Below are 41538 nucleotides of genomic sequence, written 5' to 3' on the forward strand. Positions count from 1 at the left end.
CCGGTGAGGCCGTCCTCGCCGTGGCCGCCCGGGTGGGCACCACCCGCCTGATCGACAACCTCCCCCTGACCTTCGGAACCTTCGGAGCCGCCTCGTGACGAGCACAGGCATACGACTGCACGCGCCCGCGCCCGGGTGGTCCATCGACGCGGACGTCGTGGTGGTCGGTTCCGGCGTCGCCGGCCTCACCGCCGCCCTGCGCTGCGAGGCCGCGGGCCTGACCACGGTGGTCGTCACCAAGGCCCGCCTCGACGACGGCTCCACCCGCTGGGCCCAGGGCGGCATCGCCGCGGCCCTCGGCGAGGGCGACACCCCCGAGCAGCACCTGGACGACACCCTGGTCGCCGGCGCGGGCCTGTGCGACGAGGAGGCGGTCCGCATCCTCGTCACCGAGGGTCCCGACGCCGTACGCCGCCTCATCGAGACCGGCGCGCACTTCGACGAGTCGACCGACGGCGGCCTGGAACTCACCCGCGAGGGCGGCCACCACCGCCGCCGCATCGCCCACGCGGGCGGCGACGCCACCGGGGCGGAGATCTCCCGCGCCCTCGTCGAGGCGGTCCGCGCACGCGGGATGCGCACCGTCGAGAACGCCCTCGTCCTCGACCTCCTCACCGACGCCGAGGGCCGCACCGCCGGCGTCACCCTGCACGTCATGGGAGAGGGCCAGCACGACGGCGTGGGGGCGGTCCACGCCCCCGCCGTGGTCCTGGCGACCGGCGGCATGGGCCAGGTCTACTCGGCGACCACGAACCCCGCCGTCTCCACGGGCGACGGCGTGGCCCTCGCGCTGCGCGCGGGCGCCGAGGTGAGCGACCTCGAATTCGTCCAGTTCCACCCCACGGTCCTCTTCCTCGGACCCGAGGCGGAGGGCCAGCAGCCGCTGGTCTCGGAGGCGGTCCGCGGCGAGGGCGCCCACCTGGTGGACGCCGACGGCGTGCGCTTCATGCAGGGGCAGCACGAGCTCGCCGAACTGGCGCCCCGGGACATCGTCGCCAAGGGCATCATGCGCCGCATGCGGGAGCAGGACGCCGAGCACATGTACCTGGACGCCCGCCACTTCGGCGCCGAGATGTGGGAACACCGCTTCCCCACGATCCTCGCCGCCTGCCGCGCGCACGGCATCGACCCGGTCACCGAGCCCGTTCCGGTCGCCCCGGCCGCCCACTACGCCTCCGGCGGCGTCCGCACCGACTCCCACGGCCGCACCACCGTGCCCGGCCTGTACGCGTGCGGCGAGGTCGCCTGCACCGGCGTGCACGGCGCCAACCGCCTCGCCTCCAACTCCCTCCTCGAGGGCCTGGTCTACGCCGAGCGCATCGCCGCCGACATCGCGCGCACCGGAGCCCTCCACCCCCGGGTGCCGCAGCCGCTCCCCGCCACGGAGCGCCCCGCCCACCCCCTCCTCCCCCCGGAGGCCCGCTTCACCATCCAGCGGATCATGACCCGGGGGGCGGGCGTACTGCGCTCCGAGGCCTCCCTCTCCGGGGCCGCCGACCGTCTCCACCGGCTCCACGCCGATGCGCGCGACGCCCTCGAGGAGAACGGCAAGACCGCCGAGCCCGGCGTCGACACCTGGGAGGCCACCAACCTCCTGTGCGTGGCCCGCGTCCTGGTCGCCGCCGCGCGGCGGCGCGAGGAGACCCGCGGCTGCCACTGGCGCGAGGACCGTCCCGAGCGCGACGACACGGCCTGGCGCCGCCACATCGTCGTACGGCTGAATCCGGACCGATCGCTGGCGGCGCACACCACCGACGCCACAGACTTCCCCCCGACCCTCCCCCAGGCCCAGGAGCAGTGACAGCAGTGACCACCCCCGACCTTCCCCTCGTTTCCTCCGGCGGCTGTGGCGACGGCTGCGCCTGCGGCGCCGACGAGGAGACCTACCTGGAGTGCGGCCTCGACCCCGCGCTCGCCCAGCTCCTGGCCGACGCGGGCCTCGACCCCGTCGAGGTCGAGGACATCGCCAACGTGGCCCTCCAGGAGGACCTGGCCCACGGCGTGGACGTGACCACGGTCGCGACCATCCCGGAGGACGCCGTCGCCACCGCCGACTTCACCGCGCGGGAGGCGGGCACCGTGGCGGGCCTGCGGATCGCCGAGGCGGTCATGTCGGTCGTCTGCACCGAGGAGTTCGAGGTCGAACGCCACGCGGAGGACGGCGACCGCGTCGAGGCGGGCCAGGTCCTGCTCTCCGTCACGACCCGCACCCGTGACCTCCTCACCGCGGAACGCAGCGCCCTGAACCTCCTGTGCCGCCTGTCGGGCATCGCGACCGCCACGCGCGCGTGGGCGGACGTCCTCGAGGGCACCAGGGCGAAGGTCCGCGACACCCGCAAGACCACCCCCGGCCTGCGCAGCCTGGAGAAGTTCGCCGTGCGCTGCGGCGGCGGCGTCAACCACCGCATGTCCCTCTCGGACGCGGCCCTGGTCAAGGACAACCACGTGGTGGCGGCCGGCGGGGTCGCCGAGGCATTCCGCGCGGTCCGCGAACGCTTCCCCGACGTCCCGATCGAGGTCGAGGTCGACACCCTGCACCAGCTCCGCGAGGTCCTGGACGCCGGCGCCGACCTGATCCTGCTGGACAACTTCACGCCCGGCGAGTGCGCGGAGGCGGTGGCCCTGGTCGACGGCCGCGCCGCCCTGGAGGCCTCCGGCCGCCTCACCCTCGCAGGCGCGAAGGCGTACGCGGACACGGGCGTCGACTACCTGGCGGTAGGAGCCCTCACCCACTCCTCGCCGATCCTCGACATCGGCCTCGACCTGCGAGCGGCGGAGTAGGAACGGCCATGCTGCTGACGATCGACGTGGGCAACACGCACACCGTCCTGGGCCTCTTCGACGGCGACGACATCGTCGAACACTGGCGCATCTCCACGGACGCGCGCCGCACGGCCGACGAGCTCGCGGTCCTCCTCCAGGGCCTGATGGGCATGCACCCGCTGCTGGGCGACGAGCTGGGCGACGGCATCGACGGCATCGCGATCTGCGCGACCGTCCCCTCCGTCCTGCACGAACTCCGGGAGGTGACCCGCCGCTACTACGGGGACGTCCCCGCCGTCCTCGTCGAACCGGGCGTGAAGACCGGGGTCCCGATCCTCACGGACAACCCCAAGGAGGTCGGCGCGGACCGCATCATCAACGCGGTCGCGGCGGCCGACCTCTACGGCGGCCCGGCGATCGTCGTCGACTTCGGCACGGCGACGACGTTCGACGCGGTCAGCGCGCGCGGGGAGTACGTCGGCGGCGTCATCGCCCCCGGCATCGAGATCTCGGTCGAGGCACTCGGCGTCCGCGGCGCCCAGCTGCGGAAGATCGAGGTGGCGCGTCCCCGCAGTGTGATCGGCAAGAACACGGTCGAGGCGATGCAGTCCGGCATCATCTACGGATTCGCCGGTCAGGTCGACGGTGTGGTCAACCGGATGGCCCGCGAGCTGGCGGACGATCCCGATGACGTGACGGTCATCGCGACGGGTGGGCTGGCGCCGATGGTGCTGGGCGAGAGCTCGGTCATCGACGAGCACGAGCCGTGGCTGACGCTGGTGGGGCTGCGCCTGGTGTACGAACGCAACGTGTCACGTCTGTGACGCGGGGCGCCCGCGCGGGCCGGTGTTCCACGGGTGTCCCGGGCTGTTGCGGTCCGGGGGCGGGTTCGCGCGGGCCGGTGCCTCACGGGTGCCCCGCGCTGCTGTGATCCGGGGTGTTCGCGCAGCCCGGCGCTTGCGGGGTGCCTCCTCCAGAGGGGGACCCCCAGCCCACCCTCCCCCACTCTCGGCTTCTCCCCCCACTCTCGGCTTCGCTCGAGCGGGGGGACCCCCATCGCCCTGGGGGTACCTCCCAGGCCTTTAAGGCACTGGGGGAGGCACGACTGCCCGCGGGAACGGAGGCGGCAGCGACTGCCCGCGGGGCGGCGGCGGTAGCGCCTGCCCGCGGGAGTGGAGGGGCAGCGGCTGCCCGCGGTCGGCGGCGATGGCGGGTGGCCGCGTACGGCGCGGAGGGGTCGGGGCGGGGGTGGCCGCCCGCAGTGGCCGGCGCGTCCGCACCCCGCACCTCCTCCAGCGGGCCGATTCCGCGCCGGTCCGAGGACGGGCGCCCCCGACCCGGCCCCGGCCCACCCGCCGACCCCAGGCGCCGGCCCACGCACCGACCCCGCCCACCGACCCCGCCCACCGACCCCAGGCGCCGGCCCACGCACCGACCCCACGCACCGACCCCAGGCGCCGGCCCAGCCCTCACCGGCCGCAGGCGCCGCTCCATCCCCCACCGGCCCGAAAGCCGCGCCGCACAAGCATCCCGTCCACCCGAACGGCACCCCACGCCACGTCTGCCTCATACACGTTGTTTGTCCGATCGGCGCGTATCGTCGGATCATGCCCACGCCCTACGGATCCCGCGGCGGCATGGCGTTCGGCGCGGAGGAGCTGCGCGTGCTCCGCCGTGCTCTCGCCCTCGCCCTGTACCCCACCCCCGCCCCGGCCGCAGACCTCCAGGACTGCCTCCGCCTCGCCGCGGACCTCGACGAGGCGACGCGGGAGAGTGCCCGGCTGCGCGCCTTCCTCCTGGCCGACCTCGGCCGCTACCGCGCCGCCCTCCCCGGCACCGCCGCCGGCTACCTCACGCTCCTGGAGGAGGCGCTGGGCACCGGATACCGTCCCCACCCCGACGACCTGGCCGCCCTCCGGGCCCTGCGCGGCAACCCCACCGCCGCCGCCCTCCTGCGCCACTGCCGGCGCACCTTCCTCCTGCCCCTCCCCGGTGGCCGCGCGGCCACCGGGGACCCGCGGAAGAAGCAGGCCCCGACCCGAAAGCCACCCGCCACCCCCCACCCCGCTCCCACCCCCACACCTCCTCCCAACCCCAACCCCGACCCCACCCCCACCCCCAGCCGCCCCGTCCCCACCCCCGGCGAGGTCTTCCCCCGCCGTAGACCCGCCCCGTCCCCGCAGGACCAGCACCTGGTCGCCGGCTGACGACCCCCACTGCCCTACCCTGGATCCATGGACTACGTCTCCGCGCTCCTCCCCCCGGCCGTCATGGCCGCTTTCTTCATCGGCGTGATCCGGGTGATCGTGAAGACCCAGGGCGGCGCCAACAAGACCAAGGAGGACGCCGCGGTCGACGCGGCCCTCGCACGGGTGCAGGGCTCCCGGTCCGCCCCCGAGACCGACGCCTGACACCGGTCGCCCCCGGCGTACGACCCGAGGTCGTACGCCCTTTTTGTTCACTTCTGACGGTGATCATGCCCGTCCGGCACGCCATTGCCGTGATCCGCCACTATTGTTATGAGTTGTGCCTCGCCCCTTGGGAGAACTCGAAGACGCGGTCATGACGCGGGTGTGGAAGTGGAACCGCCCGGTGACCGTTCGGGAAGTCCTGGAAGATCTTCAGAAGGAACGGTCCATCGCGTACACCACGGTGATGACCGTTTTGGACAATCTCCATCAGAAGGGCTGGGTGCGCCGAGAGGCGGAAGGCAGGGCCTATCGATATGAGGCGGTCTCCACTCGCGCCGCCTACGCCGCCGCGCTGATGAACGAAGCCTGGTCGCAGAGCGACAACGCCGCCGCCGCTCTCGTCGCGTTCTTCGGCATGATGAGCGAGGAACAGCGCCAGGCTCTCACCGACGCGGTCCGCATCGTCCAGCTCCCGGAAACCCCCGCCGACGAGAACCCCGGCTCCGCAGAGGGCCGGAGCGGGCGATAGCGTCCGCACATGTCCGCAGCCAGTCCCGAAGTCCCCGCAAAAGCCATCACGGTCCGACGGGCCCGCACCAGCGATGTCCCCGCCGTGCGCCGGCTCCTTGACGCCTACGTCCGCGGGCGCATCCTGCTCGACAAAGCAACGGTGACGCTTTACGAGGACATCCAGGAGTTCTGGGTCGCGGAACGGGACGACAACGCGGAGGTGGTCGGCTGTGGCGCGCTGCACGTGATGTGGGAAGACCTCGCGGAAGTCCGCACCCTCGCCGTGAAGCCGGGCCTGAAGGGCGCGGGCGTCGGGCACCGGTTGCTGGAGAAGTTGCTGGAGACCGCCCGCTGGCTCGGTGTTCGGCGCGTATTCTGCCTGACCTTCGAAGTGGACTTCTTCGGCAAGCACGGCTTCGTGGAGATCGGAGAGACGCCCGTCGACACCGATGTGTACGCGGAGTTGCTGCGCTCCTATGACGAGGGCGTCGCGGAGTTCCTCGGTCTCGAACGCGTGAAACCGAACACCTTGGGCAACAGCCGGATGCTTCTGCATCTGTGATCTGCGCGCGGTGCCCTATGTCCGAAACGCGCACGTTTCCGTGCCGGGCGGGGGCGGCGGGTCTCTGTCAGGGGTTTGTGTTTTTACGGCAAAAGCGGTTTGCTTTCCGCAGTACTGCAGTACTGCATATAACAAGGGGCGGCGATACGGCGGACGCCGGCACACCCCGGCCCTCAAGTTATCGATGAAAGGAAATCCGGTGGCACAGAAGGTTCAGGTCCTTCTTGTCGACGACCTCAACGGCGGCGAGGCGGACGAGACCGTGACGTTCGCGTTGGACGGCAAGACGTACGAGATCGATCTCACCACCGCCAACGCGGACAAGCTCCGCGGCCTTCTCGAGCCTTACGTGAAGGGCGGTCGCCGTACCGGAGGCCGTGCTTCGGGCGGGCGCGGAAAGACGCGCGCTTCTTCCGGCGGCAGCCAGGACACCGCGGCCATCCGCGCGTGGGCGAAGGAGAACGGCTACGAGGTCAACGACCGCGGCCGTGTCCCCGCGTCCATCCGCGAGGCCTACGAGAAGGCCAACGGCTGACCGTCGGCCCGTACGGCGGCGGTCGCACCCGCACGCCGCAGCCGGACCCGGTGGACGTGCGTGGCCACCGTGTTCACCAGCCGCACGAGATCCGGGGGACCGTCACGGTCCCCCCTCGCACCACCCCTCGTGCCCATCGCCGACAGCGTCGGCAGCGAGGTCTCGGCCCCGCGTGCCGGCTCGGGGGGCCGCAGCCACACGGCGGCCCCCTGCGATCCGTCACGGCCCGCGGGGAGCGGCCGGCTGGTGGGGCCGGCGGGGCGGCCGGCCACGGCGCCGGGGGGACGGGGAGCGTCCATGAGGCCTCCCGCGCCGACCGCCACCAGGTCCAGCTCCAGCGCGCCCCAGTCCAGCCACTCCAGCAGCCCCGGCAGTTCCTCCGCGCTGCCCGCGGCCACCAGCAGCCGCATCCTGCCGTCCCGCAGGGCCACCGGGAACCCCCGCCCGAGACCCCCCGAGCGCCCCAGGCGCTCCAGCGCCGCGCGCCCCGCCTCCGCCGGCACGTCCAGGACGTCGAAGCGCACCCCCACCACCAGCCGCACCGGCGCCCCGGGCGCCGTGGGCCATCCCAGCGCGTTCTCGTACCAGAGCCGCACCTCCTCGTCGCCCGGCGTGAGCGGCCGGTGGGGGGACGGCTCTGCGGGGGCGGCGGTCCGGACCATGCCCGGCGCAACGCCCCGACGCCCTCCGGGTTACGCTGGGTGCTCGTGCGTGAGCGAAGGGTGTCGAACAAGGGGGCGTGCGGGGGTGCGGGGAGGCGCAAGGTTGTTCGCCCGTAGCGGAGGGAACCCGTGCACTCGGCATGGACTGTCCGTAGCAGCGGGTAAGACATCCCTAGTGGGAGGGGGCGACACGCAGGGCGGGACGCCTCCCGTTCGCCACGGGCGTACTGGTGAAGGGGGTAACTGTCTGGCCTGCGGGAACATCGTCTCGCACCATCGGGTTGGAGCAGATGTCGGCGTGAGCGGGGTCAGGAGGCCATCGACGGTGTCGGCAGTTGGAATGAGCGGTCCCCGCTTGCGGGACTAAGCTGCGGAAGGACAGGGAGGGGAAGTTCCCCCCACTGCCTGACCGCTCTGAGGAGCGATTAACGATGTTCGAGAGGTTCACCGACCGCGCGCGGCGGGTTGTCGTCCTGGCTCAGGAAGAAGCCCGGATGCTCAACCACAACTACATCGGCACCGAGCACATCCTCCTGGGCCTGATCCACGAGGGTGAGGGTGTCGCCGCCAAGGCCCTTGAGAGCCTCGGGATTTCGCTCGAGGCGGTCCGCCAGCAGGTGGAGGAGATCATCGGGCAGGGCCAGCAGGCCCCGTCGGGTCACATTCCCTTCACCCCCCGTGCCAAGAAGGTCCTGGAGCTGTCGCTCCGCGAGGCCCTTCAGCTGGGCCACAACTACATCGGCACGGAGCACATCCTGCTCGGCCTGATCCGCGAGGGCGAGGGCGTCGCCGCCCAGGTCCTGGTCAAGCTGGGCGCCGATCTGAACCGGGTGCGGCAGCAGGTCATCCAGCTGCTCTCCGGTTACCAGGGCAAGGAGACCGCCACCGCCGGCGGTCCTGCCGAGGGCACCCCCTCCACGTCCCTGGTCCTCGACCAGTTCGGCCGGAACCTCACCCAGGCCGCTCGTGAGTCCAAGCTCGACCCGGTCATCGGGCGCGAGAAGGAGATCGAGCGGGTCATGCAGGTGCTGTCCCGCCGTACCAAGAACAACCCGGTGCTGATCGGTGAGCCCGGCGTCGGCAAGACCGCCGTCGTCGAGGGCCTCGCCCAGGCCATCGTCAAGGGCGAGGTGCCCGAGACCCTCAAGGACAAGCACCTCTACACCCTGGACCTCGGTGCCCTGGTCGCCGGCTCCCGCTACCGCGGTGACTTCGAGGAGCGCCTGAAGAAGGTGCTCAAGGAGATCCGCACCCGCGGCGACATCATCCTGTTCATCGACGAGCTGCACACGCTGGTCGGTGCGGGTGCCGCCGAGGGCGCCATCGACGCCGCGAGCATCCTCAAGCCGATGCTGGCCCGCGGTGAGCTGCAGACCATCGGCGCCACCACGCTGGACGAGTACCGCAAGCACCTGGAGAAGGACGCGGCCCTGGAGCGCCGCTTCCAGCCCATCCAGGTCGCGGAGCCGTCCCTGCCGCACACGATCGAGATCCTCAAGGGTCTGCGCGACCGGTACGAGGCGCACCACCGCGTCTCCATCACCGACGAGGCCCTGGTGCAGGCGGCGACGCTCGCCGACCGCTACATCTCGGACCGCTTCCTGCCGGACAAGGCGATCGACCTGATCGACGAGGCCGGCTCGAGGATGCGCATCCGCCGGATGACCGCGCCGCCGGACCTGCGCGAGTTCGACGAGAAGATCGCCGGCGTCCGCCGCGACAAGGAGTCCGCGATCGACTCGCAGGACTTCGAGAAGGCCGCCTCCCTGCGCGACAAGGAGAAGCAGCTCCTCGCCGCCAAGGCCAAGCGGGAGAAGGAGTGGAAGGCCGGCGACATGGACGTCGTCGCCGAGGTCGACGGCGAGCTGATCGCCGAGGTCCTCGCCACGGCGACGGGCATCCCGGTCTTCAAGCTCACGGAGGAGGAGTCGTCCCGCCTGCTGCGCATGGAGGACGAGCTCCACAAGCGGGTCATCGGCCAGAACGACGCCGTCAAGGCGCTCTCCAAGGCGATCCGCCGTACCCGTGCCGGTCTGAAGGACCCGAAGCGTCCCGGTGGCTCGTTCATCTTCGCCGGTCCGTCCGGTGTCGGTAAGACCGAGCTCTCCAAGGCGCTCGCGGAGTTCCTCTTCGGTGACGAGGACGCGCTGATCTCCCTCGACATGTCGGAGTTCAGCGAGAAGCACACGGTCTCGCGCCTCTTCGGTTCGCCCCCCGGCTACGTGGGCTACGAGGAGGGCGGCCAGCTGACGGAGAAGGTGCGCCGCAAGCCGTTCTCGGTCGTCCTCTTCGACGAGGTCGAGAAGGCCCACCCGGACATCTTCAACTCGCTGCTGCAGATCCTGGAGGACGGTCGCCTGACCGACTCCCAGGGCCGGGTCGTGGACTTCAAGAACACGGTCATCATCATGACGACCAACCTCGGCACCCGGGACATCTCCAAGGGCTTCAACCTGGGCTTCGCCGCCGCGGGTGACACGAAGACCAACTACGAGCGCATGAAGAACAAGGTCCAGGACGAGCTCAAGCAGCACTTCCGGCCCGAGTTCCTCAACCGCGTCGACGACGTGGTCGTCTTCCCGCAGCTCAGCCAGGAGGACATCCTGCGGATCGTCGACCTGATGATCGGCAAGGTGGACGAGCGCCTGAAGGACCGGGACATGGGCATCGAGCTCTCCCAGTCGGCCAAGGAGCTGCTCTCCAAGAAGGGCTACGACCCCGTGCTGGGCGCCCGGCCGCTGCGCCGGACCATCCAGCGGGAGATCGAGGACACGCTGTCGGAGAAGATCCTCTTCGGCGAGCTGCGTCCCGGTCACATCGTGGTCGTGGACACCGAGGGCGAGGGCGAGTCCCAGACCTTCACCTTCCGCGGTGAGGAGAAGTCGGCCCTGCCCGACGTCCCGCCGATCGAGCAGGCGGCCGGCGGAGCCGGTCCGAACCTGAGCAAGGACGCGTAGCCGCGGCGTCCGGCCCGAACGAAAAAGGGGTCTGCCCCGGGACACATGTCCCGGGGCAGACCCCTTTCTCCGTGGCCGCGGCCGGTTCAGGACACCGGTTCAGGACAACTGACCGTCGTAGTCCGGCAGCTTGAACGTCCTCTCGGCGTGACCGCCCGAGAGGTCGGTCGCGCTGTTGCCGATGTTGGCGATGATCGTGTAGCCCTTGGCCTCGATGGTGACGCGCTGGGCGGTCTTGTAGTCGGCGACGTTCTTGAACAGGTCGAAGAACCCGCGGACGTACAGGCCGGAGGACTCGTAGCCGACCTGGTCGAGGTTCCAGTCGGTGGGCGCGTGGATGATGCCCGGGCGGGCGGTCACGAAGAACACGGCGACACCGTGCTCCTGCGCGTACTTCGCGACCTCCAGGACCGGCTCGTTGGCGGGCTGCGGGAAGCTGAACCCGAAGTCGGTCTCCAGCGCGGTGTTGTCGACGTCGAGGACGATCGCCTGCTTCTCGCCCGGCCCGCTGTCACCGATCCGCTGCTTCAGGTAGGGCAGGGCCCGGTCCATGACCGCCCGGCAGTCCCGCTGCCAGGTGTCGTGGTCGACGTCCGCCGCCGCGGCGGCGGACGCCACCGGGGAAACGGCCGGTGAAGCGGGGGCCGCGGCCTCGGCCGGTGCGGCCAGGGCCACCAGGGCGGCCGCGGAGACGGCGGTGACCGATGCGCGGCTCGGCCAGGAGCGTCGGCTTCTCATGTCGTGGGGGTCCTCTCACGTCCGTAACGCTGCCAACATGTCGTGTGCATGCTCGTCTGCGAGGGTGACGCGAGGTGAACCGTAGGGTTACCGGACGGTAGGCGCCTAGAGGTCTGCGCCACATTTGCGGAATGGCTGAACCCCGTCATCGGTGACATGCCGCACAGGCACTTTGTCCGGTACTAACCGGAATAGTGAAGTAAGCCCTCCCACAAAACGGACATTTAACCCGGTTTTCTGATCGATCAGCTCTAAATGGGGGGTTTCGCCCGGTAGGGGAGATCTGTCAAGAGACGTGCATCTCAGTGCAGGTCTACGAATTTTCGTCGTAGATCACACCTTTGCGGCGTTATGGCCGGAGGGGCTACCAATGAATCGCCACCGAGGCGCGGATCCGTCCGCCGGGTGGTTTTCCCCTGTCCCCCTCCTGATGAGGTTCGTATGTCCCAGCGCGTCACGTCCCGTTCCTCCCGTGTCACGTCCCTGATCCGCACCCGCGCGGCCGTGCTGGCCGCCGGACTGGGGGCCTCGGTCGCGCTGGGGGCCGGGGTCGCGGCCGCCGCCGACACCACGGCCGCGTCCGGTGTCGCCAGTGCCGTCGAGGCGCAGGCCGCCGCCCAGGCCAAGGCCGCGAAGGCCCAGGCCGCGAAGGCGGCCGAGGTGAAGGCCGCGAAGGCGGCCCAGGCCAAGAAGGCCGCCCAGGCCGCCGCCAAGAAGAAGGCGTCCTGGATCGACCCGGTGAAGAGCTACAGGCTGTCCGCGAGCTTCGCCCAGAACGGCGGCATGTGGGCCTCCAAGCACAGCGGCCAGGACTACGCCGTCCCCACCGGCACCCCGGTGATGGCCGCGCACGGCGGCACCGTCGTCAAGGCCGGCGGCAACGGCGCCGGCGACGGCCCCGCGTACGGCAATGCGATCGTGATCAGGCACGGCAACGGGACCTACTCCCAGTACGCCCACCTGTCGCAGGTCCACGTGAAGCCCGGCCAGATCGTCAAGACCGGCCAGAGGATCGCCCTGTCCGGCAACACCGGCAACTCCAGCGGCCCGCACCTGCACTTCGAGATCCGCACCACCCCGAACTACGGCTCCGCCGTGGACCCGGTGAAGTTCCTGCGCGCCCAGGGCGTGACGGTCTGACCCCGGGCCCTAGGCGCCCCGGTGGGCCTGGGTGATCAGATCGATGGCGACCTCGAGGACGGCCTTGCGTCTCTCCTCGGGGTCGCTTTCGACGTCCTGGAGGACGTGCATCCCCGCGTGCATGGTGAACAGGGCGCTGACGCAGCGCACCTGGTCGACCAGGTCGGCGTCCGGGTCGATGAGGATGTCCCGCAGTCCGAGCATGCGGGTCTTGAACATCTCGCCGATGCGCAGTTCGCGGATCGTCGCCTGGTTCTCCTGCATGAAGCGGAAGAGCGGGGCCGCTCCCATCAGCGCCTCGCTGTACCGGCGGATGATCTCCTGCTTGGTCTCCAGCGAGTGCGGCTGCTGCCGCCCCCACTCGATCAGGTCCTCGATCGGCCGCGAGAGGTCCTCGAAGATGCCGACGAGGATCTCTTCCTTCGTCTTGAAGTGGTAGTACAGCGCCGCCTTGGTGACGTCCAGGCGCTCGGCGATCTCGCGCAGCGACGTCTTCTCGTAGCCCTGCTCGGCGAAGAGTTCGAGGGCCACGTCCTGGATGCGCTGGCGGGTGTTCCCGCGGCGCCGCTGTCTGGTGCCGTCCATGGTGCCGCCCATCCTCCTACTCGACCCCTCTTGACGAAAACTTACTTGACGACCGGCTAGTTACGCGACTAGCTTCCCAGTGTAGTGAACTAGCCGGGCGGCAAGTAAGTAGGAGTGGCCACGCGACCGTGGCCGGGGGAGAAGGAATCATGGCGGACACACCAGCGGCGGGGGCCGTGGAGACGGACACCGGCAAACAGCCGAAGAGCGTGCGGGTCGTCCTGCTCGCACTCATGATCGCGATGATGCTCGCGATGCTCGACAACATGATCATCGGTACGGCGATGCCGACGATCGTGGGCGAGCTGGGCGGACTGGAGCACCTGTCCTGGGTGGTCACCGCCTACACCCTGGCCACCGCGGCCTCCACCCCGGTCTGGGGCAAGCTCGGCGACATGTACGGGCGCAAGGCCACGTTCATGACGTCCATCGTGATCTTCCTGATCGGCTCCGCGCTCAGCGGCATGGCCCAGGACATGGGTCAGCTGATCGCCTTCCGCGCGGTGCAGGGCCTGGGCGCCGGCGGTCTGATGGTCGGCGTCATGGCGATCATCGGCGACCTGATCCCGCCCCGGGAGCGCGGCAGGTACCAGGGCATGATGGCGGCCGTGATGGCGCTGGCGATGATCGGCGGACCCCTGGTCGGCGGCACCATCACCGACAACTGGGGCTGGCGCTGGGCCTTCTACATCAACCTGCCGCTCGGCGTGATCGCGCTGGCCGCCGTGGGCGCCGTGCTGCACCTGCCGAAGAAGCGGGCCCAGGCCGGCATCGACTACCTCGGTGTCGCGCTGCTGACCGTCGGCATCACCGCCGTCGTGCTCGTCACCACCTGGGGCGGCACGGAGTACGCCTGGACCTCCGCGCGGATCATGGAGCTGATCGGCCTCGGTGTCGCGTCCCTCGTGGGCTTCGTGTTCTGGCAGACCCGGGCCGCCGAGCCGGTGGTGCCGCTGCACATCTTCCGCAGCCGCAACTTCACGCTGATGTCCGTCATCGGCTTCATCACCGGCTTCGTGATGTTCGGCGCGACGCTCTTCCTGCCGCTCTACCAGCAGTCCGTGCAGGGCGCCTCCGCCACCAACTCCGGTCTGCTGCTCCTGCCGATGCTCGGCGCGATGCTGGTCACCTCGATGGTCGCGGGCCGGGTGACCACCAGCACCGGCCGGTACAAGGTCTTCCCGGTGCTCGGCAGCGCGCTGATGATCGTCGGCCTGTACCTGCTGTCCACGATGGACACCGGGACCTCCCGCCTCACCTCCGGTGTCTTCATGGCCGTGGTCGGTCTCGGCATGGGCTGCCTGATGCAGATCACCATGCTGGTCGCGCAGAACAGCGTGGAGATGAAGGACATGGGCGTGGCGTCCTCGTCCACCACCCTGTTCCGCACCCTCGGCTCGTCCTTCGGCGTCGCGATCATGGGCGCGCTGTTCAACAGCCGGGTCCAGGACGTCATGGCCGAGAAGGCCGGCTCGCTGGGCTCCAAGGTGACCGAGCAGTCCGCCCAACTGGACGCCGCGAGCCTGGCGAAGCTGCCGGAGACGGCCCGCGAGGCCTACCAGCACGCGGTGTCCTCGGGCACCCACTCGGCGTTCCTCCTGGGCGCGGTGATCGCGGTGCTCTCGCTGGCGGCGGCGGTGTTCGTGAAGGAGGTCCCGCTGAAGGGCGCGGGCCCCCGGAAGGAGAACGCCGACGCCGGCGCCCCGGCACCGGCGGCGGTCACCGAGCCCGTCTGACGGTCCCGCGAGCGGCACCAGGGCCTCCTGGAAAGCGTTCCCGCGCTTTCCAGGAGGCCTTTTCCACACCACCGGGCCCCGGTCCGCGGACGCCTCCGCTGACCGTGCCGGGCCCGTCCGCATTACTGTGCCGGGTTCCGGGTCGGCGGGCTTGTCCGCTGACTGCGCGAAGCCCCGTCGGCGGGCCTGTTCGCTCACTGTGCCGGGTTCCGGTCGGCGGGCCTGTCCCTCACTGCGTCGGGCTCCGGGGCGGCGGGCTTGTCCGCTCACTGCACCGAGCCCCGTCCGCGGGTCCGTCCGCTCACTGCACCGAGCCCCGTCCGCGGGTCCGTCCGCTCACTGCACCGAGCCCCGTCCCCGCACCCGTCCGCTCACTGCACCGGCCCCCGGCCCCCGGGCCCGTCCGCCGACTGTGCCAGGACCGGATAGCTCCCGGTGTTCGTCGGCGCGTGCTCCGGCAGCCACAGCACGGCGACCGCGCCCTCGGCCGGTACGCCGTCCGGTGCCCCCGCCGGCCGTACGTTGCGGAAGGTCAGCCGCGCGCCCAGTACCCGGGCCTGCCCCGCCGCGATGGTCAGGCCCAGCCCGTGCCCGCGGCCGGCCCGGTCCGCGCTGCCGGTGCGGAAGCGGCTCGGCCCCTCGGCGAGCAGGTCCTCGGGGAAGCCCGGCCCGTGGTCGCGGACCCGGACGACCCGGCCCTCGACGGTGACCTCGATGGGCGGCCTGCCGTGCCGGGCGGCGTTGGCGAGCAGGTTGAACAGCACGCGCTCCAGGCGCCGCGGGTCGGTGGTCACCTCCGACTCGTGCACCACCCGCACCGTGACGTCCGGGTCCTTCGCCATGACCCGCCGGACGACGAACCCGCCGAGCAGGATGTCCTGCAGTTCGGCCCGCTCGGAGGCGCTGTCCAGCCGGGCCACCTCCAGGACGTCCTCGACGAGGGTGCGCATCGCCTTGGCCCGGTCCAGCACCAGCTCGGTCGGCCGGCCCGGCGGCAGCAGCTCGGCGGCGGTGAGCAGACCGGTCACGGGGGTGCGCAGCTCGTGCGCGATGTCGGCGGTGACCCGGCGCTCGGCCTCCAGCCGCTGCCGCAGCGCGTCCGCCATGGCGTCCACCGCGCTGGCCAGGTCGTCGGTCTCGTCGCGCACCACCCCGCCGATGGCCTCGCGCACCCGGACGTCCGTCTCGCCCTTGGCGACCCGGTTGGCGGCCGTGGCCGCCTTCCGCAGCCGCCGCGACAGGTGCCCGCCGATGAGCACCCCGAGCGCGCTGCCGCCCAGCACGACCGCGATGGAGCCGATCACCAGGGCCTGGTCGAGGTCCTTGAGGATGTCCGAGCTGCGGTCCGTGAAACCGGAGTGCAGGGACATCACATGACCGTTCTTCAGCGGCACCGCCGCCCAGATGTCCGGCGCCCCGCCCGACCGGTCGGCCACGTAGGTCGCCCGCCGGCCCCCCTCGGCCTTCTCCCGCAGCTCCTCCGGCAGTTCCGGGTCGTCGATCTTGGTGTTGGGGAAGTTCAGCCGCCCCGACAGCTCGTAGTTGCGCTGGGCGATCATGATGCGCTCGTCCGCCAGGTCGCGCGCGTTGTCCAGCATCGACACCCGGGCCGCGTTGTGCACGACCAGGCTCAGCGCGACCGCCACCAGCGCCCCGACCAGCGCGATGGCGGCGCTGAGCTTCCACCGCAGACCCGTACCTATGCCCACCCGGCCGACGCACGCCGCCACCAGGCGCCGGAAGTACCCCCGCATCCGCTCGCTCAGGCCTTCAGCTTGTAGCCGAAGCCGCGGACCGTCTCGATGCGGTCCTGGCCGATCTTCGTACGCAGTCGCTGCACATGGACGTCGACGACCCGGGTGTCGCCGCCCCAGCCGTACTCCCACACCCGTTCGAGCAGCTTGTCGCGGGAGAGCACGGTGCCCGGCGTCGCGGAGAACTCCAGCAGCAGCCGCATCTCGGTCGGCGTCAGCGCCACCGGCTTCCCCGCCCGGCGCACCTCCATGCCCCCGGTGTCGACCTCCAGCTCGCCGAATGCCAGCAGGCCCCCGTCGTCCGCTCCCGCCGCCTCCTCCCGGCCGCCGTTCGCACGTCCGAAGCGGCGCAGCACCGCGCGGATCCGGGCCACCAGCACGGCACTGTCGAACGGCTTGGTCACGTAGTCGTCGGCGCCCGCCTCCAGGCCCAGCACCACGTCGATGGAGTCGGCCCGCGCCGACAGCATGATCACCGGCACCGTGGACTCGTCCCGGATGCGCCGGCACAGGCTGACCCCGTCGAGCCCGGGGACCATCACGTCGAGCAGCGCGATGTCGGGGCGGTCCGTGCGGAACGCCTCCAGGCCCGACAGCCCGTCGGGCATCGCGGTGACCGCGAAGCCGTCCCGCTCCAGGGTGAGCTGGGTGGCCTCGCGGATGACGTCGTCGTCCTCGACGAACAGGACATGGGTCTGGTCTGCCATCCCGCTGCTCTCAGTCCTCGTGTGATCTCGGGTCGGTGCGCACGTGCTTCTCTCGTCCACCCCACGGACGCGGGAGCCGCGCCGCGGGTTCACCCGTTCATCGGTCCGGGCGGCCCCGCCGGTTCACGGCGTGAGCCGTGTCTCAGCTGTCGGGCATCGGCACCGGCTCCGAACCGGCCACCTGCCCGTAGTCGTTGTGCGTGCGGTACTCCTCGGCGAACCGGCCCGCACTCCAGCGGTACGTGATCACGTTCTCCCCGGACGGGCTCGACACCGGGTCGCCCCGGTCGTACACCTGCTTGGTCACCACCAGGTCCCCGCGGTCGATCTCCGCGTACACCGGAGGCTCCTCGGCCGAGAACACGTTCACGTACGCGCCGCCCTGCTCGCGGTACACGTACGAGCCGACGCCCACCGCGTCCCCGCAGGTCAGCACGTTGACGACGATGTCGTCGACGGCCCCACGGGTGAGGTTGCCGTAGCTCACGTCGACGGGGTACTCGTCGGCGACGCACGGCTGCAGCTCCCGCTTGACCTCCGCCGAGACCGCCGGGTCGGCCTTGACCAGCCGGACCGCGTCCACCCGGTCGGGGGTCCGCGAGGGCTGCGCCGACGCCGCGGCGGCGGGGGCGCTCGCCACGGAGTCCGCGTGCGCCGGGCCCTCGTCCCGCGCGCCGGTGCCGCCCGTGCCGCAGCCGGCCGCGAACAGGACGACGACGGCGAGCACGGCCGTCGCCGTGCTCGCCGCCCGGACGGTGGTCCGGGCCCGTGTGGGCCCCGCGCCGGTCAGGCCGCGCAACGCTCCCGCTCCTCACGCTCCAGCGCGCGTGCGTCCAGATCGCGCGCCTGGAGCTCCTCGCGGAGCCGGGCGAGCGCGCGGTGCAGCGTGCTCTTGACCGTTCCGGCCGACATGCCGAGGGCGGCGGCCGTCTCGTCCGTGGACATCTGCTCCCAGTGTCGCAGCACCACGACACTGCGCTGCTTCGGGGCGAGGACCTTCAGGACGTCCATCAGCAGGGCGCGGTCGGCGTGCTGCTCGGTGGAGTCGTCCACACAGGCGTCCGGGAGCTGCTCGGTGGGCACCTCCTCCAGCTTGCGGGCCCGCCACCACTCCGTCCGCGTGTTGATCATGACCCGGCGCAGATAGGCGTCGGCCAGCCGCTTGTCCTCGATGGTCTCCCAGCGGCCGTACGTCCGGGCCAGCGCGGTCTGCAGCAGGTCCTGCGCGTCGACGGGGTCCGGGACCAGGCGGCGGGCGCTGCGCAGCAGTGCGTCCTGCCGGGTGCGGACGTACTCCTCGAATGCGAGCACCTCGCCCCGCGCCGTCTCCTGCGCCATGGTGAACCGCCTCCCGCTCCCCGTGCCGGACCGCCCGTGCGGGCCGGTTGTCCTGCCTGTGATCCGTCGTCGCCGTGCCCTCGTCGAGCACCTGACCGAAGGTACGGAGGCGTTGTCACGGCGCTGTCCGAAGCAGCCTGCGGGAAGCCCTCGGCTGTCCGTCGGTTGTGTAACGGAAGGAGGAACGGGGTGAAGCGGGCGACCGGTCGGGGGTGTTGTGGGGTGGTATGACCGGACATGCCGGTGGGGCGCTTGTGGACCGGCTGTGTCCGGCGTCAGGTGCGCGTGTGGGGCCGCTGTGTCCGGCGTCAGGTCATCGGCAGCCGGTACAGACCGCCCGGAAGCGGCTCCACCAGACCGTCGGCGACCAGACCGTCCAGCGCGCGGGCACGCTGCACCGGCTCGTGCCACACCCGGTCCAGCGCGGCCTGCGGCACCGGACCGTGTGCCTCCCGCAGCACGGCCAGCAGCCGCCCGCGGACCTGGCGGTCCGTGCCCGCGTACGTCTGGCCCCGGCGCGGCGGGCCGTCGTGGGCCGGCTTGCCCGCCAGCCGCCAGGCGCACTGCGCGGCGATCGGGCAGCGCTGGCACGACTCGTTCTTCGCCGTGCACACCAGCGCACCGAGCTCCATGGAGGCGGCGGCCCATCGCGCGGCGGTCGCGGCGTCCTCCGGCAGCAGGGTCCGGGCCAGCCGGCGCTCGGCGGCGGTGGTGGCGTTCGGCGGGTACTGCGTGCCGGTGACCGCGCGGGCGAACACCCGGCGCACGTTGGTGTCCAGCACCGCGTGCCGCTGTCCGTACGCGAACGACGCCACCGCCGCGGCCGTGTACTCCCCGATGCCGGGGAGCGCCAGCAGTTGGGCGTGGTCGGCCGGTACGTCGCCGCCGTGCCGTTCCGTTATGGCGACGGCGGCGCCGTGCAGCCGGAGCGCGCGGCGCGGGTAACCGAGCCGGCCCCAGGCGCGGACCGCCTCGCCGGGCGCCTCCGCGGCGAGGTCGGCGGGGCGCGGCCAACGGGCCAGCCACTGCTCGTAGACGGGCAGCACCCGGTTCACCGGTGTCTGCTGCAACATGAACTCGCTGACCATCACCCCCCACGCACCGGCCTCCGGACGTCGCCACGGCAGGTCCCGGGCGTGCTCGTCGAACCAGTCGATGACGGGGGAGTGCAGCGGCTCACCGGGAGCACGCTCGGACGCGGAATCGGCGGCGTGGCCGTACGGGGGTTTGGTGGGAGCAGTCATGGCCCCTCGATCCTCCCACGCCGGGCCCCACCCGCGGTGGGAGCGCCACGGCGGGGGCCTCCCGCGGGGTGACGCCGTACCTGACGATCGGCAGCGGTGGCGCACCCGCCTCCGCTTGTGGCGTCGGCGGCATGACACGTGTCCGCCCCGCCGCGCTCGGCAAGGGCTGCCTGCTCTGGGCGGCCCTCGCGCTGCCGGCGGTCTGCGCCGACCGGCTCGGGCTGAACGAGCCGCGCCCGCTCTGGCAGCGGTGCGCCGGGCTCGTCGTGCTCGCCGCCGCCACCGCCGTGGCCCGGCACCGGCCGACGACCGCCTTCGGGCTGACGGCCGCGCTGAGCCTCGCCTCCGCGCCCGCGCTGTTCGGCGTCTCCTACGGCCCCGCCCTCGGCGTGTTCGCACTGCTGCTCGGACTGCGGGCGCCCCGTACGGCCCCCGCGGCGCTGTGCTTCGCCGCCGTCGCCTGCGCCGGACTGCGCCCGGGCACGCCGGTCGCGGAAGTGGAGCGGGTGCTGCCGGACCGGCACGCCCAGGATCCGCCGGCGGAGCGTGCGCCCGCACCGCCCGAGGGCACCGACTGCCGCTACTACCGCGCGAGCGGCGAGCTCTTCGTCTCCGTCGACCACTTCCGGCTCTGCTTCGACGACCGGGGCCGCCTGGCCGCCAAGAACGTGATCCCGCGCGTCGGCACGTCCGGCGAAGCGCGGGAGGAATAAGAGGAGTTCGCACCGTGATACGGGTCCTGCTGGCCGACGACGAGGCGATGGTGCGCGCCGGGGTGCGCGCCATCCTGGGGAGCAGCGGCGAGACGGAGGTGGCCGCCGAGGCGGGCGACGGCCGCGAGGCCGTGGAACTGGCCCGCGCGCACCGCCCCGACGTGGCGCTGCTCGACATCCGCATGCCCCGCCTGGACGGGCTCGCGGCGGCCGAGGAGATCGTCCGCACCGTCCCCGGCACGGCGGTCGTCATGCTCACCACTTTCTCCGAACGCGCCTACGTCGCCCGCGCCCTCGGCGGCGGCGCCACCGGCTTCCTGCTGAAGTCCGGGGACCCGTACGAACTCATCCCGGGCGTAAGGGCGGTGGCGGACGGCGCGGCCTTCCTGTCGCCCAAGGCGGCCCGGTACGTCAGCGCGGTCCTCGACCGGCTCGGCGTGCGCAATCGCGTGCAGGCGGCGATCGTCGCCCACGAGGCGGGCCTGGTGGCGGACTGAATCCGCTCAGCGGCGCCGGTGCGTGGCGTACGGCGGCACCGCGCGGGCGGCGGATTCCGGTCCCGGCCCGGTGAACCACCGCACGGCGGGCGCCGACGAGGCGCGCATCGCCTCCGCGAGCCGGACCGCCGGGCGCGTGGCCGGGCGGACGACGGTGAGGGCGACGACCACGCCGGGCAGCAGGCCCGCGGCCACGTCGTGCGGGTAGTGCACACCGACGAACACCCGGGAGAACGCCATGAGCAGGGCCAGCGGGGCCGTCAGCAGGACGAGGGCGCGCCGGACCAGGACCAGCGCGAGGGCCGAGGCGCCCGCGATCGTGGCGTGGTTGCTCGGGAACGACCAGTCGCCGTACGGCGGGCACTGAGCCAGCGACGGCGCGGCACCGGTGACCGCGCGGCACGGACGCTCCTCCGTCACCCCGGACTTGAGCACCTCGCTGCACACGTACGCCACAGCCGTGGCCAGAGGTGCAAGGACCGCGACAGCGAACGCACGGGTGCCGGAGCGCCGGGCCCGCCACCAGCCGGCCACGAACAGCGCGACGAACACCAGCAGTCCCGCCTCCGTCCCGATCTCGGCCGTGTGTTGCGCCCACGCGGGGGCGCCGTGCGCGTAGTCGGTGATGTCGCGGTAGAGCCCGCTGTCCACGAAGTCCATGGTCACGCACGGTAGGCAAGACGCCGGTGCGGTCACACCCCGCGATCGTCGCGTGCCGTACCCGACGAAAGACAGGGAGAACGGGGCCCTTACCGGAATGATGATCCGGAAAAGTTGGGTGCGGAGCGGCGGGTGGGACAAGCGAACGCGCCGATCTCTCGTACAGTTTGCGCCGTGGGATCTCTGCGCAATCCGGTCGGGCCGCTTCCCTCCACCATCTACTGGCGTCGGAGGGCCGTACTGCTGTCCGTGCTGGCCTTGTTGGCGTTGTTGATCACCTGGGTGGTGGTCTCCGGCGGTGGGGGCGACGGCGACCGTGACAACGGGGCCAACGGCAAGAATCCCGCGCCGTCCATCACTCCGGGACCGTCGAGTTCGGGGCCGGCGATCAGTCAGGCGCCGGGCGGGCGCGACGAGTCGGGGGACGGCGGTTCCGACGGCTCCGGTGGGTCCGGCGGGTCCGGTGGCTCGTCGTCCGGGTCCGGTGACGACGGGGCCGACGGCGATCCCGCGGACTCCGGTGGCGCCGGCGGATCGGGCGGCGCCGGGGGCGACGCGGGCGGCGGTTCCGAGGGCGGTACGTCGGCGGGGGTCGGCGCGGGCGACGCGCTGCCGGCCGGATCGGGGTCCTCGCTGCCCAACTGCACGGCGAACGCGGTGAAGTTGAGTCTGCGCAGTTCCCGCAACTCCTATGAGCCGGGGCAGACGCCCACGTTCCTGCTCACCGCGCGGAACATCTCCGGTGGCGACTGCAAAGTCGATCTCGGGCCGGACAACGCGGTGTTGACGATCACCCCGGCGAGCGGCGACGACGCGTACTGGGCGTCGGACGACTGTCCGAAGGGGGCGCGGAGCCTGGTGTTCCGGGTGCCGGCGGAGGACAGCATCACCTACACCGTGGAGTGGGACCGCAAGGCGAGCGCACCGGAGTGCGCGACGCCGAAGGCCGGAGCGGCCGGTGCGGGGACCTACCTGGTGGAGGCGAAGGCGCCCGGGTTCGAGAAGGTGCGCACGTCGTTCGTGCTGAAGGCGGACTAGCCGCCGTTGCGGGCGGTCGTGCCTCCCCCAGTGCCTCAAGGGCCTGGAAAGTACCCCCGGGGCGAGGGGGCCCCGCTCGAGCGAAGCCGAGAGCGGGGGGAGGCGCCCCGCGAACGCGGGTGAGGGAACCCCGCCCCGCAGCAGCCGGGGGCTCTTCTAGACGTACCGCTCGAGGATCGAGCTCTCCGCCAGCCGCGACAGCCCCTCGCGCACGCTCCGCGCCCGCGCCTCGCCGACCCCGTCCACCGTCTGCAGATCGTCCACGCTGGCGGCGAGCAGCTTCTGCAGCCCGCCGAAGTGCTCCACCAGCCGGTCGATGATCGCGCCCGGCAGCCTCGGCACCTTCGCCAACAGCCGGAAGCCGCGCGGGGACACCGCGGAGTCCAGCGTCTCGGGCGAGCCGGTGTACCCCAGCGCACGGGCCACCGTCGGCAGCTCCAGCAGCTCCGCGTGCGTGAGCACGTTCAGCTCGTGCAGCGCCTCGTCGACCGTGCGGGAGCGCTTGGCGGTGGGCTCGGGCACGTAGTCCCGTACCACCAGCTCGCGCTCCGGTTCCACGCCCGCGATCAACTCGTCCAGCTGGAGGGCGAGGAGACGGCCGTCGGTGCCCAGTTCGACCACGTATTCAGCGATTTCGGTGGCGATGCGGCGCACCATCTCCAGCCGCTGCGCGACCGCCGAGACGTCCCGGACGGTCACCAGGTCCTCGATCTCCAGCGCCGACAGCGTGCCCGCGACCTCGTCGAGACGGAGCTTGTAGCGCTCCAGGGTGGCCAGCGCCTGGTTGGCGCGGGACAGGATCGCCGCCGAGTCCTCCAGGACCCGGCGGTGGCCGTCGACGTACAGCGCGATCAGGCGCATCGACTGGGAGACGGAGACGACCGGGAAGCCGACCTGCTTGGAGACGCGGTCGGCGGTGCGATGCCGGGTGCCGGTCTCCTCGGTGGGGATGGTCGGGTCCGGCACCAGCTGGACGCCCGCCCGCAGGATCTTGGACAGGTCGGACGACAGTACGATGCCGCCGTCCAGCTTGCACAGCTCGCGCAGCCGGGTCGCGGTGAACTCGACGTCCAGCACGAAGCCGCCGCTGCACAGCGCCTCGACGGTCTTGTCGGAACCGAGCACGATGAGGCCGCCGGTGTTGCCGCGGAGCACGCGTTCCAGGCCGTCACGCAGGGCGGTGCCGGGTGCCACGGCGCTCAGCGAGGCGCGCATCAGGCCATCGGAACCGGCACTCCCACCGGACTTTCCGGGAGCTGCTGCCCGGTCGTTGGCTGCCACTGCACTCCTCCGGTCGCAGGTTCTGGGGCGCCGTCGTTTCGCACACTCGGTTCGTACGGACGGGCGAGACCTGGGCAAAGTCTACCGGCGGTCCTCCTCGTCCCGTGTGGCCTCTCGGCGACGGGAGCGCGGAAGGACCCGCAGGGCGTCCCCTATGTCGGCCACTTCCAGCACCTTCATGCCCGGCGGGACCTTGCCCGGATCGCCCGGCACCAGGGCGTGCGTGAAACCCAGACGGTGTGCCTCGGCGAGCCTGCGCTGGACGCCCGTGACCCGTCTCACCTCGCCGGCGAGACCGACCTCGCCGATCGCGACCAGGTTCTTCGGCAGCGGGGTGTCGCTCGCCGCCGACGCCAGCGCGAGCGCGACGGCCAGGTCCGCGGCCGGTTCCGAGAGCTTCACCCCGCCCACCGTCGCGGAGTAGATGTCCCTTTTGCCCAAGGCGCTGATCCGGCCGCGCTGTTCCAGCACCGCCAGCATCATCGACACGCGTGAGGTCTCCAGGCCGGACGTGGTGCGCCGGGGCGAGGGGATCTGCGAGTCGACCGTGAGCGCCTGCACTTCGGCGACCAGGGGGCGGCGGCCCTCCAGGGTGACGGTCAGACAGGTGCCGGGGACCGGTTCGTCACGACGGGTCAGGAAAAGTCCGCTGGGGTCCGCGAGGCCGGTGATGCCCTCGTCGTGCAGTTCGAAGCAGCCGACCTCGTCCGTGGTGCCGTAGCGGTTCTTGACGCCGCGCACCAGGCGCAGGCGCGCGTGCCGGTCGCCCTCGAAGTGCAGGACGACGTCGACCAGGTGCTCCAGCAGGCGCGGCCCGGCGATCGCGCCGTCCTTGGTGACGTGGCCCACGAGGAGCGTGGACATCCCGCGCTCCTTGGAGGCCCGGATCAGCGCGCCGGCCACCTCGCGGACCTGGGCCATGCCGCCCGGGGCGCCGTCGATCTCGGGGGACGCCACCGTCTGCACCGAGTCCATGATCAGCAGGGACGGCTTCACCGCGTCCAAGTGACCGAGCACGGCGGACAGGTCCGTCTCGGCGGCGAGGTACAGGTGGTCGTCGATGGCGTGGATGCGGTCGGCACGCAGGCGGACCTGGCTCGCCGACTCCTCCCCGGTGACGTACAGCGTGCGGTGCTCCTCGCTCGCCGACTTGGCCGCCACGTCCAGCAGCAGCGTGGACTTGCCCACGCCCGGCTCGCCCGCGACCAGCACCACCGCGCCGGGCACCAGCCCGCCGCCGAGCACCCGGTCCAGCTCGGGCACGCCGGTGGAACGGGCGGTGGCCTGGCGGCCGTCGACCTGGCCGATGGGCAGGGCGGAGGTGGTGACCCGCCCGGGCGCCGTCGTACGGACCGCGGGCGCGCCGTACTCCTCGATCGTCCCCCAGGCCTGGCACTCGGGGCAGCGACCGAGCCACTTGGCCGTCTGCCAGCCGCACTCGGTGCAGCGGTAGGACGGTCGGTCCTTGGACGTCTTGGTACGGGCAGCCATGCGGAAAAGGTAACGGCACGCACTGACAACGGGACGGCCGCGCCCCCGCCCGCCCCGCGGGACCGGACGCCTCCGGCCCGCCCGGAGTCCGGGGGCGGGGCCGGTCGGGCCGGAGCGGGGCCCGGCGCCGCGGCCCCCGGAGGAGGGGCGGCCCCCAGGGCAGCGAAAGGTTCCTGTCCCCGATAGAGGGATCGTTTCACCCTTACGGATTAAAAGTGCGCAGGGCTCCGGAAGGCGCCGCCCCGCGCCGCCTACGGTCGCCGGATGACGAGCAGTGGCCCGGAGACCCCGACCCGCACGACCGGAACGCACCGGACACACCGGGAAGTGCGCGACCGCGGGGCCGCGCGCACGCTGGCCCAGCGGCCGGCCACCCGCTACGCGTCCCATCTGGACGGCCTGTTCACCTACTGCCTGTCCGTGCTGTGCGACCACGACGCGGCGACCGCCGCCCTGGCCGACGCCCTGGTGCTCGCGGAGCGCCGCGGCCGGCACGTCCCCGACGACCCCGGGAGCCGCCGGGCCTGGCTGTACGCCCTGGCCCGCTGGGCGTGCCTGCGCGAGCTGGCCGAGGCCAGGCGGAAACGCCGGGCCACCCACGCCGTGGGCCGGCGGCGGCCGGCCGGGACCGCCCCCGCCCCGGCCGTCCCCGAGGACGTCCGGGAGCAGCGCCGCCGCGAGCTGGCCGAGCTGGCCTGGCCGGAGGCCGCCGGCACCACGCCCGAGCAGCGCGAGGCGCTCGAACTCGCCGTGCGCCACCACCTCGCCGCCCACGAGGTCGCCGCCGTGCTCGGCCTCCAGCCGACCGCCGCGCGCGAGCTGCTCGCCGCCGCGGCCTGCGAGGTGGAACGCACCCGCGCGGCGCTCGCCGTCGTCGAGACCGGCGCCTGCCCGGGCGTGGCGCACCTCACCGGCGACCGGCGGCTCGTGCTCAGCGCGACCCTGCGCCGGGAACTCGTCCGGCACGTCGACGACTGCCCGCGCTGCCGCCGCGCCGCCGAGCGGGCCGTTCCCGGCCACTGGCCCGGCACCGGCGTCACGCCGGACGCGCTGCCCGTCCTCCCGGCGCCCGGAGCGGCCCTGCACACCGCCATGGCGCACCACCCGCGCGGCGCCGCGCCCCGCTTCGACCGGCGCGGCTTCCCGATGGACCCCAAGGACCGCGTCGCCCGGCGGGACCGGCTGCGCGCGGGTGCCGTCACGACGACGGTCGTCGCCACCGTCGTCGCCGCGCCGGTGCTCGCCCTGTGGGCCGCCCACCGGGGCACTCCCGTGGGCGAGGCCCAGGACGGCCGCCCGGCCTCCGCGCGGGAGGACGGCGGCCCCTTCGACCTCGACGGCGGGGGAGCGGGCGGCTACGAGAACACCGGCAACGCGGGCACCCGGCCCGGAACCGGATTCGGCGGCGACGGCGAGCCGGACGTGTCCGTGGAGGTCGTGAGCGTCGCCGGGGCCGGGCACGAGGGCGCCGCCGCGATGAGCGTCGAAGCCGACCACAGCGGCGACACCACGCTGATCACCCTGACCGCGACGGGTGCCGAACCGGTCCGCTGGTCCGTGTCGACGGGGGCGTCCTGGCTCTACCCGAGCCGGTCGTCGGGAACGCTCGCGCCCGGCGGGTCGGTGACGGTCCGGGTGTACGTCGATCAGCTGCGCGAGCCGCCCGGCCACTGGAGCGCGACCGTGACGGTCTCGCCCGCCGGTTCCGTCGTGACCATCGACGGCCACGGCCCCGTCGCCCCCACCCCGGGCGGCGGCCCGCCCTCCGGCCGCCCCGGCGGCCCGGGCACCGCGCACCCCGGCACGCCGAGCGGCCCGCCCCCGTCGTCGCCCGGCCCGGAACCGACGCCCACGACACCGGCGCCCCCGGACCCCACGCCGGGCGGACCACCGTCCTCACCCGGCCCGGACCCCACCGCGGGCGGCCCGACGCCCACCGGCCCCGCGCCCTCCGGCCCGGTCACGTCCTCCTAGGCCCCGCCGTCAGGCGGGGTCCGCCGGATGCGGGGCCAGCAGGGGCAGCTGCGAGGCCAGCCGTTCCTCGCACAGCTCGACCAGACGGTCGTAGCCCGCCTTGCCCATCAGCTCGGTCAGCTCCGCGCGGTAGGAGACGTACACCGGGTCCCCGGCGCCGTGCGCCGAGGTGGCCGAGGTGCACCACCAGTGCAGGTCGTGGCCGCCCGGTCCCCAGCCCCGGCGGTCGTACTCACCGATCGACACCTGCAGCACGCGCGTGTCGTCGGGCCGGTCGATCCAGTCGTAGGTCCGCCGGACGGGCAGCTGCCAGCACACGTCCGGCTTGGTCTCCAGCGGCTCCCGGCCCTCCTTCAGGGCGAGGATGTGCAGCGAGCAGCCCATGCCGCCCGCGAAGCCCGGCCGGTTCTGGAAGATGCACGAGCCCTGGAACGGGCGGGTCTGACGGTCGCCGTCCTCGTCCTGGGAGACCCAGCCGTTCCGCGTGCCCTCCGCGTGGTGCTGCCAGATGTCCGGTGTGAGCCTCGCCACATGCCCGGCGACCCGCTTCTCGTCGTCCTCGTCCGAGAAGTGGGCGCCCAGGGTGCAGCAGCCGTCGTCCGCGCGGCCCGCCTGGATGCCCTGGCAGCCGCTGCCGAAGATGCAGTTCCAGCGAGAGGTCAGCCAGGTCAGATCGCAGCGGAAGACCTGCTCGTCGTCCGCGGGATCGGGAAACTCCACCCACGCGCGGGCGAAGTCGAGCCCCTTCTCGTCGTCCACCGGCGCCGCTCCCGGCGCCCGCGGCGCTGTCGCCCGCGAAGGACCCTCGGCCAGTCCGGCCTTCTTGTCCTTCCTGGCCTTCTTGTCCGTCTTCTCGTCCTTCGCCTTTTTCGTCTTTGGCACCCGTCCAGGGTAAGTCGCCCGCGCCCCCACCGGGACCTGCTCGACCGCCGCGGACGGGGCATCACGCCGCGCGGCGGGCAGTAGCGTTCCGCCCATGAGACTCGGTGTCCTCGACGTGGGTTCGAACACGGTGCATCTGCTGGTGGTGGACGCGCACCCCGGCGCGCGCCCGCTGCCCGCGCACTCGCACAAGGCCGAACTGCGCCTCGCCCAGCTCCTCGACGGCGACGGCGCCATCGGTCCCGAGGGGGTCGACAGGCTGGTCGCGGTCGTCCACGACGCGCTCCGGGCCGCCGAGGACAAGGGCGTCGAGGAACTGCTGCCGTTCGCGACCTCCGCGGTGCGCGACGCCTGCAACGCCGACGCCGTCCTCACGCGCGTGCGCGAGGAGACCGGGGTCGAGCTGCAGGTGCTCAGCGGCGACGAGGAGGCCCGGCTCACCTTCCTCGCCGTCCGCCGCTGGTTCGGCTGGTCGGCCGGGAAACTGCTCGTCCTCGACATCGGCGGCGGCTCCCTGGAGATCGCCTACGGCATGGACGAGGAGCCCGACGCCACGGCGTCCCTGCCGCTCGGCGCCGGCCGTCTCACCGCCGCCCGGCTGCCCGGCGACCCGCCCGGGCCGGAGGACGTGCGCGCGCTGCGCCGCCACGTCCGCACCGAGATAGCCCGCACGGTCGGCGAGTTCAGCCGCCTCGGCGCCCCCGACCACGTGGTGGCCACCTCCAAGACCTTCAGGCAGCTCGCCCGCATCGCCGGCGCCCCCGGCTCCGCCGAGGGCCTGTACGTCCAGCGCGAGCTGAAGCGGGAGTCCCTGGAGGGCTGGGTGCCCAGGCTCGCCGCCATGACCGCCGCCGAGCGCGCCGAACTGCCCGGCGTCTCCGAGGCCCGCGCGGGCCAGCTGGTCGCCGGGGCCCTGGTCGCGGAGGCCGCCATGGACCTGTTCGGCGTGGAAAGCCTGGAGGTCTGCCCCTGGGCCCTGCGGGAGGGCGTGATACTCCGCAGACTGGATCACATGGACCAGGGACAGCGGCCCTCGCCATGACAAACGCCACAACGGCGAACGGGCACCCCGCGTCCACCCGATCCCACCCCGTAACCTGAGGCTCGTGGCAGAAGCAAGGGACGTAGTCCGCATCCCGGATGCGAAGGTCGCCCTGTCGACGGCCTCCGTCTACCCGGAGTCGACGGCGACGGCCTTCGAGATCGCCGCGCGCCTCGGGTACGACGGCGTCGAGGTCATGGTGTGGACCGATCCGGTCAGCCAGGACATCGAGGCCCTGCGCAGACTCAGCGACTACCACCGCATCCCCGTCCTGGCCGTCCACGCGCCCTGCCTGCTCATCACGCAGCGCGTGTGGTCCACCGACCCCTGGACCAAGCTCCAGCGGGCCCGGGCCGCCGCCGAGAAGCTCGGCGCCGGCACGGTCGTCGTCCATCCCCCCTTCCGCTGGCAGCGGCAGTACGCCCGCGACTTCGTGGAGGGCGTCTGGCGGATGGCCGGCGAGACGGACGTGCGGTTCGCCGTGGAGAACATGTACCCCTGGCGCTACCGCGACCGCGAGATGCTCGCGTACGCCCCCGACTGGGACGTCACCAAGGAGGACTACCGCCACTTCACGATCGACCTCAGCCACGCCTCGACCGCCCGCACCGACGCCCTGCAGATGATCGACCGCATGGGCGACCGCCTCGGCCACGTCCACCTCGCCGACGGCCGTGGCTCCGCCAAGGACGAGCACCTGGTGCCCGGCCGCGGCGACCAGCCCTGCGCCGAGGTGCTGCGCGGGCTCGCGTCGCGCGGCTTCGACGGCCATGTCGTCATCGAGGTCAACACCCGCCGGGCCATGTCGAGCGCGGAGCGCGAGGCCGACCTGGCCGAGGCGCTGGCGTTCACCCGCCGGCACCTGTCCTCCGCCTCCTCCGGGATCGAGGTGCCGCGGCGATGACCGGCCGCACCGCGAGCGACGGCCCGGACGCCTCCGCGCCCCCTGCGGCCTCCGCGCGGGGCGACGGCACCGCACGGCGCCGCGGCCGCCCGCCCCGTACGGAGTCGGCCGGCACCCGGGAGCGCATCCTCGACGCGGCCCGTGAGGAGTTCTCGGTCCGCGGGTACGAGAAGACGTCCGTCCGGGGCATCGCCAAGGCGGCCGGGGTCGACTCCGCGCTGGTGCACCACTACTTCGGCACCAAGGAGCAGGTGTTCGAGGCCGCCGTGGAGGTCGCCTTCGCGCCGGTGTTCACCGCGCGGGACACGGTTCTCGACGGACCGCTCGACGAGGTCGGCGAACGGATGACGCGGATGATCATCGGGCTCTGGGAGAGCCCGGTCACCCGGGCCCCGCTGCTCGCGATCGTCCGCTCCGCCGTGAACAACGAGATCGCCGCCGGCGTCTTCCGCCGTCTGATCGCCGGCCAGGTGCTGCGCCGGATCGCCGGACGGCTCGACGTCCCGGACGCGGAGCTGCGCGCCGAGCTCGCCGCCGCCCAGCTGGTCGGGATCGCGATGATCCGGTACGTGATCAGGATGGAGCCGCTGGCCTCGGCGGACGCCGAGCGGCTCATCGAGCGGGTGGCGCCGGTGGTGCAGGGGCACCTCACCGGAGGCTGAGGTCCCTTCGGGCCGGGAGGCCCGCCCCGCGCGGACCGGGACACTCGTCCCGCATTCCGGACACCTCGTCCCACTCCCTGAATGACCGGCGTACGCTCGACGACAGTCATAACTCTCCGAAGGAGCGAGCGACGATGCCCGAGCTGAGGTCCCGCACAGTCACCCACGGCCGCAACATGGCGGGCGCCCGCGCCCTGATGCGGGCCTCCGGTGTACCGGGCGCGGACATCGGCCGCAAGCCGATCATCGCGGTCGCCAACAGCTTCACGGAGTTCGTCCCCGGCCACACCCACCTCGCCCCGGTCGGCCGGATCGTCAGCGAGGCGGTGACCGCGGCCGGCGGCATCCCGCGCGAGTTCAACACCATCGCCGTCGACGACGGCATCGCGATGGGCCACGGCGGCATGCTGTACTCCCTCCCCTCCCGCGACCTGATCGCGGACAGCGTGGAGTACATGGTCGAGGCCCACTGCGCCGACGCCCTGATCTGCATCTCCAACTGCGACAAGATCACCCCGGGCATGCTCAACGCGGCCCTGCGCCTGAACATCCCCACGGTCTTCGTCTCCGGCGGCCCGATGGAGTCCGGCCGCGCCACCCTGGTCGACGGCACCGTCCGCACCCTGGACCTGGTCGACGCGATCTCCGACGCGGTGAACGACAAGATCTCGGACGAGGACATCCTCCGCATCGAGGAGAACGCCTGCCCGACCTGCGGCTCCTGTTCCGGCATGTTCACCGCCAACTCGATGAACTGCCTGACCGAGGCCATCGGCCTCTCCCTCCCGGGCAACGGCTCGGTCCTCGCCACGCACACGGCCCGCAAGCAGCTGTACGTGAACGCGGCGAAGACGGTCATGGACATCACCCGCCGCTACTACGAGCAGGACGACGAGACGGTCCTGCCGCGCAGCGTGGCGTCCTTCGCGGCCTTCGAGAACGCCATGGCCCTCGACATCGCCATGGGCGGCTCGACCAACACGATCCTGCACCTGCTGGCCGCCGCCCAGGAGGCCGGCGTCCCCTTCGGCCTGGAGGAGATCAACGAGGTCTCCCGCCGCGTGCCCTGCCTCGCCAAGGTCGCCCCGAACGTCGCCAAGGACCGCACGTACTACATGGAGGACGTGCACCGCGCCGGCGGCATCCCCGCCCTGCTCGGCGAGCTGCACCGCGCGGGCCTGCTCAACGAGGACGTGCACGCGGTCCACAGCGCGTCCCTGGCCGACTGGCTGAAGACCTGGGACGTGCGCGGCGGCTCCCCGTCCGCCGAGGCCGTCGAACTGTGGCACGCGGCCCCCGGCTGCGTCCGCTCCGCCGAGGCCTTCTCCCAGTCCGAGCGCTGGGAGGCCCTGGACGAGGACGCCGAGGGCGGCTGCATCCGCTCCGCCGAGCACGCCTACTCCAAGGACGGCGGCCTCGCGGTCCTCAAGGGCAACCTGGCCGTGGACGGCTGCGTCGTGAAGACGGCCGGCGTCGACGAGTCCATCTGGACCTTCGAGGGCCCGGCGGTCGTCTGCGAGTCGCAGGAGGAGGCCGTCCAGAAGATCCTCACCCAGCAGGTCAAGGACGGCGACGTCGTCGTCATCCGCTACGAGGGCCCCAAGGGCGGCCCCGGCATGCAGGAGATGCTCTACCCGACCTCGTACCTGAAGGGCCGCGGCCTGGGGAAGACCTGCGCGCTGGTCACGGACGGCCGCTTCTCCGGCGGCACCTCCGGCCTCTCCATCGGCCACGCCTCGCCCGAGGCGGCGGCGGGCGGCACCATCGCCCTGGTCGAGGACGGCGACCGCATCCGCATCGACATCCCGAACCGCTCGATCGAGCTGCTGGTCGACGAGGCGGAACTGACCCGCCGCGAGCAGGCCCTGAACGGCCGGTACGCCCCGAAGAACCGCGACCGCAAGGTCTCGGCCGCCCTGAGGGCGTACGCGGCGATGGCGACGAGCGCGGACAAGGGCGCGGTGCGCGACGTCAGCAAGCTGGGCTGAGCCCCACCGGGCCGCGAGCAGGGCCGCTTCCGCACCGCGGGGGCGGCCCTCGCCGTCCGCGGGCCCCCGGATCCCGCCCGTCCACGGCGAACACGGTCCCGGCGGGCACGGAGACGCGGGCGGGACCGTCCGCGACCACCGGCCCGGCGACCCTGGGCCGGCCTTCCCGCTCCGGGGCACCGCCCGGCCGGGTCACCAGCCGGCCGGGTCCCGCCCCGCCACCCCGAACACGGTCCCGTCGGGCGCGCCGGCGTAGACGTGCCCGCCCGCGAGCACGGGGGCGGGCAGCGCGGCGGGGACGCGGTCGGAGCCGGCGCCGAGCCGCGGCCGGGTCTGCCCGAGGAGCTTCCCCCCGCGGGCGTCGACGCCCAGCAGCCGCCCGTCGGGAGCGGTGACGTACACGTGCCGCCCGTCGGAGACGGGCACCGAGCCGCGGCTCACGCCCGTCTCCAGCCGCCACCGCTGCTTTCCCGCCGCCATGTCGACGGCCACCAGCGAACCGCCCGCACCCATGAGGTACACGGTGTCCCCGTGCACGCCGGCCTCCGCCTGCGCGACCGGCACGGGCAGCGTCACCCGGCGGACGGCCCCGGTGCCGGGCGTGTAGCGGAGCACGGCCTTCGCGTCGCCGTAGACGTCGCCCCCGGCGAGCAGGTACACGGACCCGTCCGCCGCCCCCACGGGCGTCAGCGACCCCTCCAGCTCCGCGTCCCACCGCACGTCCCCCGTCGCCGGGTCCACCGCGGTGACCCGGGTCCCGCTCCCGTCCCCGGAGACACCCGTCGCGTACGCCGACGGCTCCCCCGGCTCCCCGGCGAACGCGGAGAAGTACGGCACGGCCTGCCCCGGGATCCGGTGCGACCACCTGGTCCTGCCCGAGGCGCCGTCCACACCCGTGACCGTCCCGTCGGAGCGGGTCAGCAGGAGCGTGTCGCCGACCGCCCGCACCCCGTCGTACTCGGGCACGTCCTCCCGCCAGACCGGCTCGCCCGTGGCCGGGTCGAGCGCCTCCAGGTCACCGATCAGGTCGAGGGAGGGCTGGACGAGGCCGCCCGACACGACCGGCGGTTCGCTCCGGGTGGTCCCCGTGACCTCGTGCCGCCACAGCGTGCGGCCGTCGGCCGGATCGAGGGCGAGCACCAGACCGGGCAGCCCGCACAGCAGCCCCCGCGTGCCGTACGCGCACTGGGGCATGCCGTCGCCCTCCGGGGCGGGCGCCGCCTCCCACACGCCGAAGCCGTCCGGCGCGCTCTGCGCGGCGGTGGTCCTCCGCTCCGGTTCCGTGCCGCCGGACACCTGAACCGCCGTGAGCCCGCCGAGCACGGCGAGGCAGAGCGCCCCGGCCACCAGCATCGCCCGCCTGCCCGGACGCCGCGCGGGCCGCTCGGCGGGCGCGTCCGCCGAGGGCTCCGGCACGGACTCCTCCGGTGTCCCCTGCTCCTCCCGCGCCCCCTGTGCCCCGGGCGTCCGCTGCGCCGGCACGAACACCTGCGTGTCGTACGCCGCCGCCACCGACCGCAGCTCCCGCATCAGCTCGTCCGGCGTGGGCCGGACGTCGGGCTCCTTGGCGAGGCAGCGCAGCACCAGCGGCGCGAGCGACTCCGGTACGCCGGTCAGATCGGGCTCGTCGTGCACGACCTGGTAGGCGACGACGTACGGGCTGTCGGAGTCGAACGGACCGCGCCCGGTCGCCGCGTGCACCATGAGCGAGCCGAGGGCGAAGACGTCGGCCGCGGGGCCCACCTCCCGGGGCCGCCGGAACTGCTCGGGCGCCATGAACGGCGGCGTACCGATCAACTTCCCCGTTTCGGTGCGCAGTTCGCTGTTCTTTGGCCGGGAGATGCCGAAGTCGATGACCTTCGGCCCGTCCTCGGCGAGCAGCACGTTGCTCGGCTTCAGGTCCCGGTGCACGACTCCGACCCGGTGGATGTCGCGCAGCGCCTCCGCGAGCCCGGCCATCAGCCGGCGCGCCTGGTCCGGGTCCATGGGCCCGTTCCGCTTCACCTCCTCGGAGAGCGTCGGACCGGGAATGTACAGGGTGGCCATCCAGGGCCGCCCGCCCTCCGGATCGGCGTCGACGACCGGTGCGGTGAAAGCCCCGCTCACCCGCCGCGCGGCGGCCACCTCCTGCCGGAACCGCCCTCTGAACTCGGGGTCCATGGCATACCGGGCGTGTACGACCTTCACCGCGACCCGCATCCCGGAGGTGCTCCGGGCCAGATGCACGACGCCCATGCCGCCCGAGCCGAGACAGGACTCCAGACGGTAGTGACCGGCGTACTCCGGAAGTTCCGCTTCCGCGCCCGCTCCGGCATCCCGCTGCGGCGCCATGGAACCACCCCCGTGCTGTTCGTTCGCGCGCGCGACGCTCGGAGCCTAGTCGATGGTGCACGGGGGACCGAGGCGGCCCGCCCGCCTCCGTGTGCGAGTGGAAAACTGGTGTTTCACATCCTGTTCCAGGGGAATCAACGTGGCCCCACGACAGTCGTGGGACACAACGGGGGAGGTTTTCTCATGTCTGTCGAGCAGACCCGGGACATCGCGGGCGGGGACGGGAAGGCGGCCGCGGTGGCCATCACCACGACAGCCGCGACCGCGAACTCCTATCCGGTGGCGCCGGGCTACCAGCTGAACGTGCGCAGCGGTCCCGGCACCGGCTACTCGGTCGTGCGGGTCCTGCCCGAGGGCTCCAGGGTCACGATCAACTGCCAGACGCCGGGCACCTGGGTGTCGGGCCCGTACGGCACCTCGAACATCTGGGACAACATCGGCAGCGGCCAGTACGTCTCCGACGCGTACATCCGCACCGGCAGCGACGGGTACGTGGCTCCCCGCTGCTAGGCCCCGCCGTCGCGGGGTGCCGGAAGGACCGGCCGGTTCCCGAGGGGGACCGGCCGGTGGGGGGGGGGCTCCCGCGGTCACCCGGGGGAGAAGGGCCACAATCGATCCGTGAGCGCAGCGGAGAACGGCACGAACGGCATCCCGGACACCCCTGCGGGCCCCCGCCCCGAACCTCTCCGGTTCTACGGCACCACCTGGGTGAACCACGACAACGGCTACACCGCCCGCCGGGCCGGCCTGGCCGTCGGCTCCCTCGCCGCCGCGGCCGCCGCCTGCCTCGTCCTGCGCATCGCCTACGACGGGCTCCGGATCGCCGACGTCGGCGGCTTCGTCCCGCTGCTCGTGGTCGTGATGTTCGCGATCTGCAGCTCGCTCGCCTTCCGCCACACCTGGTCCGCCTTCACCACCCGCCCCGACCCCGACCGCCAGGCCTCCCTGCGCGGCCTGCTGGCCATCGGCTTCGTCGGCTCGCTCCTCGCCTACTTCCTCCGCACCCTCACCGAGGCCCCGGGCGAGAAACTCCACCGCGCCGAGTACGACAAGGCCCGCGAGGACTACGAGAAGCGCACCACCCGCCGCTCGGGCAACCCGTCGAGGAAGCGCCGCCGCTGAGGGCCGCCCGCCAGCGTCCCCGAAAACCGCCTGCGCGCCGGAGCCGCCCGGTCACCATGGCCGTATGACGACACAGCGCGCCGACCGGGCCACCCACGCCACCCGGGCCCACTCCTTCAACGCGGCAGCCGCCCAGTACGCCGCGGGCCGCCCCTCCTACCCGCCCGCCCTCTTCGACACCATCGAGGAGCTGACCGGCCGCCCCCTCACCGGCTCCCGGGTCGTGGACGTCGGCGCCGGTCCGGGCATGGCGACCGCCCGGCTGCGCGAGCGGGGCGCCGACGTCATCGCCGTCGAGCCCGGTGCGGGCATGGCGGCCGAGTTCCGCCGCGGCCTCCCCGGCGTACCGGTCGTCCGGGGCGACGGCAACGCCCTCCCCCTCGCCGACCACTGCGCCGACCTCCTCACCTACGCCCAGGCCTGGCACTGGACCGACCCCGCCCGCGCCGTCCCGGAGGCGGTACGGGTCCTGCGCCCGGGCGGGGCACTCGCCCTGTGGTGGAACACCAGCGCCCTCGACGTGCCGTGGATCGCGGAGGCGGGCGAACGCGCCAACCGCCACTTCGGCTTCGACGTCTCCGCCGAGAAGCGCCACCTCGGCGCCCACGCCGCCGATGTCGCGGGCCACCTCGACGTCCTGCGCCGCGACGTCCGCTGGAGCCGGCGCGTCCCCCTCGACACCCACCTCGCCAACCTCGGCAGCCACTCGCTCTTCCTGATCCAGGGCGAGGAGCGCACCGCGGCCTACCTCGCCGAGGAGCGACGGCACGTCCTGGAGGTCTTCCCGGACGGGATCGTCGAGGAGACGTACGACGTCATCCTCCTCCTCGCGACCGCGCCGACCCCTACGGCTTGACGCCTCCACGACCCGGGAGGAGTATTCATCACATGGTGAATTACTCCTCCCGGCCACCGGAGGAACCGGCCGTCCACGCCCGGGACCTCACCGTCGTCCGGGGCTCCCGCACCGTCCTGCGGGGCCTCGGCTTCACCGTCCCGTGCGGCCAGATCACCGGCCTCCTCGGCCCCTCCGGCTGCGGCAAGTCGACCCTGATGCGGGCCGTCGTCGGCACCCAGGCCAAGGTCACCGGCACCCTCGACGTCCTCGGTCACCCCGCCGGCCACCCCGCCCTGCGCACCCGCATCGGCTACGTCACCCAGGCCCCCTCCGTCTACGACGACCTCAGCGTCCGCCAGAACCTCGACTACTTCGCCGCGATCCTCGACCCCGGCCGCGCAGCCGCCGGGCGCCGCCACGAGAACGTCACCCGGGCCATCGCCGACGTCGACCTCACCACCCACACCGACGCCCTCGCCGGCGACCTCTCCGGCGGCCAGCGCAGCCGCGTCTCCCTCGCCGTCGCGCTCCTCGGCAGCCCCGAGCTCCTGGTCCTCGACGAACCCACCGTCGGCCTCGACCCCGTCCTGCGCCGCGACCTCTGGGACCTCTTCCACACCATCGCCGCCGAACGCGGCGCGACCCTGCTGATCTCCTCCCACGTCATGGACGAGGCCGAACGCTGCCACCGCCTCCTCCTCATGCGCGCGGGCGAGATCCTCGCCGACGACACCCCCGACGCCCTCCGTACCCGCACCGGAGCCGAGACCGTCGAGGGGGCCTTCCTCCACCTGGTCGACCGGGCCACCGCGGCAGGTCCCACGAAGGAGAGCACCCGATGAGCACCCCCCGCCCCACGACGAACACACCCGCCCCGGCAGCCACCCTGAACCCCTCCCGCACCACCGCCACCGCGGCCCGGGTCCTGCGCCAGCTCCGCCACGACCCGCGCACCGTCGCGCTGATGCTGCTGGTCCCCTGCCTGATGCTGTTCCTGCTCCGCTACGTCTACGACGGCAGCGCCCGCGTCTTCGACACCGTCGGCGCCTCACTCCTCGGGATCTTCCCGCTCATCACGATGTTCCTGGTCACCTCGATCGCCACCCTGCGCGAACGCACCTCCGGCACCCTCGAACGCCTCCTCGCCATGCCCCTCGGCAAGGGCGACCTCATCGCCGGCTACGCCCTCGCCTTCGGCGCCCTGGCGATCGTCCAGTCCGCCCTCGCCACCGGCCTCGCCGTCTGGATCCTGGGCCTCGACGTCACCGGCAGCCCCTGGCTGCTCCTCCTGGTGGCCCTGCTCGACGCACTCCTCGGCACAGCCCTCGGCCTCTTCGTCTCGGCCTTCGCGGCCTCGGAGTTCCAGGCGGTCCAGTTCATGCCGGCGGTGATCTTCCCCCAGCTCCTCCTCTGCGGCCTGCTGGCCCCGCGCGACACCATGCACCCCGTCCTGGAGGCCGTCTCCGACGTCCTCCCCATGTCCTACGCCGTCGACGGCATGAACGAGGTCCTCAAGCACACCGACATCACCGCCCCCTTCCTCCGCGACGTCCTGATCGTCGCCGGCTGCGCCCTGCTGGTCCTGGCCCTGGGAGCGGCGACGCTGAAGCGCCGGACGCCCTAGCCACCCGGCTCCCCCCACCCCGGCCCCCGACCGACGTCCCGCCCACTGGACGCCCCCTCCCCGCCCGCCCCCGGGATGCGAGGATGCCCACAGGACGACGCACCCCCGGAGGGCACCCCAGCCATGACGCAGAAAGTCGCAGTCCTCGGCACCGGCAAAATCGGCGAAGCCCTGCTCAGCGGAATGATCCGCGCCGGCTGGGCCCCCACCGACCTCCTCGTCACCGCCCGCCGCCAGGAACGAGCCGACGAACTCCGCACCCGCTACGGAGTCACCCCGGTCTCCAACCAGGAAGCCGCCAAGACCGCCGACACCCTGATCCTCACGGTCAAACCGCAGGACATGGGCACCCTCCTCGACGAACTCGCCCCCCACGTCCCCGCCGACCGCCTGGTCATCAGCGGCGCCGCCGGCATCCCCACCGCCTTCTTCGAGGACCGCCTCGCCACCGGCACCCCGGTCGTCCGCGTCATGACCAACACCCCCGCCCTCGTCGACGAGGCCATGTCGGTCATCTCCGCCGGAAGCCACGCCACCGCCGACCACCTCGCCCACGCCGAGGAGATCTTCGGCGCCGTCGGCAAGACCCTCCGCGTCCCCGAGTCCCAGCAGGACGCCTGCACCGCCCTCTCCGGCTCCGGCCCGGCGTACTTCTTCTACCTGGTCGAAGCCATGACCGACGCCGGCATCCTGCTCGGCCTGCCCCGCGACAAGGCCCACGACCTGATCGTCCAGTCCGCGATCGGCGCCGCGACGATGCTCCGGGACAGCGGCGAACACCCCGTGAAGCTGCGCGAGAACGTGACCTCCCCCGCCGGCACCACCATCAGCGCCATCCGCGAACTCGAGAACCACGGCGTACGGGCCGCCCTCATCGCCGCCCTCGAAGCCGCCCGCGACCGCAGCCGCGAACTCGCGAGCGGCACCAAGGACTGACGGCCGCACCGCCCCCGCGCGTCGGCTCCCCCGCCTACCGGGCCGCGTTCAGCACGGGCGCCCCGGTGTCCGAGCCGGCCGGCAGCAGGCCGATCGCCCGGTAGGCGGCGTCCACGGTCGGCCGGGCCATGCCCCGCGCCCGCTCCGCACCGTCCCGCAGCACCCCCTCCACATAAAGGGGATCCGCGCACAACTCCTTGTGCCTCTCCCGCACCGGCCGCAGCACCTCGACCACGGCCTCCGCGGCGTCCTTCTTCAACGCGCCGTACGACTCGTACGCACCGGCCAGGGCCTCCGGGTCCCCACCCGTGCACGCGGCGAGGATCTCCAGCAGATTCGCCACCCCCGGCCGGGACTCCCTGTCGTACACGACGTCCCGGCCGCTGTCGGTCACCGCCCGCATGACCTTCTTCCGCGCCACCTCCGGCTCGTCCAGCAGATAGACGATCCCCGGCCCGGTGTCATCGCTCTTGCCCATCTTCGACAGCGGGTCCTGCAGATTCATCACCCGCGCCGCCACCGGCGGATTCGTCGCCCGCGGCACCACGAACACCTGCCCGTACCGCTGGTTGAACCGCACCGCGAGATCCCGCGCCAGCTCCACGTGCTGCGTCTGGTCGTGCCCGACCGGCACCTCGTCCGTTCCGTACGCCAGGATGTCGGCCGCCATCAGCACCGGGTACGTCAGCAGCGACAGCCGCACGCTCCCGCCACGCCGCCGCTCCCGCGCCGCCTTCTCCTTGTACTGGATCATCCGCCGCATCTCGCCGTCCGTGGCCACGCACTCCAGCAGATACGACAGCCGCGCGTGCTCGTCCACATGGCTCTGCACGAACACCGTGCACCCCGCGGGGTCCAATCCGGACGCCAGCAGCAAGGTCGCCGCCTGCCTGCTCAGTCTGCGCACCCGCGCGGGATCGTGGTGCACGGTCAGCGCGTGCAGATCGACGACGCAGAACAGCGCGTCCGCCCGGTGCTGGTCGACCGCGACCCACTGCCGCATGGCGCCCAGGTAGTTCCCGAGCGTCAGATGCCCGGTCGGCTTGATCCCACTGAAGACCCGTGTCATCTCTTCTCCGTCTCCGGTCCGGGGCCGCCGCCCCCGGCCGGCCGCCCCTCGGAGTCCTGGAGGGAGAAACAGAAACGGCCGCCGAGGCGGCGGCCGTCGAGTGCGCACGTAGGAGCGGCCGCCGTCAGGCGGCCCACCAGAACTGGCTGTACGTACGCGTGGTCATACGGGCCAGAGTACGCCCCCGGGAGGGGACGGGGCAGCGAGTTGACACGCCCCGGGCGGATCCGTACTGTTCTCCGAGTTGTCCGACGTGAGCGCCGACTCCGGTCGGTCCCCGGACAGCCATTCCGCACGCACCACCACTGTTCGAGACAGCAGTCTGTCTGTTGTCGCGCCCTTGGCATGTGTATTCGCGAAATGAGGAATCCGCGCCCGAAAGGGAGCAGGACCCCGATTAGGTCGGGGACCGGGAATCCGCTAAAGTCTCACTCGTCGGAACGGCCCAACGGCCGCGAAGACAACCCACTCTGACTGGGAATCAGGCCCGAAAGGATCTGATAGAGTCGGAACCGCCGGAAAGGGAAACGCGGAAGCGGGAACCCGGAAAGCACCGAGGAAATCGGGTCGGAAAGATCTGATAGAGTCGGAGACGCAAGACCGAAGGGAAGCGCCCGGAGGAAAGCCCGAGAGGGTGAGTACAAAGGAAGCGTCCGTTCCTTGAGAACTCAACAGCGTGCCAAAAGTCAACGCCAGATATGTTGATACCCCGTCTCCAGCATCAGCTGGGACGAGGTTCCTTTGAAATAACACAGCGAGGACGCTGTGAACCGTGAGCTTATTCCGCTCGACGGTTCCGCTCTCGTGGTGTTGCACCGGATTACCGGTACACATTCACGGAGAG

At 72.5% G+C, this 41538-nt stretch carries 40 protein-coding genes (1 of these 40 cut by a window edge); 26 read left to right on the forward strand and 14 right to left on the reverse strand.

The features are described from left to right. The 9 genes from panC to ACFY3N_RS09555 all read left to right on the forward strand — a co-directional run. Positions 1-98: the 3' portion of a pantoate--beta-alanine ligase gene (gene panC, locus ACFY3N_RS09515; protein WP_390816009.1), read on the forward strand. The gene continues 901 nt to the left of window position 1, outside the view; only the last 98 of its 999 coding nucleotides appear in the window; its start codon lies off the left edge, out of view; it ends in the stop codon at positions 96-98. Next, entirely contained in the window at positions 95-1801 is a 1707-nt protein-coding gene (locus tag ACFY3N_RS09520; protein WP_390816010.1) for an L-aspartate oxidase, read from the forward strand. Before panC ends, ACFY3N_RS09520 begins: the two co-directional genes overlap by 4 nt. Positions 1802-1806: 5 nt before the next feature. Beyond that, positions 1807-2781 (forward strand): carboxylating nicotinate-nucleotide diphosphorylase, encoded by a 975-nt coding sequence (gene nadC / locus ACFY3N_RS09525; RefSeq protein ID WP_390816076.1) that lies wholly within the window; start codon positions 1807-1809, stop codon positions 2779-2781. Between the two features lie 8 nt (positions 2782-2789). Then, on the forward strand, positions 2790-3587 hold the full coding sequence (locus ACFY3N_RS09530) for a type III pantothenate kinase (RefSeq protein ID WP_390816011.1): 798 nt from the start codon (positions 2790-2792) through the stop codon (positions 3585-3587). Positions 3588-4370: 783 nt separating this feature from the next. Next, positions 4371-4970: a hypothetical protein gene (locus tag ACFY3N_RS09535; RefSeq protein ID WP_390816012.1), complete on the forward strand. Its 600-nt coding sequence runs from the start codon at positions 4371-4373 to the stop codon at positions 4968-4970. Between the two features lie 27 nt (positions 4971-4997). Continuing rightward, complete coding sequence (locus tag ACFY3N_RS09540) at positions 4998-5174, forward strand: hypothetical protein (protein ID WP_390816013.1); 177 nt, start codon at positions 4998-5000, stop codon at positions 5172-5174. Between the two features lie 115 nt (positions 5175-5289). Further along, a complete protein-coding gene (locus tag ACFY3N_RS09545) occupies positions 5290-5703 on the forward strand; it encodes a BlaI/MecI/CopY family transcriptional regulator (RefSeq protein ID WP_073936751.1) in 414 nt (137 codons plus the stop codon). 9 nt (positions 5704-5712) lie between these two features. Next, entirely contained in the window at positions 5713-6246 is a 534-nt protein-coding gene (locus tag ACFY3N_RS09550; protein WP_390816014.1) for an amino-acid N-acetyltransferase, read from the forward strand. Between the two features lie 199 nt (positions 6247-6445). Continuing rightward, positions 6446-6781, forward strand: coding sequence for an Lsr2 family protein (locus ACFY3N_RS09555; RefSeq protein ID WP_390816015.1), 336 nt, complete (start codon positions 6446-6448; stop codon positions 6779-6781). On the opposite strand, the gene ACFY3N_RS09560 is transcribed toward ACFY3N_RS09555, so the two are convergent. Further along, the gene (locus ACFY3N_RS09560; RefSeq protein ID WP_390816016.1) at positions 6760-7443 is read right to left on the reverse strand and encodes an SCO3374 family protein; all 684 of its coding nucleotides are present in this window, start codon (positions 7441-7443) and stop codon (positions 6760-6762) included. The two genes, ACFY3N_RS09555 and ACFY3N_RS09560, sit on opposite strands and share 22 nt — an antisense overlap. Before the next feature lie 431 nt (positions 7444-7874). On the opposite strand from ACFY3N_RS09560, the gene ACFY3N_RS09565 reads away from it, so the two are divergent. After that, positions 7875-10400, forward strand: a complete 2526-nt coding sequence (locus tag ACFY3N_RS09565) for an ATP-dependent Clp protease ATP-binding subunit (RefSeq protein WP_390816017.1) — start codon at positions 7875-7877, stop codon at positions 10398-10400. A gap of 99 nt (positions 10401-10499) precedes the next feature. Here the strand turns inward: ACFY3N_RS09565 and ACFY3N_RS09570 are convergent, their stop codons facing one another. Next, the gene (locus tag ACFY3N_RS09570) at positions 10500-11138 is read right to left on the reverse strand and encodes an HAD family acid phosphatase (RefSeq protein WP_390816018.1); all 639 of its coding nucleotides are present in this window, start codon (positions 11136-11138) and stop codon (positions 10500-10502) included. A gap of 441 nt (positions 11139-11579) precedes the next feature. Between ACFY3N_RS09570 and ACFY3N_RS09575 the strand changes: the two genes are divergently transcribed. Further along, a complete protein-coding gene (locus tag ACFY3N_RS09575) occupies positions 11580-12278 on the forward strand; it encodes a M23 family metallopeptidase (RefSeq protein ID WP_390816019.1) in 699 nt (232 codons plus the stop codon). A 9-nt stretch (positions 12279-12287) separates the two neighbouring features. Here the strand turns inward: ACFY3N_RS09575 and ACFY3N_RS09580 are convergent, their stop codons facing one another. Next, the gene (locus tag ACFY3N_RS09580; RefSeq protein WP_390816020.1) at positions 12288-12875 is read right to left on the reverse strand and encodes a TetR/AcrR family transcriptional regulator; all 588 of its coding nucleotides are present in this window, start codon (positions 12873-12875) and stop codon (positions 12288-12290) included. A 137-nt stretch (positions 12876-13012) separates the two neighbouring features. Between ACFY3N_RS09580 and ACFY3N_RS09585 the strand changes: the two genes are divergently transcribed. After that, positions 13013-14599, forward strand: a complete 1587-nt coding sequence (locus tag ACFY3N_RS09585) for an MDR family MFS transporter (protein WP_390816021.1) — start codon at positions 13013-13015, stop codon at positions 14597-14599. A 371-nt stretch (positions 14600-14970) separates the two neighbouring features. Here ACFY3N_RS09585 and cseC read toward each other — a convergent pair whose 3' ends face one another. The 5 genes from cseC to ACFY3N_RS09610 all read right to left on the reverse strand — a co-directional run bounded on the left by cseC (position 14971) and on the right by ACFY3N_RS09610 (position 19642). After that, positions 14971-16353, reverse strand: a complete 1383-nt coding sequence (cseC, locus tag ACFY3N_RS09590) for a two-component system sensor histidine kinase CseC (RefSeq protein ID WP_390816022.1) — start codon at positions 16351-16353, stop codon at positions 14971-14973. A gap of 8 nt (positions 16354-16361) precedes the next feature. Beyond that, complete coding sequence (gene cseB, locus ACFY3N_RS09595) at positions 16362-17060, reverse strand: two-component system response regulator CseB (protein ID WP_390816023.1); 699 nt, start codon at positions 17058-17060, stop codon at positions 16362-16364. A gap of 142 nt (positions 17061-17202) precedes the next feature. Further along, positions 17203-17859, reverse strand: coding sequence for a hypothetical protein (locus ACFY3N_RS09600; protein ID WP_390816024.1), 657 nt, complete (start codon positions 17857-17859; stop codon positions 17203-17205). Beyond that, positions 17847-18398 (reverse strand): SigE family RNA polymerase sigma factor, encoded by a 552-nt coding sequence (locus ACFY3N_RS09605; protein WP_390816025.1) that lies wholly within the window; start codon positions 18396-18398, stop codon positions 17847-17849. The genes ACFY3N_RS09600 and ACFY3N_RS09605 overlap by 13 nt, the downstream gene beginning before the upstream one ends. A gap of 308 nt (positions 18399-18706) precedes the next feature. After that, positions 18707-19642, reverse strand: coding sequence for an A/G-specific adenine glycosylase (locus ACFY3N_RS09610; RefSeq protein ID WP_390816026.1), 936 nt, complete (start codon positions 19640-19642; stop codon positions 18707-18709). A 131-nt stretch (positions 19643-19773) separates the two neighbouring features. Between ACFY3N_RS09610 and ACFY3N_RS09615 the strand changes: the two genes are divergently transcribed. Together ACFY3N_RS09615 and ACFY3N_RS09620 are read left to right on the forward strand one after the other, a co-directional pair. Beyond that, positions 19774-20355, forward strand: coding sequence for a hypothetical protein (locus ACFY3N_RS09615; RefSeq protein WP_390816027.1), 582 nt, complete (start codon positions 19774-19776; stop codon positions 20353-20355). 14 nt (positions 20356-20369) lie between these two features. Beyond that, positions 20370-20852, forward strand: coding sequence for a response regulator (locus ACFY3N_RS09620; RefSeq protein WP_390816028.1), 483 nt, complete (start codon positions 20370-20372; stop codon positions 20850-20852). Positions 20853-20858: 6 nt separating this feature from the next. Here the strand turns inward: ACFY3N_RS09620 and ACFY3N_RS09625 are convergent, their stop codons facing one another. Continuing rightward, complete coding sequence (locus tag ACFY3N_RS09625; protein ID WP_390816029.1) at positions 20859-21512, reverse strand: phosphatase PAP2 family protein; 654 nt, start codon at positions 21510-21512, stop codon at positions 20859-20861. Between the two features lie 174 nt (positions 21513-21686). Between ACFY3N_RS09625 and ACFY3N_RS09630 the strand changes: the two genes are divergently transcribed. Further along, positions 21687-22550, forward strand: a complete 864-nt coding sequence (locus tag ACFY3N_RS09630) for a hypothetical protein (protein WP_390816030.1) — start codon at positions 21687-21689, stop codon at positions 22548-22550. Between the two features lie 156 nt (positions 22551-22706). Here ACFY3N_RS09630 and disA read toward each other — a convergent pair whose 3' ends face one another. Continuing rightward, positions 22707-23831 (reverse strand): DNA integrity scanning diadenylate cyclase DisA, encoded by a 1125-nt coding sequence (gene disA / locus ACFY3N_RS09635; protein ID WP_217137210.1) that lies wholly within the window; start codon positions 23829-23831, stop codon positions 22707-22709. 81 nt (positions 23832-23912) lie between these two features. Next, the gene (radA, locus tag ACFY3N_RS09640; RefSeq protein ID WP_390816031.1) at positions 23913-25322 is read right to left on the reverse strand and encodes a DNA repair protein RadA; all 1410 of its coding nucleotides are present in this window, start codon (positions 25320-25322) and stop codon (positions 23913-23915) included. A 264-nt stretch (positions 25323-25586) separates the two neighbouring features. Here radA and ACFY3N_RS09645 point away from each other — a divergent pair, with 264 nt between their 5' ends. Next, positions 25587-27296 carry a hypothetical protein gene (locus tag ACFY3N_RS09645; RefSeq protein ID WP_390816032.1) on the forward strand — a complete coding sequence of 570 codons (1710 nt, stop codon included), beginning with the start codon at positions 25587-25589 and terminating at the stop codon, positions 27294-27296. A 9-nt stretch (positions 27297-27305) separates the two neighbouring features. Here the strand turns inward: ACFY3N_RS09645 and ACFY3N_RS09650 are convergent, their stop codons facing one another. Continuing rightward, positions 27306-28178 carry a hypothetical protein gene (locus tag ACFY3N_RS09650; RefSeq protein WP_390816033.1) on the reverse strand — a complete coding sequence of 291 codons (873 nt, stop codon included), beginning with the start codon at positions 28176-28178 and terminating at the stop codon, positions 27306-27308. Positions 28179-28272: 94 nt separating this feature from the next. Here ACFY3N_RS09650 and ACFY3N_RS09655 point away from each other — a divergent pair, with 94 nt between their 5' ends. From ACFY3N_RS09655 to ilvD, 4 genes are all read left to right on the forward strand, one after another. Further along, on the forward strand, positions 28273-29220 hold the full coding sequence (locus ACFY3N_RS09655; RefSeq protein WP_390816034.1) for a Ppx/GppA family phosphatase: 948 nt from the start codon (positions 28273-28275) through the stop codon (positions 29218-29220). Between the two features lie 64 nt (positions 29221-29284). After that, a complete protein-coding gene (locus ACFY3N_RS09660) occupies positions 29285-30124 on the forward strand; it encodes a sugar phosphate isomerase/epimerase family protein (RefSeq protein ID WP_390816035.1) in 840 nt (279 codons plus the stop codon). Further along, the gene (locus tag ACFY3N_RS09665) at positions 30121-30786 is read left to right on the forward strand and encodes a TetR family transcriptional regulator (protein ID WP_390816036.1); all 666 of its coding nucleotides are present in this window, start codon (positions 30121-30123) and stop codon (positions 30784-30786) included. The genes ACFY3N_RS09660 and ACFY3N_RS09665 overlap by 4 nt, the downstream gene beginning before the upstream one ends. A 134-nt stretch (positions 30787-30920) precedes the next feature. After that, positions 30921-32774 carry a dihydroxy-acid dehydratase gene (gene ilvD, locus ACFY3N_RS09670; protein WP_390816037.1) on the forward strand — a complete coding sequence of 618 codons (1854 nt, stop codon included), beginning with the start codon at positions 30921-30923 and terminating at the stop codon, positions 32772-32774. 192 nt (positions 32775-32966) lie between these two features. Here the strand turns inward: ilvD and ACFY3N_RS09675 are convergent, their stop codons facing one another. After that, positions 32967-35105 carry a PQQ-binding-like beta-propeller repeat protein gene (locus ACFY3N_RS09675; protein ID WP_390816038.1) on the reverse strand — a complete coding sequence of 713 codons (2139 nt, stop codon included), beginning with the start codon at positions 35103-35105 and terminating at the stop codon, positions 32967-32969. Positions 35106-35288: 183 nt separating this feature from the next. On the opposite strand from ACFY3N_RS09675, the gene ACFY3N_RS09680 reads away from it, so the two are divergent. The 6 genes from ACFY3N_RS09680 to proC all read left to right on the forward strand — a co-directional run bounded on the left by ACFY3N_RS09680 (position 35289) and on the right by proC (position 39625). Then, complete coding sequence (locus ACFY3N_RS09680) at positions 35289-35615, forward strand: SH3 domain-containing protein (protein ID WP_390816039.1); 327 nt, start codon at positions 35289-35291, stop codon at positions 35613-35615. Between the two features lie 108 nt (positions 35616-35723). Next, on the forward strand, positions 35724-36227 hold the full coding sequence (locus ACFY3N_RS09685) for an EamA/RhaT family transporter (protein WP_390816040.1): 504 nt from the start codon (positions 35724-35726) through the stop codon (positions 36225-36227). Between the two features lie 64 nt (positions 36228-36291). Beyond that, complete coding sequence (locus ACFY3N_RS09690; RefSeq protein WP_390816041.1) at positions 36292-37083, forward strand: class I SAM-dependent methyltransferase; 792 nt, start codon at positions 36292-36294, stop codon at positions 37081-37083. 32 nt (positions 37084-37115) lie between these two features. Further along, complete coding sequence (locus tag ACFY3N_RS09695; protein ID WP_390816042.1) at positions 37116-37907, forward strand: ABC transporter ATP-binding protein; 792 nt, start codon at positions 37116-37118, stop codon at positions 37905-37907. Continuing rightward, positions 37904-38689 carry an ABC transporter permease gene (locus ACFY3N_RS09700; RefSeq protein WP_390816043.1) on the forward strand — a complete coding sequence of 262 codons (786 nt, stop codon included), beginning with the start codon at positions 37904-37906 and terminating at the stop codon, positions 38687-38689. The genes ACFY3N_RS09695 and ACFY3N_RS09700 overlap by 4 nt, the downstream gene beginning before the upstream one ends. Before the next feature lie 123 nt (positions 38690-38812). Beyond that, positions 38813-39625 (forward strand): pyrroline-5-carboxylate reductase, encoded by an 813-nt coding sequence (gene proC, locus ACFY3N_RS09705; RefSeq protein ID WP_390816044.1) that lies wholly within the window; start codon positions 38813-38815, stop codon positions 39623-39625. Positions 39626-39659: 34 nt separating this feature from the next. On the opposite strand, the gene trpS is transcribed toward proC, so the two are convergent. Next, positions 39660-40694, reverse strand: coding sequence for a tryptophan--tRNA ligase (trpS, locus tag ACFY3N_RS09710; protein ID WP_390816045.1), 1035 nt, complete (start codon positions 40692-40694; stop codon positions 39660-39662). Positions 40695-41538: the final 844 nt, after the last annotated feature.

The sequence above is a fragment of the Streptomyces sp. NPDC000348 genome (genome assembly GCF_042898795.1).
GTDB lineage: Bacteria > Actinomycetota > Actinomycetes > Streptomycetales > Streptomycetaceae > Streptomyces.

Coding starts and splice junctions, on each gene's coding strand:
- ACFY3N_RS09540 (WP_390816013.1), top strand. CDS start 4,998: ATGGACTACGTCTCCGCGCTCCTCCCCCCGGCCGTCATGGCCGCTTTC.
- radA (WP_390816031.1), bottom strand. CDS start 25,322: ATGGCTGCCCGTACCAAGACGTCCAAGGACCGACCGTCCTACCGCTGC.
- ACFY3N_RS09690 (WP_390816041.1), top strand. CDS start 36,292: ATGACGACACAGCGCGCCGACCGGGCCACCCACGCCACCCGGGCCCAC.
- cseB (WP_390816023.1), bottom strand. CDS start 17,060: ATGGCAGACCAGACCCATGTCCTGTTCGTCGAGGACGACGACGTCATC.
- ACFY3N_RS09530 (WP_390816011.1), top strand. CDS start 2,790: ATGCTGCTGACGATCGACGTGGGCAACACGCACACCGTCCTGGGCCTC.
- trpS (WP_390816045.1), bottom strand. CDS start 40,694: ATGACACGGGTCTTCAGTGGGATCAAGCCGACCGGGCATCTGACGCTC.
- ACFY3N_RS09560 (WP_390816016.1), bottom strand. CDS start 7,443: ATGGTCCGGACCGCCGCCCCCGCAGAGCCGTCCCCCCACCGGCCGCTC.
- ACFY3N_RS09570 (WP_390816018.1), bottom strand. CDS start 11,138: ATGAGAAGCCGACGCTCCTGGCCGAGCCGCGCATCGGTCACCGCCGTC.
- ACFY3N_RS09675 (WP_390816038.1), bottom strand. CDS start 35,105: ATGGCGCCGCAGCGGGATGCCGGAGCGGGCGCGGAAGCGGAACTTCCG.
- cseC (WP_390816022.1), bottom strand. CDS start 16,353: ATGCGGGGGTACTTCCGGCGCCTGGTGGCGGCGTGCGTCGGCCGGGTG.
- ACFY3N_RS09680 (WP_390816039.1), top strand. CDS start 35,289: ATGTCTGTCGAGCAGACCCGGGACATCGCGGGCGGGGACGGGAAGGCG.
- ACFY3N_RS09585 (WP_390816021.1), top strand. CDS start 13,013: ATGGCGGACACACCAGCGGCGGGGGCCGTGGAGACGGACACCGGCAAA.
- ACFY3N_RS09645 (WP_390816032.1), top strand. CDS start 25,587: ATGACGAGCAGTGGCCCGGAGACCCCGACCCGCACGACCGGAACGCAC.
- ACFY3N_RS09700 (WP_390816043.1), top strand. CDS start 37,904: ATGAGCACCCCCCGCCCCACGACGAACACACCCGCCCCGGCAGCCACC.
- ACFY3N_RS09665 (WP_390816036.1), top strand. CDS start 30,121: ATGACCGGCCGCACCGCGAGCGACGGCCCGGACGCCTCCGCGCCCCCT.
- ACFY3N_RS09615 (WP_390816027.1), top strand. CDS start 19,774: ATGACACGTGTCCGCCCCGCCGCGCTCGGCAAGGGCTGCCTGCTCTGG.
- ACFY3N_RS09655 (WP_390816034.1), top strand. CDS start 28,273: ATGAGACTCGGTGTCCTCGACGTGGGTTCGAACACGGTGCATCTGCTG.
- ACFY3N_RS09695 (WP_390816042.1), top strand. CDS start 37,116: ATGGTGAATTACTCCTCCCGGCCACCGGAGGAACCGGCCGTCCACGCC.
- ACFY3N_RS09605 (WP_390816025.1), bottom strand. CDS start 18,398: ATGGCGCAGGAGACGGCGCGGGGCGAGGTGCTCGCATTCGAGGAGTAC.
- ACFY3N_RS09580 (WP_390816020.1), bottom strand. CDS start 12,875: ATGGGCGGCACCATGGACGGCACCAGACAGCGGCGCCGCGGGAACACC.
- ACFY3N_RS09535 (WP_390816012.1), top strand. CDS start 4,371: ATGCCCACGCCCTACGGATCCCGCGGCGGCATGGCGTTCGGCGCGGAG.
- ACFY3N_RS09565 (WP_390816017.1), top strand. CDS start 7,875: ATGTTCGAGAGGTTCACCGACCGCGCGCGGCGGGTTGTCGTCCTGGCT.
- ACFY3N_RS09610 (WP_390816026.1), bottom strand. CDS start 19,642: ATGACTGCTCCCACCAAACCCCCGTACGGCCACGCCGCCGATTCCGCG.
- ilvD (WP_390816037.1), top strand. CDS start 30,921: ATGCCCGAGCTGAGGTCCCGCACAGTCACCCACGGCCGCAACATGGCG.
- ACFY3N_RS09550 (WP_390816014.1), top strand. CDS start 5,713: ATGTCCGCAGCCAGTCCCGAAGTCCCCGCAAAAGCCATCACGGTCCGA.
- proC (WP_390816044.1), top strand. CDS start 38,813: ATGACGCAGAAAGTCGCAGTCCTCGGCACCGGCAAAATCGGCGAAGCC.
- ACFY3N_RS09575 (WP_390816019.1), top strand. CDS start 11,580: ATGTCCCAGCGCGTCACGTCCCGTTCCTCCCGTGTCACGTCCCTGATC.
- ACFY3N_RS09625 (WP_390816029.1), bottom strand. CDS start 21,512: ATGGACTTCGTGGACAGCGGGCTCTACCGCGACATCACCGACTACGCG.